The sequence below is a fragment of the Vibrio sp. 811 genome (genome assembly GCF_033339195.1).
On the sequence record NZ_JAWOUB010000001.1, the window covers coordinates 813266 to 870936 of the forward strand.

40 protein-coding genes (1 of these 40 cut by a window edge) are annotated in these 57671 nt (G+C 46.2%); 21 read left to right on the forward strand and 19 right to left on the reverse strand.

Annotation, left to right across the window (positions count from 1 at the left end; translation table 11 throughout):
* From R7Q46_RS03585 to R7Q46_RS03605, 5 genes are all read right to left on the reverse strand, one after another.
* Positions 1-1890 carry the 5' portion of an alpha-amylase gene (locus tag R7Q46_RS03585; RefSeq protein WP_213871291.1) on the reverse strand. Its footprint begins 171 nt before the window's first position, so the window shows 1890 of its 2061 coding nt (coding positions 1-1890); it begins with the start codon at positions 1888-1890; the stop codon falls past the left edge of the window.
* Between the two features lie 180 nt (positions 1891-2070).
* The gene (gene mtgA / locus R7Q46_RS03590) at positions 2071-2748 is read right to left on the reverse strand and encodes a monofunctional biosynthetic peptidoglycan transglycosylase (protein ID WP_005484665.1); all 678 of its coding nucleotides are present in this window, start codon (positions 2746-2748) and stop codon (positions 2071-2073) included.
* A gap of 151 nt (positions 2749-2899) precedes the next feature.
* Positions 2900-5092, reverse strand: coding sequence for a 1,4-alpha-glucan branching protein GlgB (gene glgB / locus R7Q46_RS03595; protein WP_250154604.1), 2193 nt, complete (start codon positions 5090-5092; stop codon positions 2900-2902).
* 283 nt (positions 5093-5375) lie between these two features.
* Positions 5376-7556, reverse strand: coding sequence for a 4-alpha-glucanotransferase (malQ, locus tag R7Q46_RS03600; protein ID WP_005374838.1), 2181 nt, complete (start codon positions 7554-7556; stop codon positions 5376-5378).
* A 117-nt stretch (positions 7557-7673) separates the two neighbouring features.
* Positions 7674-10127, reverse strand: a complete 2454-nt coding sequence (locus R7Q46_RS03605; protein WP_005374836.1) for a glycogen/starch/alpha-glucan phosphorylase — start codon at positions 10125-10127, stop codon at positions 7674-7676.
* Positions 10128-10861: 734 nt separating this feature from the next.
* Here R7Q46_RS03605 and malT point away from each other — a divergent pair.
* The 7 genes from malT (at position 10862) to sstT (ending at position 19584) form a co-directional block, all read left to right on the forward strand.
* Positions 10862-13570, forward strand: coding sequence for an HTH-type transcriptional regulator MalT (gene malT / locus R7Q46_RS03610; protein WP_005374834.1), 2709 nt, complete (start codon positions 10862-10864; stop codon positions 13568-13570).
* Between the two features lie 578 nt (positions 13571-14148).
* Positions 14149-15066, forward strand: coding sequence for a DUF368 domain-containing protein (locus tag R7Q46_RS03615; protein WP_031778872.1), 918 nt, complete (start codon positions 14149-14151; stop codon positions 15064-15066).
* Between the two features lie 244 nt (positions 15067-15310).
* Complete coding sequence (locus R7Q46_RS03620) at positions 15311-15736, forward strand: hypothetical protein (protein ID WP_025768641.1); 426 nt, start codon at positions 15311-15313, stop codon at positions 15734-15736.
* A 9-nt stretch (positions 15737-15745) separates the two neighbouring features.
* Entirely contained in the window at positions 15746-16360 is a 615-nt protein-coding gene (locus R7Q46_RS03625) for an SCO family protein (protein WP_005384635.1), read from the forward strand.
* Complete coding sequence (locus R7Q46_RS03630) at positions 16350-16658, forward strand: PTS transporter subunit EIIB (RefSeq protein WP_005384641.1); 309 nt, start codon at positions 16350-16352, stop codon at positions 16656-16658. The genes R7Q46_RS03625 and R7Q46_RS03630 overlap by 11 nt, the downstream gene beginning before the upstream one ends.
* 275 nt (positions 16659-16933) lie before the next feature.
* On the forward strand, positions 16934-18010 hold the full coding sequence (gene rsgA, locus R7Q46_RS03635; protein WP_318077291.1) for a ribosome small subunit-dependent GTPase A: 1077 nt from the start codon (positions 16934-16936) through the stop codon (positions 18008-18010).
* A 356-nt stretch (positions 18011-18366) separates the two neighbouring features.
* Positions 18367-19584, forward strand: coding sequence for a serine/threonine transporter SstT (gene sstT / locus R7Q46_RS03640; protein WP_005374821.1), 1218 nt, complete (start codon positions 18367-18369; stop codon positions 19582-19584).
* Positions 19585-19649: 65 nt separating this feature from the next.
* Here the strand turns inward: sstT and pdxY are convergent, their stop codons facing one another.
* The 3 genes from pdxY to R7Q46_RS03655 all read right to left on the reverse strand — a co-directional run bounded on the left by pdxY (position 19650) and on the right by R7Q46_RS03655 (position 22146).
* Positions 19650-20519: a pyridoxal kinase PdxY gene (gene pdxY / locus R7Q46_RS03645; protein ID WP_213871294.1), complete on the reverse strand. Its 870-nt coding sequence runs from the start codon at positions 20517-20519 to the stop codon at positions 19650-19652.
* A 101-nt stretch (positions 20520-20620) separates the two neighbouring features.
* Complete coding sequence (locus R7Q46_RS03650) at positions 20621-20809, reverse strand: AbrB/MazE/SpoVT family DNA-binding domain-containing protein (RefSeq protein WP_017634469.1); 189 nt, start codon at positions 20807-20809, stop codon at positions 20621-20623.
* A gap of 140 nt (positions 20810-20949) precedes the next feature.
* A complete protein-coding gene (locus R7Q46_RS03655) occupies positions 20950-22146 on the reverse strand; it encodes a tetratricopeptide repeat protein (protein ID WP_054578624.1) in 1197 nt (398 codons plus the stop codon).
* Positions 22147-22692: 546 nt separating this feature from the next.
* On the opposite strand from R7Q46_RS03655, the gene pulA reads away from it, so the two are divergent.
* Positions 22693-26682: a pullulanase-type alpha-1,6-glucosidase gene (gene pulA / locus R7Q46_RS03660; RefSeq protein WP_318077292.1), complete on the forward strand. Its 3990-nt coding sequence runs from the start codon at positions 22693-22695 to the stop codon at positions 26680-26682.
* 99 nt (positions 26683-26781) lie between these two features.
* On the opposite strand, the gene R7Q46_RS03665 is transcribed toward pulA, so the two are convergent.
* The 5 genes from R7Q46_RS03665 to R7Q46_RS03685 all read right to left on the reverse strand — a co-directional run bounded on the left by R7Q46_RS03665 (position 26782) and on the right by R7Q46_RS03685 (position 33466).
* A complete protein-coding gene (locus R7Q46_RS03665; protein ID WP_318077293.1) occupies positions 26782-28398 on the reverse strand; it encodes an endonuclease in 1617 nt (538 codons plus the stop codon).
* A gap of 331 nt (positions 28399-28729) precedes the next feature.
* Positions 28730-30343, reverse strand: a complete 1614-nt coding sequence (locus R7Q46_RS03670; RefSeq protein ID WP_104980213.1) for an alpha-amylase family glycosyl hydrolase — start codon at positions 30341-30343, stop codon at positions 28730-28732.
* Between the two features lie 120 nt (positions 30344-30463).
* Entirely contained in the window at positions 30464-30970 is a 507-nt protein-coding gene (locus tag R7Q46_RS03675; protein ID WP_005374788.1) for a hypothetical protein, read from the reverse strand.
* A gap of 314 nt (positions 30971-31284) precedes the next feature.
* Positions 31285-32094: a MalM family protein gene (locus tag R7Q46_RS03680; RefSeq protein WP_005374786.1), complete on the reverse strand. Its 810-nt coding sequence runs from the start codon at positions 32092-32094 to the stop codon at positions 31285-31287.
* Between the two features lie 100 nt (positions 32095-32194).
* On the reverse strand, positions 32195-33466 hold the full coding sequence (locus R7Q46_RS03685; protein ID WP_005374784.1) for a maltoporin: 1272 nt from the start codon (positions 33464-33466) through the stop codon (positions 32195-32197).
* A gap of 446 nt (positions 33467-33912) precedes the next feature.
* On the opposite strand from R7Q46_RS03685, the gene glgX reads away from it, so the two are divergent.
* Positions 33913-35904 (forward strand): glycogen debranching protein GlgX, encoded by a 1992-nt coding sequence (glgX, locus tag R7Q46_RS03690; RefSeq protein ID WP_213885242.1) that lies wholly within the window; start codon positions 33913-33915, stop codon positions 35902-35904.
* Between the two features lie 78 nt (positions 35905-35982).
* Here the strand turns inward: glgX and R7Q46_RS03695 are convergent, their stop codons facing one another.
* Together R7Q46_RS03695 and R7Q46_RS03700 are read right to left on the reverse strand one after the other, a co-directional pair.
* Positions 35983-37353, reverse strand: coding sequence for an L-serine ammonia-lyase (locus R7Q46_RS03695; protein ID WP_033906650.1), 1371 nt, complete (start codon positions 37351-37353; stop codon positions 35983-35985).
* A gap of 11 nt (positions 37354-37364) precedes the next feature.
* Positions 37365-38906: a sodium:solute symporter gene (locus tag R7Q46_RS03700; protein WP_318077294.1), complete on the reverse strand. Its 1542-nt coding sequence runs from the start codon at positions 38904-38906 to the stop codon at positions 37365-37367.
* A gap of 339 nt (positions 38907-39245) precedes the next feature.
* Here R7Q46_RS03700 and R7Q46_RS03705 point away from each other — a divergent pair, with 339 nt between their 5' ends.
* The 3 genes from R7Q46_RS03705 (at position 39246) to R7Q46_RS03715 (ending at position 42922) form a co-directional block, all read left to right on the forward strand.
* Positions 39246-40541 (forward strand): MFS transporter, encoded by a 1296-nt coding sequence (locus tag R7Q46_RS03705; RefSeq protein ID WP_318077295.1) that lies wholly within the window; start codon positions 39246-39248, stop codon positions 40539-40541.
* Positions 40542-40642: 101 nt separating this feature from the next.
* Positions 40643-41659: a nuclear transport factor 2 family protein gene (locus tag R7Q46_RS03710; protein WP_005374772.1), complete on the forward strand. Its 1017-nt coding sequence runs from the start codon at positions 40643-40645 to the stop codon at positions 41657-41659.
* Between the two features lie 177 nt (positions 41660-41836).
* Positions 41837-42922, forward strand: coding sequence for a porin (locus R7Q46_RS03715; RefSeq protein ID WP_213871370.1), 1086 nt, complete (start codon positions 41837-41839; stop codon positions 42920-42922).
* A 69-nt stretch (positions 42923-42991) separates the two neighbouring features.
* On the opposite strand, the gene R7Q46_RS03720 is transcribed toward R7Q46_RS03715, so the two are convergent.
* The 4 genes from R7Q46_RS03720 to hisD are packed head-to-tail and all read right to left on the reverse strand — an operon-like array spanning position 42992 to position 46787.
* Positions 42992-43705, reverse strand: a complete 714-nt coding sequence (locus R7Q46_RS03720) for an alpha/beta fold hydrolase (RefSeq protein WP_213871300.1) — start codon at positions 43703-43705, stop codon at positions 42992-42994.
* A gap of 1 nt (position 43706) precedes the next feature.
* Positions 43707-44711, reverse strand: a complete 1005-nt coding sequence (locus R7Q46_RS03725; protein ID WP_005374765.1) for a cupin — start codon at positions 44709-44711, stop codon at positions 43707-43709.
* 47 nt (positions 44712-44758) lie between these two features.
* Positions 44759-45493 carry an SDR family NAD(P)-dependent oxidoreductase gene (locus R7Q46_RS03730; RefSeq protein WP_213871301.1) on the reverse strand — a complete coding sequence of 245 codons (735 nt, stop codon included), beginning with the start codon at positions 45491-45493 and terminating at the stop codon, positions 44759-44761.
* Between the two features lies 1 nt (position 45494).
* Positions 45495-46787: a histidinol dehydrogenase gene (hisD, locus tag R7Q46_RS03735; RefSeq protein ID WP_213871302.1), complete on the reverse strand. Its 1293-nt coding sequence runs from the start codon at positions 46785-46787 to the stop codon at positions 45495-45497.
* Between the two features lie 289 nt (positions 46788-47076).
* On the opposite strand from hisD, the gene R7Q46_RS03740 reads away from it, so the two are divergent.
* From R7Q46_RS03740 to R7Q46_RS03780, 9 genes are all read left to right on the forward strand, one after another.
* On the forward strand, positions 47077-47826 hold the full coding sequence (locus R7Q46_RS03740) for an HpcH/HpaI aldolase family protein (RefSeq protein WP_005374748.1): 750 nt from the start codon (positions 47077-47079) through the stop codon (positions 47824-47826).
* A 150-nt stretch (positions 47827-47976) separates the two neighbouring features.
* A complete protein-coding gene (locus R7Q46_RS03745) occupies positions 47977-48933 on the forward strand; it encodes a LacI family DNA-binding transcriptional regulator (RefSeq protein WP_025768661.1) in 957 nt (318 codons plus the stop codon).
* A 267-nt stretch (positions 48934-49200) separates the two neighbouring features.
* A complete protein-coding gene (locus R7Q46_RS03750; protein ID WP_213871303.1) occupies positions 49201-50196 on the forward strand; it encodes a TRAP transporter substrate-binding protein in 996 nt (331 codons plus the stop codon).
* 58 nt (positions 50197-50254) lie between these two features.
* Complete coding sequence (locus tag R7Q46_RS03755) at positions 50255-50818, forward strand: TRAP transporter small permease (protein WP_054574865.1); 564 nt, start codon at positions 50255-50257, stop codon at positions 50816-50818.
* Complete coding sequence (locus tag R7Q46_RS03760) at positions 50815-52095, forward strand: TRAP transporter large permease (protein ID WP_054578612.1); 1281 nt, start codon at positions 50815-50817, stop codon at positions 52093-52095. The genes R7Q46_RS03755 and R7Q46_RS03760 overlap by 4 nt, the downstream gene beginning before the upstream one ends.
* A 524-nt stretch (positions 52096-52619) precedes the next feature.
* Positions 52620-53594, forward strand: a complete 975-nt coding sequence (locus R7Q46_RS03765) for an ester cyclase (RefSeq protein WP_213871304.1) — start codon at positions 52620-52622, stop codon at positions 53592-53594.
* Between the two features lie 49 nt (positions 53595-53643).
* On the forward strand, positions 53644-54639 hold the full coding sequence (locus tag R7Q46_RS03770) for an ester cyclase (RefSeq protein ID WP_262647319.1): 996 nt from the start codon (positions 53644-53646) through the stop codon (positions 54637-54639).
* Positions 54632-56365 carry a sodium:solute symporter family transporter gene (locus R7Q46_RS03775; RefSeq protein ID WP_005374733.1) on the forward strand — a complete coding sequence of 578 codons (1734 nt, stop codon included), beginning with the start codon at positions 54632-54634 and terminating at the stop codon, positions 56363-56365. The genes R7Q46_RS03770 and R7Q46_RS03775 overlap by 8 nt, the downstream gene beginning before the upstream one ends.
* A 217-nt stretch (positions 56366-56582) precedes the next feature.
* Positions 56583-57590 carry a LacI family DNA-binding transcriptional regulator gene (locus R7Q46_RS03780; protein ID WP_017820101.1) on the forward strand — a complete coding sequence of 336 codons (1008 nt, stop codon included), beginning with the start codon at positions 56583-56585 and terminating at the stop codon, positions 57588-57590.
* Positions 57591-57671 lie beyond the last annotated feature (81 nt).

Consider the following 57671-nt stretch of genomic DNA (forward strand, 5'->3'; position numbering starts at 1 on the left):
ATCAGATAGCTTCCACACCATGTCAGAACGAGTGCCTTGGTGGAAATCGTCCGCGTAAGGACCAATGTTACGACCAACTTCATCACCATAGTAAACCTGAACAGCACCAGGGCTCAGAAGCAGTGCATTCGCGGCGTTACGCTGCATGCCGTAATCTTTGAAGCGAGAGAAGAACAGCTCGGTATCGTGAGAAGACATGTAGCTCACTGGGTTGAAGTCTTTTTCATTGGCGATAGTATCTGCGTAACTTTGGTAGGTGTCTGCCATTTGGCTGAAACACGCCGCGCCTTTGTCTAACTTCTTCTGCATGTCGAAGTTAATCAACGCATCAAAGCCATCTTCAAAGTAAGGACTGCGATATGCGGTATGTCCCCATACTTCACCCATCATCCAGAATGGCTGACCTGACTTACCATTCTCTTTGCGCCACTGCTCAAGACTGCTTGAAGCCTCTTCTTTCAAGCGTTTCCACACATCGCCTTCAACGTGCTTCACCGTATCGACACGGTAACCATCAATGCCAAAGCGTTTCACCCAATCAGTTTGCCACTCAATTAGGTAGTCCGAGACGGTGTAATTGTCGCGCGCCTCTACGCGAGTACCAGGGTTATCCAATAGCCACTGCGCGGGCTTCACGGCTTTGTCTGATTCGGTGATAAAGTCAGGTAAACCCGCCAATGACATAGTGATATCACTGCTGCCCGGAGCTGGGTATCCCGGTAGACCTGTTCTTACCCAGTCACCGCCCCACCATTTCGACCAGTTTGGACTCTGGTAATCAATATTCTGGTGATAGCTATGCCAATTTTCACCCGCTTTTGGTTGCCAGTCACCCCACTTATTCGGTAAATCAGCGTTTGGTTTTAACACCTCAATACCGTCAAATTGCAAATCGGCTAACGTTGAGTAACCGGTGTGGTTGATTACTGCGTCCATCAAGACTTTAAGGCCACGTTTGTGTGCCTCTTCCACCAGCTTTTTCAGATCAGCTTCGTTACCGAAGTTCTCATCAATCTTGGTAAAGTCACGCGTCCAGTAACCGTGGTAAGCGTAGAATGGGAATGAGCCGCTATCGCCGCCGCCAACAAAGCCGTGCACTTGTTCAACGATTGGCGACAACCAAATCGCATCTGTACCTAGGCTCTTGATGTAATCTAGCTTTTCGATCACGCCTTTTAGATCACCGCCGTGGAAGGTGCCGATCTCTTCTTTGCCGTCTTTCTTGCGTCCATAGCTGTTGTCATTGCTCGTATCAGCATTCTTGAAACGGTCGACCATCACGAAGTAAATGTTGGCATTACGGTAATCAAACGGTACTGCTTCTTTGGTTTTCTTCACTGGCTCTAGTAGCACCAACCCGCCTGAATCTTTGCTTGGCGTCAGCGATACTTGCTGATCTTTTACTTCGACCATTTGCCCAGAGTAAGCATCACGCAACTTGGTGCCATCGGGGAAACTGTCACCCAGCGCAATGGTGACTTCGCCGCCTTGATAAACCTCACATTGCACTTGTGGGATTGGGCGTTTGAATTCTGTCTTCGCGGCTTTCTTAGGTTCACGCTTGAAGCGCAGTGTTTTCGCTTCCGCATCAAAAGCAAAAGAGTAATCGCCAGTAAAGCGGATTTTTAACGGCAGTTCCGTTGGCTTTCCGCAGTTCAGCGCGATAGGTTTATTGAATTTGACCTTCTGGCCATCAGGCGCGACACAGTCGCCTTCAACACCCGTAATTTTGAGCGTGTATCCATCTTTGGTTAAGGGCACAACCAAAGGCTGCTCTGCATTTAAAGGAAAGTCACGGCTGTTGGTCGTGGTCGAAATGGTGATGTTTGGCTCGGCGATGGCACTTGCCGATGCAAGCAATAAGGTAGTCGTAATCAGATTCAGTTTCATCGTTCAGTCCATTGGTTGCGCATAGGCGCAGTATTCGTGTTGTATTTTTATTCACACTAATAGTAAATGGATGAAAAACTGAGCACATCATTCTGAAAGGCTACGCCCTAAAGCTTGTGACGCTTCACATTTTATTGATATAGGGGCGTAGTTCTATTTAAGCGCAATAGATTGAGGGAGTTAAAGTTGCACGCTGCCAAGATTGCTCATTTGATTCATCGCCCATCTTGTGCGGCGAGCAGTGTAATCACTTTGTGGATAGACTTTGATTCGATATGGATTTGGCAACACCACGGCTAAACGCGCTGCTTGCCACTTCGAGAGTTGCTTTGCACTGACACCAAAATAATTCTGCGCCGCCGCTTCAGCGCCGTAAATACCGGGACCAAATTCAACCACATTTAGATACACTTCGAGAATGCGCTCTTTGCTCCACATCAGCTCCATCAGCAAAGCAAAGTAAAGCTCATAAGCCTTGCGAACGTAGGAGTGAGACGGAAACAAAAACACATTTTTCGCGGCTTGTTGGGTAATGGTGCTCGCGCCTCTCGACGGACCATTATCACCAGCCTCGGAAATCACGTCGAATAGCGACTCGAAATCGACACCATAATGATGAGGGAATTTTTGATCTTCGGTCGCAATCACCGCTAACTGCATATTTTTTGAAATACGCGACAAGGATACCCATTCGTGTTGGCTGCTGTCTGGATAGTTCTTTGGTGGGGCAACAATGCGGCTTAACTTCCATCCCCATATTGGTGGATCGACATATTTCACCACACCAACCAAAACGATTGGGGCAATCAGTAATATCAACACCATTTTAAATAGAAATGACTTAAGCCTTTTCAACATGTGTAGTTCCCCAATGCATTAGCGATTGATGATAAACAAACCCGTGAGCTTGCCTGATTCAATCAAGAACAACAAGTTTTAGAGGTAAAAAATAGGTCAAAAAAAGCCCGATTTACAATGTAAAACGGGCTTAGAATTTGATTAGACTAAATTATTTGTGCAGCTTGTAGAACACGGTTGAAAGTGGAGGCAAACGAAGCTCAAGTGATTGAGGCAGTGATTCACTTTCAACTTTTTCCGTTTTCACAATGGTCAGCACTTTAAAATCGCTGCCGCCGTATTTGCTGTCGTCCGTGTTCAGCAGCAGTTCGTATTGACCTGCATTTGGAACACCTAAACGGAAACGCTCGTGTGGTACGGGCGTAAAGTTGGTGATGATGAGAATACGCTCACCCTCTTTACTGATACGCTCGTGCGCTAGGATGCTTGCATCCGCTTCGTCTTGTAGACGCCACTCAAAACCAGCAGGAACACAATCTTGATCGTGCATCGCCGCTTCATTTCGGTACAAGTGGTTCAAATCTCGCATCAGCTTTTGGACACCTTGATGACGCTCATATTCCAGTAAGAACCATTGCAACTGATCATCGTGGTTCCACTCCGCCGTTTGGCCAATTTCCGCGCCCATAAAGTTCAGCTTTTTGCCCGGTTGACCATACATATAACCGTAGTATGCTCGTAGGTTTGCGGTTTGCTGCCATTCATCGCCCGGCATCTTGTTGTGAATAGAGCCTTTGCCGTACACCACCTCATCGTGAGAGAGAGACAAGACGTAGTTCTCGCTGTGCGCATAAACTAGCGGGAATGTGATGGTATTGTGGTGGTATTTGCGGTGAACAGGATCTTCTTTGATGTATGAAAGACTGTCGTGCATCCACCCCATATTCCACTTGAAGCCAAAGCCTAAACCACCCATAAAGGTTGGCGCAGACACACTCGGAAACGCCGTTGACTCTTCCGCAATCGTCATCGCATTCGGGAAGTGCTTGTACACTTCTTCGTTCATCCATTTTAAGGTTGCGATTGCGTCGTAGTTTTCGTTGCCACCATCAACGTTCGGGACCCACTGATCGTGGCTACGTGAATAATCGAGATAGAGCATCGACGCGACGGCGTCCACGCGAATACCATCAATATGGAATTGTTCAAACCAGTACAGCGCATTCGAGACAAGGAAGCGACGCACATGTTCACGGCCTAAATCGTAAATGTAGGAGTTCCAGTCTTGGTGCCAACCGCGACGTGGGTCCGGGTCGTGGAACAGCGGTGTGCCGTCAAAGTTTGCTAAACCGTGGTCATCCGATGGGAAATGCGCCGGAACCCAATCCAGCACCACACCGATACCAGCTTGGTGACACGCATCCACGAAGAATTTGAAATCATCAGGGGAGCCAAAGCGGCTAGTTGGTGCAAACAAGCCAACAGGTTGATAGCCCCATGAACCATAGAATGGATGCTCAGACACAGGCATCAGTTCAACGTGGGTGTAGCCCATATCCACAAGGTATGGCACCAACTGCTCCGCAAGTTCGCGGTAATTGAGGAAATCACCTTTCTCGTTGCGCTTCCATGACCCAGCATGCAGCTCGTAAAACGATAACGCTTCATCACGCTTTTGCGTCACTGCACGGTTTTGCCATTTCGCATCTTGCCATTGGTAACGCTTGTGATCGTAAGTAATGGACGCGAACGATGGGTATTGCTCAGAGTAGAAACCCCAAGGGTCTTGTTTATGAGGAAGCCCTTCCCCATTTGGCCCTTTGAGCTCAAATTTGTACTGAACGCCTTCTTCTAAGCCAGGAATAAATAGGCCCCAGATACCGTAGTCTAGGCGTTGCATTGGGTGACGACGACCATCCCATTGGTTGAAGCAACCCACAAGGCTAACAGCCGATGCGTGTGGTGCATAAACAAGGAAACGAACACCGGAAATGTTTTCACCACCACGTTCTAGCGTGACAAAGTGTGCGCCCATGTAGTGATACATGTCTTTTGGCGTATGCAGATGCTCGTACTCTTGGTAGATATTGTGGTACTGGTACGGGTCATCAATAATTTGTTCAACACCATTCCAATCGACCGCTAAACGGTAGTGGGTCAGATGTAAATCGCGTTGCTCTTTTAAGATGAAACCGCTGTCGCCATCACGCTCAAGCGCCACGCGAGGTTCACCATTAACAAGCAGTTCAACCTTGTTTGCGCCCGGCATCCAAACTCTCAGCGAAGCTTCGTCGTCAATGAAAGGACCCAGCGCCGCAAATGGATCTGAGTAAGCCGCCTCAGCAAGCAGTTCGTATGCGCGTTCGTGTTGTTTCTTTATTTTCTTGGTTTTGGTGGTTTTCAAATCTTTCTCCCTAGAGCCAACATCCTTTTCAAGACCAGAGATCTGAATCAAACATCGGTTTCTCCACAGCCAACGTTGTGAACTCACAAAAAGACTCCGCTTCTCACGTTCGTTGCGTAAACGGCGTCAAAATACAAAAATGCCCGCTATTGTCGCGGGCATAATAACGGTACTTCATCCTAACGGATTGTGTTTTAGGAATGAGTGACCTAGACGGAACTTTCGTACCTCTGAGCTAACAAAATTCGTAATCAGCTCGTCCATCTACGCCACTCTAGGCATCTTACTTACTCGCCTGTGCACGAACTTCAGTAAGGCGTTTAGAAATACGATTCACATCTTCACGGCTGAAGATTTCATCTAGGTTCATCGACAATTTACGACGCCAGTTTGGATACTCATCCACCGTACCAGGAATGTTGACCGGTTGATCCATTTCTAGCCAGTCTTCAAGCTGAACGCTAAGCAGTGCAGAGTCACCCGCGGCTACGTGCAGTTGCAGCGCTTCGCTTAGGTATGAATCCATTGGCACGTACTGAGCATCATGACCAATGCCTTCTGGCAGATAGCCATGCCAGCGAACGCTGTCTAGAATACCTTGTTTGCACTTCAAGCGGTCAGCGAATAGGCCTTCCAACTGCTGTTCATCAGGGTACAGACCAATCTCACGCCCCATCTTCAAGTCATCACAGTGCCAGAAACCGCGTAGTGTTGGCATATCGTGCGTACACAGCGCAGCCATAGACTGCTCAGCGTAGTGCTTCGGAGAAATAAAACCGCCGTCGTCTTTTGATGTTTCGAAGAAGAAGACTTTGTACGAATGCACACCCGCATCACGAAGGATATCAACGATTTCATCAGGTACAGTACCCAAGTCTTCACCGATTACAGAACACTGATGACGGTGAGATTCCAAGGCTAGGATTGCTAGCATGTCTTCAACTGGGTAGTACAGGTATGCGCCTTCTGTCGCTTTCTCGCCTTTTGGAATCCACCAAAGGCGAAGCAGGCCAAGTACGTGGTCGATACGCAATGCACCACAATGCTTCATATTAGCACGTAACAATTTGATGTAAGCGTCGTAGCCAGTCGCTTCTAAAACTTGAGGGTTAAGCGGAGGCAGACCCCAGTTTTGGCCTAGTGGACCAAGTACATCTGGTGGCGCACCGATGCTTGCATCCAATACTAGCGCGCCTTCGTCAGCCCATGTTTCGCTGCCTGAATCTGCAACACCAACCGCAAGGTCGCGGTACAAACCCACAGCCATGCCTTTTTCTTCGGCTAGCGCTTGCGCTTCTTTGATTTGATCGTCTGCGATCCATTGCAGGTACATGTACAAGTGAACACGATCTTGGTTGTCCTTAATGTACTTCTGAGTACCAGCTGCGTCGAATGTGCGGTACTTCTCAGGGAACACAGGCCAACCCCACATGTTTGCATCTTCTGCATGTAAATCAGCATGAAGTGCATCGAATGCAGCTTGGTGTAGCAAGCTGTCGCCGCCTTTTTCAACAAAGTCCAAGAAGGCACGAGCGCGATCGGTGTTCTTGTCTAAATGGCGAGCTTTAAACTCACTGAATAGCAGCGGAAGAACGCTCATTTTTAGTTGTGAAACTTCGGTGTAATTCACCCAATGAGAGTCTCGCGCTTTTTGTAGACGTTGTTGGAACTCTGCGCTACCCACTCGCTGTTGTGCTTCTGCACTTAGCGCGAACTCAGGTACAGAGCTTACGTCGATGTACATGATGTTCAGCCAGCGACGAGAAGACGGGCTGTATGGACTTGCCCCTTCTGGATTCGCAGGGAACAGCGAGTGAATAGGGTTCAAGCCAATGAAGTCACCGCCACGAGAGGCAATATCACTCACCAGTTGTTTTAGGTCGCCAAAATCACCGATGCCCCAGTTATGCTGAGTACGCAGTGTGTAAAGCTGGATACTAGGACCCCATAGCTTTTTGTGTTGGTTTAGATCGTCTTGTTTGAAACACGCTTTCGGCGTAATGATCAATGACATCTCGTAAGGTGTTTTACGACGCTTACGACTGATGATCAGTTTGTGATAACCCCAAGCCAAGTTCTTTGGCAATGCAAACACTAGAGGGCCACCCTCAGCACGCTCATCACGAACAATTTGGGACTGAAGATAGCCTTCAAGTACCTCTCCTTGTTCTGTTTCTAAACGCCAGCTGAATTCACTCTCACGAGCACTCGTACCTAGGTTTAGTTCCACTTCGACTGGTTCGCCGTCGCGTAAAACAAGAACAGGGGCTAGTACGTCTTTTTTATGTTTCTTTTCAGCAGAAGCCAGTAGTTTTTCATCACTGCTAGTATCGTAGCCAAGCGAAGCGAGCAAGCGGCGTAGCGTCTCCTCAGACACTTTAGCCTCATCTCCCCAAGCACTGACATAGCTATCAGCCAATCTCGCCATTTCCGCGACTTTCTTTAATGCTGTTTGTTCTTTCATCGCTTTCTCCGAAGGTAATACCAACACCTTCCATGTAGGGTTTTATTGTTATCAATAACTTCTTTTGGAAAATGACCAAAGGTAGCGCTTGGCTACCTTGGTCTTAACTAGGTTCTATTAGCGTTTCACCGCTTCAAGTTTCCAGATATTGTTCACGTAGTCGCGGATTGAGCGGTCTGACGTGAACTTGCCAACAAGGGCGGTATTAAGAATGGCCTTCTTCGCCCAGCCAGCTTGATCTTTATATTGTTCGCTCATGTCTTCGTGCGCTTTCACGTAAGATGCAAAGTCCGCAAGACATAAGTACGGGTCACCGCCGTCTAGTAGGCTGTCATACGTTGCACGCAGTAAGCCTGGTTGACCTGGTGTGAACTCTTCACCCAATAGCAAGTCCATTGACGCTTTGAGTAAGTGATCCGCATTGTAGTAATCAAATGGGTTGTAACCTTGAGCTTTCAGCGCTTTCACACCTTCAACATCTAGACCGAAGATATAGATGTTCTCATCGCCTACTTCCTCACGAATCTCAACGTTTGCACCATCCATTGTACCGATAGTTAGCGCACCGTTTAGCGCCATCTTCATGTTACCTGTACCTGATGCTTCTTTACCCGCTAGCGAGATTTGTTGAGAAACGTCAGCCGCAGGGATAATGATTTCAGCCATGCTCACGCGGTAGTCAGGGATGAATACCACTTTCAGCTTGTTACCGATGCGAGGATCGTTGTTCACCTTGTCTGCAATCTTGTTGATTGCGAAGATGATTTCTTTCGCTAGGTGGTAACCCGGTGCTGCTTTTGCTGCGAAGAACACAACGCGTGGCGTACACTCAAAACCTGGTTCATTAAGAATACGGTGGTACAGAGACAGTACGTGTAGCAAGTCTAGATGCTGACGTTTGTACTCGTGCAGACGCTTGATTTGAACATCGAAGATTGCATTAGTATCGAGCTCGATACCCATGTTCTCTTTCACCCAAGTTGCTAGGCGTTCTTTGTTCTCTTTCTTCACTGCCATGAATTCTTTTTGGAATGTCGCGTCAGTAGCGTACTTTGCAATACCTTCAAGTTGCTCTAGTTTCGCTGGCCATTCTGGGCCGACTTTCTCAGTGATAAGCTGAGACAGACCTGGGTTACAGAACTTCAACCAGCGACGTGGCGTAATACCGTTCGTTACGTTGTGTAGACGTGTCGGGTACATTTCGTGGAACTCTGGGAATAGGTCTTTCTTAACCAATTCAGAGTGAAGTGCTGCTACACCGTTTACTGCGTAAGAGCCGATTACACATAGGTTTGCCATGCGAACCATGCGGTGGAAACCTTCTTCGATGATAGAAAGCTTCTGTTGCTTCGCGACATCACCCGGCCACATTGCACGTACGTCTTGTAGGAAGCGGTGGTTGATCTCGTAAATGATCTCCATATGACGTGGTAGCAGGTGCTGGATTAGCGACTCTGGCCATGTCTCTAGTGCTTCTGGAAGTAGCGTGTGGTTGGTGTACGCAAATGTCTTAGAGCTGATTTCCCAAGCTGCTTCCCAAGCTAAACCTTTTTCATCCATCAGGATGCGCATTAGTTCAGGAATCGCAATCGTTGGGTGTGTATCGTTAAGCTGGATAGTCTCTTGCTTAGGTAGATCCGCTAGCGAGTAGCCCGCAGCTTCGTGGCGACGTAGGATGTCACGTACAGACGCTGCTGAGTGGAAGTACTGCTGCATTAGACGCAGTGTTTTACCTTTCTCGTGGTTGTCGTTCGGGTAAAGCACTTTAGTGATGTTACCTGCGTCGATCAGTGCGTGCTGAGCTTCGAAGTAATCACCATTGTTAAAGCTTGCTAGTGAGAATGGTGCAATCGCCTGACATTCCCAAAGACGTAGCGGGTAAACCGTGTCTGATTCGTAACCCACAATTGGAAGATCCCAAGGCATTGCTCTTACTGTCATGCCTGGTACCCATTTGCGAACTTCTTTACCGTTCTCGTTAATCACTTCAACGTGACCGTAGAAACCGATCTCTTGCGCAAGTTCTGGACGCGCAATTTCCCAAGGGTAGCCTTCTACACCGCGCCAAGCGTCAGGTGCTTCTTGCTGGCGACCATCTTTGAATGACTGTTTAAATAGACCGTATTCGTAATGTAAACCATAGCCGACAGTTGGGAATTCTTGTGCCGCACATGAATCCATGAAACACGCAGCCAGACGACCAAGGCCACCGTTACCCAATGATGGGTCGCGCTCTTCTTCTAGCAGATCAGTTAGGTTGTAACCCAGTTCAGCCATTGCTTCTGTTACTTGTTCATACAGACCCATGCTGATTAGGTTGTTACCCGTCAAACGACCGATAAGGAATTCTAGCGAAAGGTAGTTAACGCTCTTCGCACTTTTAATGCGTGGATCTTCTTCTGTCGCAAGCAAATCTAGAGTAGTAAATTCAGCCAGAGCATGCCCCATTGCTAGGTACCATGCGCGGCTGTCTGCGTTTTCAATCGTATGAGCGTAAGTTACAGATAAGTGTTTCTTTACGCTTTCTTGGAACGACTTCTTGTCAAATTGTTTTTGTTGAGTAGGTTTCATTACGAAATTCTCACGTCTTTTGGTAATTCATCTGCCATACATCGTGCATTTACCTCTGTGAATAAACATCCTCCTAATTCTCATCCTTTGAAGGAGGAGGGCTGAGGGCGTAGAGGGGGTACCATTGCTAGGTTAGTGATCCAAATCTCAACAAAGTGAACTTTGCACCAGTTCTTAGTGATTTTGATCACAATGGAATGTGAGAAAGGTTAAAACCCGTTCATGACGCTTTTTATAGTCCACTCATCTGATGATGTGAAAATTGTAATATCGGTCACATTAACTCGGTCAGCGTAGAAGAACTTTTCGTAATCTATGTGCAACGCGATCTTAACGCTAACGAAACAAACGACATTTAAGTGACGACAATCACAAATAAAGGGCGTAGTTGATGGTAAATCCATCAACCCTTGAGAATTAGGAAGTGGATCAAAGTAACGAACATTTCTGATGTCGTAACATCCCTCTCAGCTCACAGGATTGTACGCTTTTTATACAAACTAGAATTAGGCGATGTGAGTTATTTCTAGTTTTCGCTAGCTTTTATATCTAAGTGACCGTATGGAATGGTTTTTCAGACGGACGCAAGCCCCAATAGTAGCGACATTATCCGGTATTCAAACAGTGTTTTTGATGCTGATGACATCATTCAGTAAGACGGCTTTCAAGGGGGCTTTACTAGAATGATCACGTTGCAGTCATTTGGGTATACATAAATAAGGACATAACTACTAATGTGGATTCCATCTAAGCTTACTCGACCAGGACGCCTGCACAATGCCATCGTGCGCCCACGAGTGTTGGACTTACTACAGCAAGCGCCTTACTACAAATTGGTTTTATTCCGATCCCCAGCAGGTTACGGAAAAACAACAATGGCAGCGCAGTGGCTATCCGATAAGCCAAACGTCGGTTGGTACAGCATTGATGACAGCGATAACGACGGCTTTCGCTTTGTAAACTATCTGCTTCAAGCATTAAACAAAGCCACCAACTTCAGTTGCGCTAACGCACAAAAACTGGCGGAAAAACGTCAGATCTCGTCTTTACGCTCCCTATTTAGCGAAGTATTCGCTGAAATGGCTGACTTTCATCAAGAGTGCTACGTGGTGCTTGATGACTACCATTTAATCACGAATGATGAAATCCATGAATCCATGCGTTTCTTCTTAAAGCACATGCCAGACAACCTCACCGTTGTGGTAACCAGTCGTGCAGCGCCGCCTCTGGGCACTGCAAACTTACGTGTTCGTGATTTAATGATCGAAATCGGCAACGAGATGTTGGCGTTTGATACCGAAGAAACCACTCGCTTCTTTAACCAGCGTATCGCCGATGGTATCGATGAAGACATGGCGAACAGCCTAAGAACTTATGTTGAAGGTTGGCCATCGGCGATGCAGTTGATCGCATTACAAGCCCAACATCAAAACCGCACATTGGCACAAACTGTAGAGTCGGTATCGCAGTTCAATCACGCGCACTTGTGGGATTACTTGGTCGAAGAAGTGTTTGACTTACTCGATCACGAAACTCGTCACTTTTTAATGCAAGTATCCGTGCTTGACCACTTCAATGATGAGTTAGTGTTTGCCCTTACCCAACGCGAAGATGCACTGGGAATGATTGAATCGCTTAACCGTTACGGCTTATTCATTTACCCGCTCGAAGGGGAACAGAACTGGTTCCGGTTCCATAACTTATTTGGCGAGTTTTTATCTCATGAGCGCCAAGCTCGTATTCCTCAGCAAGAAAAAGATCTCCACCGCAATGCTGCTATCGCTTGGTTACAACAAAAAGCACCACACCAAGCGATTCATCATGCACAAAAATCGAATGATAAGGACTTAGTGGTAGAGATCCTAAACGAATTCGGCTGGAAGATGTTTAACCAAGGCGAACTCAGCACACTGGAAAGCTCAATTAACAAGTTGGACGATGATCTGTTGTTCAGCCACCCAAAACTTACGATGCTCCGAGCATGGTTGGCTCAAAGTCAGCATCGTTATAACCAAGTGGGCCACCTGCTTGAAGAAGCGGAAGAGGAACACAAAAAGCGTAACATTGCGTTAGATATTCATTATCAAGGTCAAGCAAACGCGTTGCTTGCTCAAGTGGCTATCAACAGTAACCAACCAGAAAAAGCTCTCGAATTAGCGGAGCTAGCGCTTAGCCAACTTGATAACACTATTTACCGTAGCCGAATTGTGGCGACTTCGGTTGTTGGTGAAGTTAACCACGTGCTAGGTAAACTAGACCGTGCTTTGCCGATGATGCAACAAACTGAAAAGCTAGCTCGTCAGTATCAGGTATATCACCAAGCGTTATGGGCAATATTGCAGCAAAGCGAGATTTTAATTGCACAAGGTTACGTGCAAGCTGCCTTTGAACTACAAGATTCCGCATTCCGTCTGATTGAAGATCAGCAGCTTCAGCATGTTCCTCTTCATGAATTTTTGCTGCGTATTCGCGCGCAAGTACTTTGGTGCTGGAACCGACTTGATGAAGCGGAAGAATGCGCGTACAAAGGTCTGCAAATTCTCGAAAACCATTCACCAAGCAAGCACTTACATAGCTATTCGATGTTGGCGCGTATTGCGATTGGACGCGGTGAATTAGACAAAGCCGGTAAATTCATTGAGCACATCCAACACTTGATGAAACAGTCGACTTACCACGTAGATTGGACTGCAAACGCTTCACTATCGTTGATTCTATTTTGGCAAGCGCGCGGGAATACCGATGCAATGCAAGAATGGCTCAACACTGCGGTTCGTCCTGAATCGGCATGCAACCACTTTTCTCAATTGCAATGGCGTAACATTGCTCGTGCCCACATTAACTTAGGCCAATATACCGACGCTCGTGCTGCGTTAGATTTTCTCCAAGGTGAAGCTCGTCGCACTAACCTAATCACAGATACTAATCGCAACTTAGTGGTTGAAGCGGTCCTTTCTGCTCGCCAAAAAGATGAGGAGCAAGCCAAGGCACTGTTAAAAGAAGCATTAGTAATGACGAACCAAACTGGCATGGTCGGAAACTTCCTGATTGATGGTGCAACCATTGGCGGTCTGCTGGAGAAGTTGAGCCTCCGCCATGAACTGGGCGATCTTGAGCGTCACCGTGCTCAACAGTTAATGAAGGACATTTCATCGAATCAACGTAGCCGGTCAATTCACTTTGATGAAGACTTTATTGAAAAGTTGGTGAATCACCCTAATGTGCCAGAGCTAGTACGTACCAGCCCATTAACACAACGCGAATGGCAGGTTCTGGGGCTGATTTATTCAGGCTTTAGTAACGAGCAAATCGCACAAGAGCTGGATGTGGCAGGTACGACAATTAAAACCCACATTCGCAACCTGTACCAAAAGCTTAATATTGCTAATCGTAAAGAAGCCATTGTGACAGCTGAAAATTTGCTACAGTTAATGGGATACTGAACTGCTAGATAAACGGGTTAAAACGTAAAGTAAAACACAAGGGTTGACGTAACACGTCAGCCCTTTTTTATGACTGACAGAAAGAGAAGTGCAATTTGCAAAGCACGTAAGTAACGTTGTTCATATAAAAAAATAGCCAACCGCAATAATCGCGATTGGCTTATATTTAGTGTGAACAAATTGTATTCACTAACAACGTCAGTTGGCTAGGTGACCCTCGGCTTAAGAAGGGTCGATCAGTATTATGCATTAATCATGCCAAAATGCAAAGACTTATTTTTGGGCACAAGATCTCATATAAGCTGGATTTATTCACGCGCAAATTATCAAAATGCAATTTGGTAATGCAAATTGCAATTGCATAATGCAACCAAGATTGATAATTGATAGTAGAGTTAATCATCTCAAAAATGTAAACCAAGCATTAAAAGCTCGTTACGGCGGCATTGTCTCTTGGCGGGTAATAAAGATAGGCAATAGATTGGATATAAAACCAAGTAGTTACAGCACTATTTCATACTTTTTTCATCGCAATGTTTGTATACTCTCTGCCATCGAAACGACTTAGCATTAGAGCAATGAACTACTTAATTACTTTCTTCAAGGGAATCGCCATGGGTGCAGCAGATGTTGTACCTGGTGTATCTGGCGGCACCATCGCGTTTATCACTGGTATTTACGATACGCTGCTTGAAAGCATTCGACGCATTAACCCCTCACTTTTCTCTATCTGGCGAAAAGAAGGGGTTAAAGCCGCGTTTAATCACATCAACGGATTCTTCCTTATCGCTCTGTTTGCCGGCATTTTCACCAGTATTGCAACGCTAGCAAAGTTGATTACTTGGCTTCTTGACACACACCCGATCCCACTTTGGTCATTTTTCTTTGGTCTGATTTTGGTCTCTGTGTATCACATTATTCGTCAGGTTGAGCAACGCGATCTTGTCCGCTTTGTCATTCTGCTCGTTGGTGTCGGGTTTGCTTATAGTATTACTGTGCTCAAACCTTTACACATGGAACCAACGGCCATTAACACCTTATTCGCTGGAGCTATCGCGATTTGTGCGATGATCTTGCCGGGTATCTCTGGCAGTTTTATTTTGCTGCTGATTGGCATGTATGCTCCTGTATTAGCCGCAGTGAAAGGTTTTCAAGTCGATACATTAGCGCTATTTTTGTCTGGCTGCGTGATCGGTTTACTGTCCTTCTCTCACTTATTGTCGTGGTTACTACGCAAGTTCCGTGATTTCACCCTGATGTTTTTGACTGGATTAATGATTGGTACGTTGCCAAAGATTTGGCCATGGAAAGAAACCATCACTTGGCGCACCAATTCGAAGGGCGAGCAAGTGCCATTGCTACAGCACAACCTATCACCATTTGAATTTGAACACGTGACATCACAACCTTCTCAGTTAGTACTTGCTGTCGTAATGATGCTTGCAGCCATTGCTCTAGTTTTGGGTCTAGAGAAATTCGCAGATTCAGATAAATAACTTTGGTATCAAACACATACTGAACCAAATAAAAACGGAGCCAATTGGCTCCGTTTTTATCTATTGGCTAAGGGCAAAAACATCTCAATTGAAAACTCTGCTGTATTTGATGCAATAAAGTTCGTCGCGTTACTAAGAAGCTGGTCACCGAGGTATAACGCACAATTTACCGAGGTCACGAGTTGGCGAGCGGCGCATCTGTGCTACGATGCTCGTAATGTTAAGTGATAAATGCTGAACCTTAATGAAACTGTTACAAATCGCCGCTGTTTCAGCCGCATTAGTTGCGGGATTTTATGCCCCGACTCTAATAAAAAGCTTTTCTTCTTCCACTCAAAGCAAGTCAATAGATGAATACTGCTTTCTCTCTACAACCTCTTGCGTCCAAGAAAATGTTACGATGACGCTAAACTCAGAAACTGCTCAACCCTTGGTTCCTACCACTCTAAATGTTGAGTGGCATACAAGCGATGCTAAGCAACTCATCCTAAGTCTTTCAGGAAGAGAAATGGAGATGGGTGAGCCTAAGTTTTTGCTGAAGCAAATCGCTCCTGGCCAATATCAAGGTGACATCATTCTCCCGGTTTGCACGGAGGATGCAATGACTTGGGTTGGTGAACTCAGTGATGGAGAGAATACCGTTTACCCTGCTATAAAAATGCAAAGATAAGGAATCGTTATGAGCCACAATTGGTCCCTATTTCTCGTAGCTGCTTTCGCACTCGGGTTTGGCGTAAAGAGCTATTTAGATAATCAGAAAACGAAGCCAGAGCAAGTGGACAGTTCCACCTCTCAACAAACGGTATTGTTTGGGGAAAATAACCAAGCCGTCAATATCTTCGATGTGAATGACCCTCGCATCCGAGTCGTCTATTTTGGCTTTACTCGCTGCCCAGACGTTTGCCCAACTTCTCTTGCAATGCTGGCAGGAGCACTGAATCAAATTGACGACGCGCAAAAAGCACAACTACGCCCGATGTTCATTTCTTTAGACCCAGAGCGTGATGAGGCCGATGCATCAGCAAAATATGCCCATTACTTCCATCCAATGATTGAAGGCCTATCGGCACCACTTGATGTAACAACACCTTTGGCACACAACTATGGTGTCATTTTCCGCAAGACAGAATTGGAAGGCTCGGAACTAAAGTACACGCTGGATCATAGCTCTTACTTTTACTTCTTGAAGCCGGATGGCACGTTAATCACTAAAGTACCGCATACGCTCTCGCCGGCACCGATTGTTGAAGCCATTTCAAAACTAACGACCGAAGACTCTTCAAATGACGGTTAAGTCAGTGCTGAAGCAATTTTTCAATTTCCTAACTCATACCAACCCCAATGTCGAACAAGACGTCGATACGATCATTGACGCCATTGGGGGCATAGAGAACCTGCTAGAAACTGGTGCATGTGCGACTCGGCTGCGTCTTACCCTCAGAGCGACGTCCGTCATCGATAAGAACGCACTCAAGAATCATGGCGCGCATGGCGTCGTGATATTGGATGATCGTCATGTCCAAATAATATACGGCTTAAAAGCCAACACGTATTCGCAGATTATGGAAGAGCGCATCACAAAACAAAGTTAATATTTTTGCAGTATAGCTACCCTCTTTAAAAAAGGGCGGCTATACTCTTTTGGCTTAATTAACTCACTTATTTATTAACCAACGAAGAGGACACAAGATGATTGTATTGAATAACACTAACTGGGCATCGCAAGGGTAACCCTAACAGCACCAACTCTGTGGCATAGCCACAACTCCCCTTCTCTGCCCGGTCTTCACCGGGGTCAACTCTATCCGAATTAGACCCTAATGCGATTTGTATTAAGGCGCTTTGTTGCGTCTGGGATAATTCAATAATGAATCAAACACATACTTTTTGTGACACATTAGTTTCAACTTCAAACCCTCTAAAACAATTGGGTTGGAAACCATTTTTTCAGCAACAACTGACATTAGACGATTACGACAACACTATCTTTGCTCGTGTAATTGCGCATCACCGAAGTGGTTATTTATTGGCAACAGAAACTGGGCAAGTTCATCTTAATGCCCACCATTCTTTACCCAATATGACCGTCGGAGACTGGGTAATCTTAAATGAAGATCAGCAATTTGTTCGCTTACTGGATCGCTTGAGCCTCTTTAGCCGCAAAGCCGCTGGCAGCAAAGTGGTAGAGCAACTTATCGCAGCCAATGTGGATACAGTGTTTATCGTCTGTTCCCTTAACGACGACTTCAATTTAAGTCGTATTGAACGCTATCTTGCCTTGGCTCATGAAGCCGAAGTCGAACCCGTCATCGTGCTTTCCAAAGCCGATTTGTATGACAATACTGATGAACTAAAAAGCCAAGTACAGAAGCTCGACCCTCTATTAGCTATAGAGACAGTCAACGGCTTAGAAATAGAGAGTGCTTCTAAACTCATGACCTGGTGCAAAGAAGGACAAACCCTCGCTTTTATCGGTTCTTCAGGCGTTGGCAAATCAACTCTTGTTAATGCATTACTCGGGCAACAAGAACAGGCAACTGGGCATATTCGTGAAGACGATAGCAAAGGGCGACATACAACTACATCGCGCTCTATCCATCTATTACCTGATGGCGGCATCTTGATTGATACTCCGGGAATGCGCGAGCTTCAACTAGCAGATTGTGAATCGGGGGTCAGTGAGGCATTTTCTGACATTGAGGCGCTCGCTCAGCGTTGTCGCTTTGGCAATTGTAAGCACCAAACTGAGCCAGGCTGCGCAGTTCAAACTGCGATTGAAAATGGCAAACTGGAAGTTCGTCGTTTCAATAACTATCAAAAACTATTGCGAGAACAAGCCTTTAACGGTGCGACTTTGGCAGAGCAACGAGCACAAAGTCGACAATTCGGTAAACTTGCTCGCAATGCCATGAATGATAAGCGCAGGCGCCAACAAAGTTATTAATTTGTTGCGTTTGAGTTGTCAATAAAATCAAAGGAGACGAAAGTCTCCTTTTTAACAACTTTATTAAAAACCATTACTCATAACTAATGATAATTTTCAACATAAAAATCTTATTTAAATAACATTGAGCAAACATTTAATCCAAAAACAAACTAAAACTAGACACAAAATATTACCAAGCTAAGATATGTGATATTCAGCAAGAAAATGGCTGAATTTATAAAAACAGGATAATTGATAATCATGTGTCTTAGTGACCAGAAGCAATGCTCACCCCTTGCAATATAAGGGCATTATCGCCGTGTAATGATGGACTATTGCCCTGCCACTCTGGCATAAAATTGCAGGAATGATGTATGCAACACAACAGCCTCGTTGCCCGATATGCTCGTGGTAACCTCGTCGTCCAGATCCTTGTCGGTATCGTCTTTGGTATTTTGCTCGCGACAATTTCTCCAAGCCATGCCGAAAGCGCGGGATTAATTGGTAGCCTTTTTGTCGGTGCGCTTAAAGCGATCGCGCCAATTCTTGTGTTTATTTTGGTTGCCGCTTCAATTGCAAACCAAAAGAAAAACCAACACACTTACATGCGCCCAATCGTTGTACTGTACCTGATGGGTACATTCTTCGCGGCGCTATCAGCAGTGGTTCTAAGCTTCCTTTTCCCGACCAATTTAACGCTTGTCACCGGCGCTGAAGGTGCAACGCCTCCTCAAGGTATTGCTGAAATTCTACGCACATTGTTGTTTAAACTGGTCGACAACCCAGTAAATGCACTAGTAGAAGCAAACTACATCGGCATTCTTGCTTGGGGTGTGGGTCTGGGTCTTGCACTACACCACGCATCGGCAACAACGAAGGCCGTATTTGAAGATCTAAGCCACAGCGTGTCTCACATTGTGCGCTTTATCATTCGTCTTGCACCATTTGGTATCTTTGGCTTGGTTGCTTCAACGTTTGCGACAACGGGCTTTAGCGCACTAGCAAGCTACGCACACCTTCTGGCGGTTCTTCTTGGCGCAATGATGATCATCGCACTCGTTGTAAACCCAGCGATCGTGTTCGTTAAAACCAAACAAAACCCTTACCCACTTGTATTCCGTTGTCTACGTGAAAGTGGTGTAACTGCGTTCTTCACTCGTTCAAGTGCGGCGAATATTCCAGTAAACATGGCACTATGTGAGAAGCTAAAACTGGACGAGGATACATACTCAGTATCTATCCCTCTAGGTGCGACCATCAACATGGCTGGTGCTGCAATCACTATCACAACACTAACGCTTGCAGCTGTGCACACTATGGGTATCGAAGTTGATCTACTGACTGCGCTACTTCTAAGTATTGTAGCTGCGGTTTCTGCATGCGGCGCATCAGGTGTTGCAGGTGGCTCTCTACTACTTATCCCACTTGCGTGTGGCCTGTTTGGTATCTCAAACGACGTAGCAATGCAGGTTGTAGCGGTTGGCTTCATTATCGGTGTGATTCAAGACTCTGCAGAAACTGCGCTAAACAGCTCAACAGACGTTGTCTTTACGGCAGCAGTTTGTAAATCAGAGCAGCAAAAAGCTCAGTAAGACTGACAGAACAAAGAGAAAGGGGAGCCGATGATGGCTCCCCTTTTTTGTTTAATTGCGCTCAATTACGCGGTGACCAAAGCCACCTCTTCAATTGAGAAATGCTTACTTGGCTCAACAAACTCTTGCTGCGCAGCAATAGTTTGCAGCTCCCATTCGCCTGCATGGTACGTTGCACTTAACACCCCGTAGCATGCGTCATGACAATGTTGGAAAGCTTGCTTGGGAGACCAGCCTTTTAAGAGTCCCGCGGTAAAGATAGCTGAAATAAGATCGCCCACGCCAACAGGTTGTTTAGCAAACTCAAATTGAGGACGCTTCGCAAGGTAAATGCCTTCTTGCGTAGCCAGTAGCATGTTAAAGCTGCCATTTTCTAGGCAGTAAAGGTGCTTAACTAGCACAACTTTTGGACCTTTCGCTAGCGCACGCTGACATGCGGTGATCGCATCGTCTAGTGAGTGGATTTCCATCTCAGCAAATTGACTCAGCTCGAATTGGTTCGGAACGATCACGTCCGCCATTGGCATCAAACGAGTCAAAAGATTTTCAGCAATACCCGGAGCCACAATGCAGCCTTTGTCTGGCGCGCCCATCACAGGGTCGCAAACGTAAAGTGCGTTCGGGTTTGCTTGTTTCACTTTCGTCACGGTATCTTCAACAGCAAGGCACTGCTCTGCGCTACCTTGGTAGCCCGTCAATACCGCTTGGCACTTTTCCAGCGCGCCGATGTTACCAAGTCCACGAACTAACTCGCTGATGTCTTCAGCCGCAAACGCTCGCCCAGTCCAGCCTTCTTGATACTGCGTGTGGTTAGAAAATTGAACGGTATGAATCGGCCATACTTCGAAACCCATGCGTTGCATTGGGAAAACGGCACTGCTGTTACCAGCATGACCAAAAGAAACATGAGATTGTATAGAGAGGATACCTTGCATAGTACCTTACCTCTTATTGTAGTTATCGATAGTTCAAAGACAGCGGCAAGCGCCAGTTTTGCGAAACCAGTAGTGTATCCGACAAACCAAGATTCTCTAACTCAATTCTCCTCAATATCTTCAGAGTAAGTTGGCGCGCTGGTTTTCAACACCATCTTCTTAATTTCCATTTTGTCTTTATTCAGTGCGATTTCTAGGGTATCTCCTTCCCTTATCCCGAGCTGAGCCAGGATTACGCTTGGAATGACTACGGCGGTGTCGTCACCGATTTTAACAGGTTGACTTATCATCTTTCGTCCTCCAAATGTCGAAAATGAGTTTTCACGTCATTGGATGCCTAGCCTCAAATACGTTGAGCTGACTTTGGTTTGGCGTAACATTTTAAAGACAAAAGAAAAGCCTCAATCTTGAGGCTTCTGGATAAGATAGGTTATGGTTGAAGGAAGTTTTGAGTGAAATCGAGCGCCTCTTTAGAAAGTTTTTTTTCGTTGGGCGATGTGCTTGCCTGACCTTCTGCTGTTACCGTTGTCATGTTAGGCTGAAAATCTAGTGTTGATGCCTCCTCCCAAGCCTCGGAGGCTTCTTTACTCTCGTCATTCAACACCGCATTGAGCTCCTCTTCCGCAGGAAAATACGCTTCGCGTTTGTACACTTTGTTAAGGGCTCGAATAATAGAGTGCTTTCTAACCATTCCTGAGGCCAGCTTTCTTTGCAACGGCTTCGCTATGGACTGCAATCCAACGACAACATCAACACCAATATTGGTTGCCACTTCATCACGCAACGTACGTGCAGGTTGGTAGCCCATATTAGCAGCAAGAAACAGCCAAACGTAAGCAATTGCATTACCCGTTTTACCTTTATCCTTCCACGCTTCGCCAGCATGATACATCGCTTTAGCACTGCCACCTTCCGCGGCCCGTTCCAGCCAGTAGCAACCTTTAACCATGCTTTTTTCTGTACCAATGCCATTTAGGTAACATAAGCCGACTTGGATTTTGCCATCCGCACTGTCTTTTTCCGCCGCTTTCATAAACCAGTAAAGCGCATCTGCACTGCGTCCTGCACTATTGTCTGGTGAAAGCTGCCATTCCCCCATATAAATCATGGCATCAATGCAGCCTTCTTCGGCGGCAGTTTCAATCAGTTGGTTACCTTTTGGGATATTTTTTTCAGTTCCTCGACCAAAGACCAAGGCCTTGCCCGTCGAAAATTTCGCTTCGGTATCCCCTTCCATTCCCGCAATTGCGGTACGCCAGAAGTTTGCCTGCTCTTTTAAAATCACATCTTCGCGCATGCGTTCACTTAAGCGAACAATGCCGTACATCCCCGTCACATTGTCCAGTTTAGCGGCTTTATCATACCAATACAGCGCTTGACGAATGTTGTCCTTTTCGGCTTCTTTCGCTAGAAATAAAATGGTGGGGATATGCCCGGTTTCTGCTTTGAACTCTCGCTCTTTACGCTCTTGCTCTCGCGCTTTATGCATCGCCTTTCGATAAGCGGCTTCGCGAGCTTTCCTCTCTGCCTCGAGTCTCTGTTTCCGCATCGACAACGAGATCATCCACACAAATATCAGGACGAGTGAAAGGCCAGTTGCCGCAATGGCAATGCCCATACTACTCATAAATAGCCTCTTTTGGTTTCAGGGCCCAATTCAACTCCCTTTCAGGGAAATCTTATGATTACGCGCCGACGTAACGCCGACTACCTTCATTATATAACGACCACTTAGCGAAAATCTGAAGCTTGCGAAGACTTAATGGCGGTATTTTATTCAACATCACTGCAACTTATTTTTAAAAGAAAAATATAGCCCTCATTTTTATAGAACTTAATCACGGTTTTGGGGCTGAGACATTCTCATCCCCTATCATCCCCCCTTACTCATCCCATAAAAATTTACATTTTAATGATGTGCAGAATCTCTCATTATGCGCCTGTTTTATTATTTAATTTGTGAACAAAATCGACTGTGACAGAAAATTTGCATCTGTAAAAAACTTAACAGCCTGCTCTCACATTTTGCTGATGATTCAGTGTATTAGCATCTAATTGAACATTTCCTTTTTTGGCATCTGCCTTTCTAGCGTGTGCAAAACCTTCTTGATGATTGAGTCAGCGAAGGCAGCGCGCAGCTCAATATCAATTCAATAACAATGGATTTGTAAACGTGGACAATAAGACATTTAAATTATCAACAATTGCCAAAACCGTACTGCCTTTGATTTCCGTCGCGGTAATCAGCGGTTGTGGTAGTGATAGCACGAACGAAGATACGACGAACCCTGGCTCAGGCTTGTACCCTGCGGGAGAGAACGAAGTCGTCATTTATTACAAACGTGATGTAGCATCAGCTTCAACAGCAAGCGACTACGAAGGTTGGGGCTTGCACCTATGGAACGGTGAGGGCTGTACCAGCACAGATTTAGACGCAATGGGCATTCCGGGAACAGGAACGGATTGGTCTGCGCCACACCCATTCGATGGCATCAACGACACCTACGGTGCTTACTACGTACTGAAAGTGAACCCAGATGCCTCTGACCCACACGAATGCATGAACTTCATTCTGCACAAAGGTGATGAGAAAGCGTTCGGCAGCGCAAACTCAAAAGTAGAGTTGACGAAAATCGGCGAATCGAAAGGTTTGTTTGGCTTCCACGGCAGCAGTGAACTTTACTACGAGCCAATAGAAGAGCGCCCTGTTGATATTGATGGTCAAAAAGCGCATTGGCTAGATGCCAACACCATCGCGTGGGAAGCGGCGGCCAATGCGGATTCCATGAAGCTGTTCTACAGCCTTAGCAATGACATCAAAATGGATGAAGATAAGCAAATCTCTGGCGGTACAGCGGTTGAGCTGACAAAAGCTGGTGAGTTGTCTGATGGTCTGAAATCACGTTTCCGTCACCTTGCTAGCCTTCAAGCTGCGGGTATCGATGTCGATGACGCGACCTTGCGTACGATCCTGAAGTCACAAATCGTTATGGTGGCTTACAACGCAAATGGTGACGTCATTTCTGCAACTGAAGTGCAAAAACCGGGCGTTTTGGATGCGGTGTTTGCCGATTCCAAGGCAGGTAACGCGATCGGTCAAGAACTCGGTGCGATTGTGGAAGGCGGTGCCGCAACCTTCAAACTATGGGCACCAACTGCCCAAGATGTTGATCTGATAATCTACGATGAAAACTTAGCAGAAGAAGCGACCGTTGCCATGACGGAAGACCCAGCAACAGGTATCTGGGTTTCTGAGGCACAAAGCAACGTTGTCAACAAATACTATCGCTACCAAGTTAAGGTATACCACCCAACAACTGGCGTCGTTGAAACGCGTTTGGTAACAGACCCATATTCAATGAGCTTGTCTAAGAACTCACGATACTCGCAAGTGGTTGATTTAGATGATCCAAGCTTAATGCCTCAAGATTGGAAAAACTACGCACGCCCAACGGTTAAAAAAGACGAAGACCACGTCCTTTACGAGTCACACATTCGTGATTTCAGCTTTAACGACAGCAAAGGCACACCAAGTCTTGATGGCAAATATCTGGCGCTTACAGAACCTGAGCGTGAGTCTGTATCTCACTTACAAGCCCTGAAAGATGCTGGCCTAACAACGCTACATATCCTGCCTGCGTTTGATATTGCAACCGTGGATGAAGACGCTGACCAGCGAGTCGATATCACCGACACCGTGGGTAAACTTTGTGGCATCAAGCCAGAAGCCTCCATTTGTGAGACCGAAGATGACGGCAAAGTGATTGAAGAGGTATTAAATAGCTACGACCCAACAACGGGCAAAGCACAAGCGTTGATGAACGATCTTCGCATGCTAGACAGCTTCAACTGGGGTTACGACCCTTACCACTACACCGTGCCAGAGGGCAGTTATGCGACCGATCCTAACGGGTCTAAGCGTATTCTTGAGTTCCGCGAAATGGTTCAAGCGACGCATAAAATGGATCTGAAACTGGTCATGGACGTCGTGTACAACCACACAAATGCATCTGGTGTGAACGAAAAATCAGTACTGGATAAGATTGTCCCTGGGTACTACCACCGCCTAAACGTCAACACTGGCGGCGTCGAAAACTCAACCTGTTGTGATAACACCGCAACCGAGAACTTGATGATGGGTAAACTAATGGTTGACTCATTGATGGTATGGGCGGATGACTATAAAGTCGATGGTTTCCGTTTTGACCTTATGGGCCACCAGCCGAAAGATGTGATGGTTTACGCACTTGAAAAAGTCCGTGAAATTGACCCGAATACCTTGTTCTACGGCGAAGGTTGGGACTTTGGTGAAGTCGCGCAAAACGCTCGCTTCGATCAGGCGACACAAGTCAACATGGCGGGGACAGAAATCGGTACTTTCTCTGATCGTCTGCGTGACGCAGTTCGTGGCGGAAGCCCGTTTGATGGCGGTGTAGATTCTGAAGGTAAGCACCCACTTCGCTTTAACCAAGGCTTTGGTAATGCTGCTTACCCTAACGAAGAAACCAAAACTGACGCAGAATCGGTGAATGGTCGTTTACACAACCAAGATCTGGTTCGTCTAGGTATGGCTGGTAACTTGGCTGACTACATCCTTCTTGATTACAAAGGCGAAACCAAGCTGGGTAAGAACGTTGATTACAATGGTGCGCCTGCAGGCTACACAAAAGTGCCATCAGAGAACATCTCTTACGTGTCTAAGCACGACAACCAAACATTGTGGGATAACAACGCATACAAGATTGCGACAGGCACTTCATCTGCCGAGCGTGCACGTATGCAGTCTGTGTCCCTATCAACGGTGATGCTTGGTCAAGGCATTCCATTCATCCACATGGGTTCTGAGCTATTGCGCTCTAAATCTATGCAGCGCGACTCGTACGATTCTGGTGACTGGTTCAACCGTGTATTCTTCGACGGAAGCGATAATAACTGGAACGTTGGTCTACCACGTGAAGACAAAGACGGTGCAAACTGGGAGCTGATCAAAACCATCGTTGGTGACAGCACGGCGAAACCAGATTCAACCGACATCGAGCTGACTAAGCAACAATTCCTAGAGCTACTAAAAATCCGTAGCACAAGCGAACTGTTCCGCCTAGATACCGCGCAAGAAGTGATGAACCGTGTGGACTTCCGCAACGTAGGGAAAGACCAAGTGGAAGGCTTGATTGTGATGTCTATCGACGATGGTACATCAGCAGGTGCCGATTTAGATTCGAACTACGATGCTGTCGTGGCCGTTGTGAACTCAACATCAACTGAGAAGTCTTTCAAAGTTGCTGGCGCAACTGGTTTCGAGTTACATGAAGTTCAACAAAACTCTGCGGATGACATCGTGAAAGGTGCAAGCTTCACCAATGAAACGTTCACAGTACCAGCACTGACAACAGCGGTATTCGTGCAGCCACAAAACGGCGCACAAGGTGCTGGCCTACCAGTAAACACGGATAACAAAGACGTATCGAGCATTCCTCCTTACGGCGAAACCGTTGTTTACGTGAAAGGCACGATGAACGAGTGGTCTGATAGCAGTGATTGGGCGATGACCTTTATTGGCAACGGTATGTACTCTGTAACTGGCGTTCTTGAAGCTGGTGAACACGAGTTCAAATTCGCGGACTCTGGTTGGGCAAATCCAAACATCGGTTGTGATATTGCGAATATAGCTTCTGGTTCACTAGACTTAGGTTCAGAAGGTAACTGTAAGCTGTCTGTTGCTGAAACAGGTAAGTACAACTTCACTCTGAACGCGCTGCATGTTCAAGATGAAAGCGTAGAAAAACCGGTCGTGTCAGTGACCAAATCAGCAGATGCACCAACATTCGGTGAAACAGCACTATACTTACGTGGCACTATCACTACATGGGATGCTCCAGCACAAGACTCAACAGCGAAGTTCAGCTATGTTGCAAATGACGTTTATTCGCTAGACATTGACCTAGCGGCGGGCAACTACGAAATGAAAGTTGCGAGCGCAGACTGGGCAGCAGACACCAACTTCGGTGGCGAAGGCAGTGTTGAGCTTGGTAAAGCGCTAACGATGGAAGTCGGTGGCGGTAGTGCAAACCTGAAAATTGCGATTGCAGAAGCAGGAAATTACAACTTCCACTTCAACGCGGCTGACAAGTCGGCGCCAATCGTGACGGTAACGAAAAACTAGTTTCATTTAAAAACATCCGTAATGAAAAAGGGGAAGCATCACGCTTCCCCTTCGTTTTGTTGGCGTCACTAAATGGTGGGTACCAAAATCAAAAAGGTGTTAGTTTCCCCAAATCTGTTCAACAAACTCAGGATGATCAATGAATGGATTACGATTGCCCTGAAAATCAAACACTTGTTGATTGCGATTTCGTTCTTTTTCACTAACAGGATCATTTTTGTGCCAACGTTTCAGCATGTTTAACACCCAAGGTTCAAAAACCGTCGAACTTGAACCATCAAGGACAGCATCCGCATTGCTTGAATTACCTTCCCAATTACCTACAACATTTTCATAACGGGTCGCCATGTAGAAATAAGCACGGGCGAAGTCGCCCTTAAACTCATCAATCGGCTCAAACACCGTACCGGAGTAGCCCAGACTAGTGCTTGCTTGGCCAAGTTTAGAGCCATTACTAGACACGTAGGTCGCGGTGCCCACTTCACCAAATGGCCAATTACTGCGCTTCGCGTTTACATAACCATCGGTTGCAAACAAGTGATGACCGTCTGAGTTCATCGGCTCAACCTTACCGCCAAACCAACTTTTCGGAAAAGAGTGCTCACGGTTGTAGCAATCCCCTTCCGTTTTGTATTGGCCACATTGGTCTGTGACTTTGGTAAAGCTTACTGTATCGCTAGCAGATGGCTTTTCAGAGTACATATCGAGAATAGAGCCATCATTTTCATAATAACGATCAATATCGGCATCTTTTACCAAGGCCCAGACCGCAGAATAGCCTCGGCTGGAGTGATTATTGATAATGTTAAACAACGCTGTTTTTAGAGCGTATCCCGTCTTACCAGATGCCACTTGATAGTAACCATCAACCACTGGTGGGGTCGTCGTTGTGTCACCTAAGGTAAAATCGGTGGTTTCACTTTTCGAGAATTCAGCGCCAGAAGCAAGAGTCTTATCTCCCTCAGTCAGCGTGTACGACCCCGCGCCGCTGCCACAACAAATACCGTCACCATACTCGTCTTGAATCGTGAATTGGTAGTTACCGTCAGCTAGGCACATACTCTTTTCAATGGTGGTTGCTGACTCATATCCCTGACCAGAAAACAGTACTTCGGCTTGGTTGTTTTTTAACGTCCAGCTAGTTTCTGAACCATAATTATCTGTTGTGAGAGTCAAGACCACTTGGTGATCACTACAACTTTCTACAGGAGGTTGTGTACTCGTCTCAGTCGGTTGAAAATTATCGACGTAGACAACTTCTGAGCCATCAAAACTGGCTTCATCGTAAAAACGCAAACCGACGTTGATGGTCTTGTTCGAGCTCGCTGTGTAGTTGTGCGCGAGCTTTTGCCACTGGTTTATCTGTTGTGGGTTCGAGTAATTGTGATAACCATCAACCACCAGACGTGCTTTTACATTTCCTTCGGTATGATAAACCGAGACAGAAAACGGATAGGTTTTCCCTTGCTCCACATTAATGGTTTGCAAAAAGTCGGTGTTGCTTTGGGTACCTGTATTCACGACGACCTGGGCAGCCAGACCACCCGATTTGATTTGCTCGCTGCTTGGCGACACTGTAATGCCCGCGTCAATCTCTGACCACTGCGTAGGTACATTGCCATTCCACTGTTCAAAGTCACCGTTGATAATTTGGCTATATGCAAACGGAGAGCTAACAGCAGCAAGGAGACAGAGGGAGTTCGTTATGGATTTCATTATACTTTTCCATTAGTTATATAAATCCCAAACACGATAAACATATTAGTGGGGCATAAGTAATCCTTCAGTCACATTTTTACGTTGCACAAGTGTTAATTTACTTTTTAATGTGCAGCTTATCTCACAAATATTCACCTGCTGAAAACAAACGCCAATACAAAAAGCGAAGCAACTTGTTGGCTACATCGTCGTAAAACCATTAAGGGAAAAGTAAAACAGACAGAAAAAAGCCAAGTGTGCGCCTATGGGGGTCAGCAACAACACTTGGCTTGTTTATAAGAAAGCTTGTGGTCAGCTCAACTGGTGAGCATCAATTCTGGATAATTCCTTAAGGTTTTACCGCAAAGAATCGTCCTTGTAGTGGCGACATCGGAATCTGATATTGACCATTGCTCGGAGTAATTTTTTCATTCGTGAGCAAATCCACCAACTCACCAGTACCAACACTCTCCTGAGTAAGAGTGACGCTTCTAGCGCTCTCTAAGGTATTTAGCGCAAACAAGACTTTGTCCGAACCAGATTGTTTCAAGTCCACATAACTGCCGTTACTCGCAACTAAATTCGTGCGTGACCCCTGATAAAGTGCAGGATGCGCATCGCGCATTGTCATCAGCGATGCCACATAAGATTTGAGATCGGCTTGGTTTGCATCAAGCGTCGCCGTCACACCTTCAATTTTTGCACTGCTACGCGCAACGTGATCATCACACAAACCTTGAATGGCGCAGGTGTTGTTGTCTTCTTTTGCGGCAAAACCATCCACTTGATCCCCGATTTCATCACCGTAGTACAACGTGATTGGCCCGGTGTACGCCGCTTGGAAAGCAAACGCGGCTTTATGGCGTAACCAATATTCTACATCATTCACATCCGCCAAGTTTCCGCGCTGTAACAAGTCACCAAAGCGCACTAAATCATGGTTGCCGATCATCAAATTCGGCTGCGCATGTGTTGGATATTGGTTGTGTGTGCTGTAACCGTTGTCTAGCCAATCCACACCGCGACCACCCACGCCACTCTCATTCACGGCCAGAGTTTCAACGAGGCGATAGCGCATAGGAAAATCAAATGCAGAGCACAGTGCCGGATCGCTGTTCGATCCATACGCCTCATTCGCGATCTCAGACTCCCCTTTCCAAATCTCTGCCACCATGTAACCCAACGGATTCACTTGTTCGCCTTTGCTATTGGTGTACGTCACACTTTGTGAGGCTTCATCGACGGCTTTACGAAGTTGTGTCCAAGCGTCTGTCGGAACTTGATAGGCTTGATCTAAACGCCAGCCGTCAATCTTCAGTTCTTTGATCCAATACGTTGCCACTTCTTTGTAGAAATCGAGACTGGCCGGGTAATCAACGGGATTGCTCGATCCCGATGGCAACAAACCGGAAGGAGATGGTTTGATCAAACCATCTTTGTGATGACCAAATACACCATCAAAAAACACGTATAAGCCGCGTTTGTGTGCTTCCTCGACCAAGGTTCTCGCCGTTTCTAAATCACCAAAACGTGGATCAATGGTGAAGTAATCCGTTGCAAAGTAGCCCGTGGCATCCAGACGATCGGCCCAGTGTTCTTGGCCCGCTATCGCTTCCGATTCAAAAACTGGCGTCAACCAAATCGCGTTCATCCCTAAATCTTGGATGTAATCGAGTGAATCAATCACTCCTTGCAAATCGCCGTTATGATGGCTGGTGCCATAACCTGTACCGTGACCAATGCTCGCATCACCATCCACAAAACTCTCTACCATGATTTGATAAGTACGAAGTTGGTTACTTTGCGCCATGACATTGGCTTGGCAAGCATAACTGGTATCCGGTAGCGGAGTGCTGCTATTAGTGTCGCCACCACCAGAAGAATTACACGCAGATAAAGCACCAATCACACTTAACGCAAGCAACGATCGAGACAGGCGATGGTTACGTAGGATATTACGCATTTTATTCTCCCTAACTTACTCAAATAAACTACGGAAATTTGAGTAATAAAATTAACCCCGACATGTGTTTCATGCAGGGGTTAATAAATAAAAATAGATTTTAAATAACTGAATGGAATATTATTGGCACTTATTTACCATGACATGAACAGGTTTGCCTTTTCCTTCAAACTGAAGACTCCATACATATTTACCATCTTCTTTAATATCAACCGAAGTATCCGTACCGTAACCACCAAATGTTAATGGTGTTAATTCACCAACGTTCATTCTATTACCTTTTGCGGTAAATTGTGGGAACCACAACTCGGTCGCGTACTGCATTTTGTAGGAGCCTACTTTTTCTTGAACCACGGCTTGGTAGAAATTATTCCCTTTGTAGGTGTATTGACGCTGAGGCACGTGTTTCCAATCGGAATCCGCAAAAGTACCCACCACAAATAGTGGTTTAGAAATAGGTCCTTTCGCTGTGCTATCTGGGTTGTCACACGCTTTCATGAAAGCAACCACTTCGTCTTGAGACATATTAACAACAGGCTCTGCGGCCGCTTCTGGTTCTGCAGTCGATTGACAACCCACTAAGGCAACAAGTAGAGCAGCAGCAAGAGAGGTCTTCATCATGTTCATTTCACGTAATTCCTTTTTAGTATATCCAAAGCAAAATAAACTCAACGGTTAAAAGAAATATTAATCGTTATTAAAATGGAAATATCAACGCAAATAAATATCGTCAGATTGTGAATTTAAATCACTTCGAGAAGTTTGTTTATTTCCTAAGTAAAAAAATAAATTAGGAACTGCCATTAATTATTGATCCAACCTATATAAAAAACAAAGTAATAAAAATAATTATGTGAATAAGGTAACTCTATGTAGGGGTATTTTTATTAGTTTATTTTCTATGAAAAAGGTCAGCATTTCGCTGACCTTTTTTTATCTGATTATTTTCTATTTACGGCTTTCACAAACACTTGTTGTGCACCTTCAATACCCAGTTCTTTTGCTTCATCAAGCAAAGTGAGCGCTTTCGGAATATCATTCGCTGCGACTGCCGCTTCAATTGAGCTGTAGTAGTAGCTAGTAAGGTCCGTACCTTGGGGAATGTTGTCGTTTTTCGCAACAATCTTAGTATTCACAATATCATTCGCGGATACCGAAAAGCGGAACTGACCGAGTGGGCTATGTTTCGCTAGAGGGTCTGCAATATCTGGCGGCTGAGTGTGACGCGCCATGGCGAAGGCTTTTGCAGGGTGTAAAACTTGTGTACTTCCTTTTAGATCGGCGGAAGTCGTGTAAACCAACACATGCAGATCGTTACCTGTCATGTCTGGAATCACATTGAGATCAAGTACGAATTTATCGTTGTCCAACAGTTTTGCTGGTTCATACTTAAACTTTGAAAAATCTGCTTGGTAAATGGTTTCTCCTGCCGAGTTCATCACTGCGACATTAGGAGCATAAAATTGAAGTTCTTTACTTACGAATGTCTCTAATTTGATATCGAGACTGCCACGGTTACCTGGAAGAGCAAACGCTGCAATAGCGCCAGCACTGTTACCATCCAACAACATTTGGCTTTTATCAGTCAAAGCGAATTCAGTAACCACAGGCACGTTAAGCGGTACCCATTGAATATCACCCGATTGCGTGATCACTTGTTGCTGACCTTTTGGACTCATCTCTACTTGTTCTACAGACGCACAACCAGTAGCCAACATGCCCAGCAGTACGGGAGCAAGCCATTTTTTCATTACTGTCTACCTCGACTCTTTATTGTTTTTTAAATAAATACAGCCAGATAAGTTCTGGCTGTATCATTCTAGGACAATTTAGGACTTAGTGGTTAGATGATTACCACCAAGCTTCAGCTTGTACACCGAACTGGAACGTATCGTCTGAACGACCGTTGTCAAATGTGTTTGAGTTGTCTTCTTTGTCAGCCGTTAGGTAAGAAGCGTAAACACGGATTTCAGGACGAGCCCAGAAGCTAGAGCCAGCAGACCATGCTTGAGCAACAGTTAGCTTACCGTATTTGTTTTCTTCGCCGTCGTTATCGTCGATAGCGTAACCAGCTTCGAAAATAGTTTTGTGGTTGTCATCCCATTTGTACATTGGACGAACAACAACAGACATTGTTTCCCACTTGTCTTGGCCAGCCCACATGTCTTCACCAACACCGTACACTAGCTGGTGACCCATTTCCCAGCTGTCGCCCATGCCGATTACACCCCAGTTGATTAGGCGGTAACCAGATGCACCGTTGTCAGCTTCTGCGCCGTACCAGCTACCGTCGCCGTAGAATGCCATTGTTTTTGAGTAACCTTCAGTACCGTACTGAAGCACTGTTTTGTTGAAACCAGCGTCTAGACCTTGAGTCAATTCTGCTGTGAACATTACACCGTTTTTCGCATCTTTAGTGCCGTTTGGCGCAGCGTCAGTTTCGTTAAGAATTGCGTAGTTCAAGCCCATTTCTAGAGAACCGTTGTCCCATAGAGGAAGACCTGCGTAACGTACGTCTAGAGTGTTTACGTTTGTTGCGCCACCATCGTTGCCTGGGTCTGCGATATCGCCGCGGTCGTTACGAACCCAAGCGAAAGAAACTTTACCAGGACCAGCTTCGATACCTTCAACACCAGCGCCCGCGCCAGAGATGTTCCAGTAGTAGAAGTCAGAGATATGAATGTCGTGACGTTGGTAGTAGCGTTTACCTGCCCAAAGCGTTGCTTCAGGAGCAAAGTTTAGTAGGCCTTTAGCTTGAACGTTGAACTGACGTAGTGCGAATTGTGCATCGTCTACACATTTCACTTCGCCGTTATCCAAACCACAGTTAGCAGAAGTGCTTTCCCAGTCGTTTGAACCGTTAGAAGTCATTGCAACCATAGAGTCTACGTAGAACGTTTTGCCGTTGTTGTTGTAAACTTCTTTACCTAGTTGAATCTCGCCGTAGATATCGCTTTCATTACCTAGACGACCGATCTTGTTCTTTTCGAATGTTAATTGTTGACCACCGTCAGCGTTCACGCCAACGCCAGCACGCATGTAACCGTGGAAATCCACTGCGAATGCAGAACCAGCAGCTAAAGTTGCAGCTACAGCAGCAGCAATTGCACTTACTTTTTTCATTCTTAACTCCATTAAGGGTATTTATAATTCTGTCTTCCCTGCTCACTCTTTTAGGTGAATATAGGCAGTAAAAACACACCTAAAGAAAGAGAGGTAAGATGGGAACGAATCCCCGTTTGTTTCAACAGTTGTGAGATTACCCGAGGCGTACAAGGATGACTTCCTCCGCCCTAAACTAATTTAAGGGGGATGAGAAGGGAGTAGAAAATTTACCGAATGGTGTTTTTTCGAGTCAGATCACCAATCTAGGGAGGAATTAGTAAGTTTGTTCGGTTTTGAGCCGCTACAAAGTGATAGCCATTTCATATTTTTGACTCTAAGCCGTCACATAAAGTAATTAAATTACACGAATATTTTTATATTTAGGGTGGTTGACCTTAGTAAGACAAAGTTTTTAACTTATAGTTTCCTAAAGGTAGCAATAAATATTAAATAAAGTATCTCCGATGACACGACTTCTCTCTCGCCCCTACCCGCTGGGCGCAACATTGAATAAAGAAGGCTGTAACTTCTCTATTCATGCTCCGGGCGTAAAAGACATTCAACTGGCATTGTTTGCAGACGATGGCAGCTACGAGCTTCACGGTTTACCGAATGAATACGCTGGCATACTTCATACTTTTATTCCAGATATTAAGCCGGGGCAAAAATACGGTTATCTTGTCTCCCACAAGGACGAGCCACTGTTAATTTCTGATCCGTACGCAAAATCAATAGATAAAGCCCTCCACTATCACCCTCCCTACTCTCCAGCCAAAAGTTTCGATATGCCGAAGTGCGTCGTTATCGAAGATGATTTTGACTGGCAAAACACGGTTCACCCGCGTATACCCAGAGAAGAGATGGTGTTGTTTGAGACCCACGTCAAAGGGCTTACCCAACGCCACCCTGAGGTTGAGGACAAGCTGAAGGGGCGCTATTTAGGTCTTGCATCACCTGAAATGCTGGCCTTTTACAAACAGCAAAACATCAACACGCTGCAATTGCTACCTGTCGCAGCATGCATGCATGAGCCTCACCTACTAGAGATGGAAAAGGTCAATTATTGGGGATACAACCCTTATCTCTTTATGGTGCCCGATCCGCGCTACGCAGAACAAGACGCCGTTACGGAATTAAAAACAACAATTCGCGAATTGCATAAAAACGGCATCGAAGTGATTCTCGACGTGGTTTACAACCACACTGCTGAAGGTGGTGAAGGGCCTACAATTTTCAACCTGAAAGCCCTCGACTCCTGTTTTTACATCAAACATGGCAACCACTTCGCCAATTACACTGGCTGCGGAAATACAGTGGATCTCACCTACCAACCAGCCTTAAACCTTGTGATGGATACATTGCGCTACTGGGTTAGCGAATTTAAAGTCGATGGCTTCCGTTTTGACTTGGCTGCAACGTTAGGTCGACAGGGCGATGATTACAACCCAGAAGCAGCTTTCTTTAAAGCCGTTGCGCAAGACCCAATTTTGCGTGAAACCAAATTGATTGCCGAACCTTGGGATATTGGTCCAAATGGCTACCAAGTGGGTAACTTTCCATTTGGTTGGAACGAATGTAATGACAAACTGCGTGATATTTCCCGAAGTTTTTGGCGCGGTGATCAAGGCTATTTAAAAGAGTTTGCCACTCGATTAATGGGCTCTCGTGACATTTACAGTGCAGCGAACTGGCCATACAAACTCACCGTAAATTACATCACGTATCACGATGGCTTCACACTGCAAGATTTAGTGTCTTACAAGCACAAACATAACGAAGCCAATGGCGAAGAAAATCGCGACGGTCACGGTGACAATCGTTCAGAAAACTACGGTGTTGAAGGCGAGACCGAAAATCTGATGATCATCGCCACGCGTGAGAAGCAAAAACGCAACCTTATTGCTAGCTTGCTGTTTGCCTTCGGTATCCCACACATTCTCACTGCTGATGTTCTGTCTCACACCCAAGGCGGTAACAATAATGCCTATTGCCAAGATAACGAAACCAGTTGGCTGAACTGGGAAGAGACAGAACGTAAGCAACATTTCAAAGCATGGATGTCACAAATGGTCGCCAACCGAAATCAATACATGGTGCCATTTATCCGAGCTTTCAGTGGCGAGAATCGCAATAACAACCGTATTTTCTGGCGCCGTACAGACGGTCGCTTAATGGAGCACGATGATTGGAACCGTTTAAGCTCTGTCGCACTTCACCTTGGTATCGGTAAAGAAGGACAAGAGCTGGTTTACCTCATCAACCAAACTAACGCCACAGCGCGCTTTAAGCTCCCCAATGAGCGAAAGCAAGAATGGGTGACGATCTGTGATACAAACGTACGTAACCTCAACCCAGGACATGCTGAAGGCGAAGTCTTGCTGTCACCCACCTCGATGGTGATTTTGCACTATCAACCAAACCAAAGCACACCAAAAGGTGAGCAAACGCATAGCTAAGTTATAAACGCTCCAAAAAAGGAAAGCCGATGCATCTCAGTGCTTCGGCTTTTTTGTTGGTTAGATGTGCCTAACTCATTATTCGCAAGGCGGCGCTAGGTGAATCAAAGCTAACCCACCCAGTGACGTCTCACGGTATTTCTTGTTCATGTCTTTGCCCGTTTGGTACATGGTTTCAATTACCTTATCCAACGAGATCAGACATTTACTATTACGCTTTAATGCCATGCGAGATACATTGATCGCTTTCATTGCGCCCATTGCATTACGCTCAATACACGGTACTTGCACTAAGCCACCGATTGGGTCACAAGTCATGCCTAGTGAGTGCTCCATGGCAATCTCAGCCGCAATACAAATTTGCTCATTGCTGCCACCACGTAGCGCGGTCAAGCCAGCTGCCGCCATAGAAGAAGAAACACCGACTTCACCCTGACAACCTACTTCGGCACCCGAAATAGACGCATTGGTTTTGTACAAAATGCCAATCGCACCGGACACAGCAAGGAAGTCTTTAAGCTGTTTAGTATCAAGCTCTTTGATGAAGCGATGGTAGTACATCAATACCGCCGGAATCACACCCGCCGCACCATTAGTTGGCGACGTTACGACTTGTCCACCAGCCGCGTTTTCTTCACTCACAGCAAAAGCAAACAGGTTAATCCAATCCATGATTTCCATCGGATCGTTTTCGATTGCTTCATTTGCTTCAAGCTTCTTCAGCAAGTTAGGCGCACGGCGGGTCACATTCAAGCCGCCATCCAAGATGCCTTCTGTTTCGAAACCACGCTCCATGCAACGCGTCATCACACGCCAGATCTGTTCTGCACGTTGATTGATGGCTTCCATATCCTGAAACGCTTGTTCGTTTTTCAGAATCATGCCGCCAAGGCTCATGCCATTCTTCTCTGCCTGTGCCAACATTTCGTCTGCACTGGAGAATGGAAACTCAACTTCTACGGGAGCAGTCGCACTGCCATTTTGCAGTTCATCCGCCGTTGCGATGAACCCACCACCGATAGAGTAGTAAGTTTCAAACCCAACCTGATTGCCATGCGCATCTAACGCAGTAATCGTCATGCCATTCTCATGCAGAGGAAGGTTCTCTTCATGGAACAACATGTCCGTTTTGTAGTTGAATTCGATTTCATGACGGCCATCGACAGACATCATGCCCTCTTCAATTGCCTTGCGCATCGCTTTGTTCGCAGAAGCGATTTTGATGGTATCTGGTTTGTTACCCAACAGACCCAAAATGGTCGCACGGTCTGTATGGTGACCAATCCCCGTTAACGAAAGTGAACCGTATAAATCAACTTGAATACGAACCACTTTTGCCAAGTTAGATTCAATCAAACGAGTGAAGTGGTAACCCGCGATCATTGGACCATTGGTGTGAGAGCTAGAAGGGCCCACACCAATCTTGTAAATATCAAAGATGGACAGCATAAACTTACCTATTACGACAATGCAGCATAAAGCCAATCAGGGAGAACCATACAAGCAGCGATGGTCGCCACAGCGAACACCAACAGCCCGTAATGGCTTGCGGTTGGCTTTGCAAAAAGATGTTTTTGATTATTGATAAAGATTTGTTGCTCGGCGGTCACAGCGCCCCAACGACGGCTCACTAACACACCAAACAACAGGAAGACGAACGTACCAATTGGCGCGAACCACGGCCAAGCCACGTCGAGATATATCGCAGTAAACACCGCAATCACACTCATTATACTGCCAACGATCACGCCTTTCTCATTGGCTTTCGCCCAGAATAAGCCAAGCACGAATGAACCCAAACGGATACCAACGAAGATAGAAGTCAGACTAGCGATGGTTTTGAGTACCGATTCATTCGATACTGCCAGAAGAGCTGGCACTACCACCATAGCCGCAGCGAGCAAACTCATCTTTCTTGCGACTTTTTCGTAGTGCTCATCATCGGCACTTTGGCGAACGAAACGCTTGTAGATATCGAACGTCGCGACAGTCGCCATTGAGTTGTAGGTCGAATCCAAGGTCGACATTGCGGCCGCCGCCAACGCGGAAATGATCAAACCAACGACGATTGGGTTAGTGTGGTTGAAGACGAAATCCAAAATCACTTCGTTGCTGTTTTCAAACGATTGATCTTGATAGAAAACACTCAAAAGAACACCGAGTACCGCGAAGAACAAGTACACGAAAAACGCACCGTAACCACACAACAGCATCGACTTCTGCGCCGTCTTTTCACATCTCGTCGCTAACGTGCGTTGGATGATCAATTGGTTGGTGCCGTACACACTCAAATGCAAAAAGCTCACGGCAACCACGCCAGCCCAGAGTGTGGTATCTACGCCCAAATCAAAATCTAAGTTGATGATATTCAGGTGATCACGAGAAAGGTAATCTGCCGCATTAATCTCTGTCATTAGAATGGCAAAGATAGCGATGCTGCCTGCTACCAATACTGCAGATTGCAACATATCGGTCCAGATCACCGTGGAAATCCCACCCGCATAGGTATAGCAAGCGGTGAAAATACTAATGTAGATAATAGCTTCAGAAATACTGATAGGCAGAACTTGCACTAAGATCAGCGCCACGGCATACAGAATCACACCCGCAGAGATACATTGAACCACAATGAACACAATCGAGTTGATGGTTCTTGCATACACCCCAAAGCGGTGCTCAAGATATTCATAAATCGAAGTCAGGCCCAGCTTATAGAAGACAGGTACAAAGAAAATGACAGTGAAAAAAATAACGATGGGATAGTTAAGGTGAATACTCATCGCTTCCATGCCAGAGCTATAAACCCAACCTGGCATCCCTACAAACGTCATCGCACTAATGTAAGTCGCAAGTATCGAAACACCTGCCGTAAACCAGCCAAATTGCTTTCCACCCGTAGAAAAGTCGCCACCATTGCTGTAGCGCTTATTCACTAAATAGCTGATTAATATGGTGATTAACACGTATAACGCAATCACCACAAAACTTGAGTACGTAACCATTTCAGGGTTTCCATAATTCTGGGTGCTAATTATTTGTGCTTGGATATTACTTTAAAAAAGCATATCTAAACGATAATCCCGCCATAACTGTGACTACAATCACCAATATAGACGGTTATATATTCAAAAATGCCAAAAAGACCGATTTAATGAGACTCCCATCACTAAAAACCACTAATTGGGTACGCATTCATTTTAAAATTGATATTGATCACGGATCTAATGACCTTAAAAAAACTATGATTCACACCGACACGAAATCGAAGATGATCCAAATAAGATCGTGTTCATTGAGTTTGAATAGCAACAAATCCTAAGTGAAATAGAGGTTTATCGGTCATGAATGCCAAAAGACACATGAGCGAAGTTCCTATGATTCAAAGGGTAGCTGCCTATCTAGCGATACTGGTTGGTTACTTTTTCTATTGTTATAACTTTGTAATTATTGACTACGTACGCCCATACATCGTTGAAGCGTATGATGGTATTAGCCTGTCAGACACTGCCCAGTTCTATACATGGCAGTCGGTTGGTGCACTTATCGGTGCATTGAGCTGTGCTTGGTTCGCAACAAAATTTGGTAAGAAATCCACTCTTATTACCATCACAGCCCTAAACGGTGGCGCAACGATCATCAATATGATGTTCACCGACTACGCAACATGGGCAGCAATGCGTTTCATCATTGGTTTGTCACTGGGTGGTTACTTCACCGTGGCAGTAAGCCTAATGATCGGCCTATTTACGCCAACGGTACGTGGTAAGTTGACGGCATTCGCGTCTTCTATGTTCTCTGTAGCACTGATGGTAATGGGTGCGTATGCAGCATTTATTGCAAGCATTGATGCACCATGGGAAAGCCTAATGCTTGTAGGTGGTATCCCACCATTGGCAGCGGCTGTTGTCATGATCTTTGTACTACCTAGCGACAGCAAAGTGATCGCTTACGGTGAAGAAGAGCAAGCAAAAGCAGAAGAATCAAATGCACCAGCGAAAAAAGGCTCTTGGGGCGAAATGCTAAGCAAGCCTTACCGTAAGATCACTCTAACGTGTCTATTACTGGCTGGCCTTAACTTCTACGGTTTCCAATTCTTTGGTGGCTTCGTAACCACTTACCTACGTGATGTACGTATGTTCGACGGTGCAACCATCGGTCTCATCTTCTCTATCTCAGCATTTGGTTCACTGTTTGGTGCGTGGTTCTGGGGTTGGGTAGCTGACAAATTCGGTCGTAAGGTGAACGCATTTGGCTTCATCCTAGCGGGCATCATGGTTTCAATCTTCTTTGTTGCACCTGGCGACATGGTGATTGGCGGCCTAAACATGCTGGCTCTACTTGGTCTGATTTACAACTTCGGTCTGTCTTCTTCAGCGGTATGGGGTGGTTACTTCTCAGAACTGTTCCCAGCACACCTACGTAGCTACGGCGCAGCGCTATTCCACGGCGGTCGTATCCTCGGTATGTGGGCACCAATGGTACTTATCTTCATCCAAGAGCGTACCGACCTACAAACCGCAATGTGGGGTTCACCAATCGTATGGATCCTTGCTGGTCTTCTATGGCTATCACTGCCAGAGACACTAAAAGACGGCGTTTTCGATAAGAGCAAAAAAGCCGAAGCAGCAAAAGCGTAACTGAATTTCAAAAACTCCGGCTGGCTCCCCGGCCGGATGAAAAAACTTAATTTCGAGTCCTGTTCCCAAAGCCGACTCGACAGCAAATAAGAGAGTTTATTATGTCTAAATATCAAGAAGCGAAACGCGTTGTACGTGAATACTTCAGCGCAATGGAAAACGCAACTCACGAGAACGTGGCAGAAGTACTAAAAGCACACACTTCAGAAGATTACCTATGGCGTGGTGTTTACCCATTCCGTGAGCAACAAGGCGCTCAAGCAGCGGCTGACGTTTTCTGGGCTCCTTTGATGAAATCAATGACTCGCATGCAGCGTCGTCAAGACATCTTCATCGGTGGTGAGAACGAAGTAACATCAGGTGAAATCTGGGTAATGAGCATGGGTCACTTCATGGGTCTATTCGACGCTGAATACCTAGGCATGCGCCCAACTGGCAAAATCATGAACATCCGTTACGCAGAATTTAACTGTGTTGAAAACGGCAAGATCACTAAGACTGGCCTATTCCTAGACCTTCTAGGCGCGATGGACCAAGCGGGTTGTTACCCACTACCACCATCAACAGGTAAGCACTTCGTATACCCTGGTCCTCGTAACCACGACGGTCTACTGTTCGAAGACGCAGCACCAGAAGAAGGCGTAGCAACACTAGCACTAGTGAACAAGATGGTTGATGACCTATCTGCACTGAACGACAGCGGCGCTATGGGTTGCCCACCAGAAGTTCTTGAGAAGAGCTGGTCTAAAGACATGATCTGGTACGGTCCATGTGGTATCGGTGCGTCTTACACAATTCCTCGTTACCAACAGCAGCACCAATTGCCGTTCCGTAACAATCTGAAAGACAAGAAGTTTAACGGCCACGTATGTCGTTTCGCAGAAGGTAACTTCTCTTGTTTCTTCGGCTGGCCAAACCTATCTAACACACCTATCGGTGGTTTCCTAGGTATGACAGGTGGTGAAGTACGTGCAGACATGCAAGTGGTTGATGTTTACTACCGTGACGGCGACAAGCTATCTGAGAACTGGGTACTGATCGACCTTCCTTACTGGCTAAAACAGCAAGGTCTAGACGTGTTCGAACGTACTCAACAGATCCTAAACCCTTCTCTATAAGAAGTCCTAGGGGCGGATTGTCAACCCGCCTTTATGTTGCCTGAATCCCCTCTCGGTTCAGGCGACATGCTCCCAACTCGTGCCTCAAGGATGGGGCACAACCTCAAGATAGAACCCTTATTCAAAACGGGCATGAACGCACGGTGGCTTTCTGCGCCCTGAATAATGAGATTGATGATGAAAAAGTCGACCCTTTCTGCAGTGATTTTAGCAGCGCTTACTTCTAGCTCAGCCTTTGCTGCACACACTTTTGTTAATGACGCTGGCGACAGCCTAACCATCGATGGCCGTTTCGATCTTCGCTACCAAGACCGTGGCGGTGATGACAACGGCGAATGGAACAGCGGCAGCTCACGTTTCGGTTTGAGAGGCCAAATGGGTCTGGATAACGGCTGGACTGGTTTCGGTCACGCGGAATGGGGCTACAACTCTGGCGCGAACGGCGACAACATTTACGACCGCTTGCTATACGCAGGTGTTGATCACGAAAAATATGGCAAGATTGCTGCGGGTACTAAGCAGTGGTCTACCTTCTACGACGTAGCATGGTACACCGATTTAGGTCGTGTATTCGGTACTCGTGGCTCAGGTGTTTACAACCTAGCTGACTGGGGTATCGCATCCGGTGCTGGTCGTGCAGAAAACTCAATCACGTACCGTAATTCAATCAATGAAAAAGTGAGCTACGGCTTTACTTACCAAACCACGCGTGAAGATGTTGCTCTAGCAAGCAATGCGACAGCCTCATTGAAAAACGGCATGGGTGCTTCGATCACTTACAAACCCGTTGATGGCGTAACACTTGGTGCGGCTTACCATCAAAATGAAGTTGCGGATCTAGACGCAAGCGTGGTTGGCGTAGAAAACGGCGACAACATGCGCATCATGCTATTGGGCGCAAACTACAGCAACGGTGGCTTCTACGCAGGTGCGACTTTCCACGTTGGCGAAAACTGGGAAGCAGTGAGCCAAGGCGGTACGGACGTAATGTTCGATACCCTAGGTGGCGAAATCTACACTTACTACCACTTCGACAACGGCTTGCGCCCAACGTTGAACTACAACTACATGGAGGATAGTGGTGACGAGACACAAGGTTACGAGCGTAACTTGCTGATCCCTGGTCTTGAATACCACTTCCAGAAGAACAAATTCCTAGTTTGGACTGAATACCAGTTCGACCTAGGTAAAGATCAGTACGATGGCAGCAAATTCGAAAACCGTGATGATCAATTCGCGGCAGGTATTCGCTACTACTTCTGATAATACTCATCGCTCACCACCTATACCCAAGTAACCTTAAGGTGGTGAGTGATGAAGTTCTTATCAACACTAAGCAAAGTTATCTTGAAGCCAAGTAGCCATCACTTCACTAATAATTAAAGGCTGCTCAAGCGTAGATAGATGCCCACACTCAGGGATAACATGAAGTGTGACGTTTGGGATGCATCTCTCCATGAGCAGATGATTGTCTAGCGGACAAAGCTTATCTTCTTTACCTGTTATCACCAACGTAGGAGCTTGAATGTCCGCCAATAAAGGTCGAGCATCCGGGCGAGTTGCTAACGCTTTAGCATGTGCTTCAAATGCCTCCAAACCTACATTAACCGCCATGCCTTCGATACGCTCAGTTAACGCTTTGTCTTGCAAACGGCTTGGATGAATCAGCACAGGCATCAGAGTGTCAGCCGTAATGCGTTCAAACTCACCACTTAACGCACGGCTAACCAGTGCATCACGCTTTTGTGTCACCTCTGGCTTTTCATCTGCTGCATTGGTATCCATGAGGATCAAGCCTTTGACTCTGTTTGGCGCTTGACGGTACACCTCAAAGGCAAGAATCCCACCCATTGATAAGCCACCCAAGACAAACTCCTGCGGTGCGTCTTGCAACACTCTCTGCGCCAGCTGTTCCATTGACGGCAATGAAGCCAGCGTCGGGCATGAAGGCTCAACCCAACTTGGCAACGCTCGGTTGATATCCTCAAACAATGTGCCATCACAAAGTAGTCCGGGTAGCCAAACTAACGAGGTGGGTTGCGTCATTTTATTCTCCTGCAAGCGGCTTTGGTTGATCAGAGCCAAGAATGCAATACGTCAAACTATTACCCCGCAAGTTCGTCAGTGAATAAGACGCACCTTCTGGAACATTCAGCACATCACCGCGCGTTAAAACAACACTCGCTTGTTCGCCTTGATGCGTGAGGACCACTTCAGTATCGCCATCAAAGTTGATAAGCACTTGTTTTTCTTCTCGGCAGTGTTGAGGAATCGAGCCACCTTCAGAAAGCTCATAAGCCATGATGCTCACTTCATCTTCACTCTTTACTTGGAAGTCATAACTCGCCAAAGGATGACCCGTTAAGGCGTATTGTTTCACGTTGCTTCCGCCGAAATCGCCTTTGATTTCACGATAATCTTTTTGCAGAGCGACAAATGGCATCATCTCTTCTGCGGTGTAGGTATCGAAGGTCGCGAGCTCTTCTTCGGTAAGCAGCGGCATCAATTCTGATTCTTGTGGCACCGGGTCGCCATTAATGGTGTCCACGAGTGTGCCATCGGCTTTGAGGTATAAACCATAACCTTGACTGTCTTTAATAACGTTTGGATGCCAAATAACGCCGCCACCTGAATCGTCGCCGCCAAGTACCGAGAACATAAAGCCGTAATCGCGGCCAACCACTTCAAATCCACGGAAGAGATTGGTTGGAATCGAGATGACGTCACCGTGAGACAACACCGCCTCATGCTCTCCATCGTTCCCCCAATAAAAACGGAACTGACCTTTGAACACCAAGAAAAGCTCAGCGGTGCGATGAGAGTGCAACGAATTTTTGATGCCCGGCGGTTGGCCTGCGGCACCAATGTTAAAGCCCGCCGTATCGCGAATATGAACATGCTGACGACTGCTTTCTGCCACCCCAGCACCGATAATGCAGAAGTTATCTTTCAGATCACTGCCTGGCGTGCGCGCATCAATAAACGCACTCGTACCCGGAATCAGTTCCATGTAGCGGACCAGATTATTATTCATTTTAGATTGTAGAGTCATTGTAAATCCTTGTTGTCCTTGTTTGGACCTAGCCTTTGAATTGTTAGTTACAGACCTAAAGGTCGCCCACCATCAACCGCGATGGTATTGCCTGTCGAGAAGGTCAAAACTTCTGCTGCGGCGTACACGGCTTGAGCGACTTCTTCATCATTGGCTAAACGCTTAAGCGGTGTGGATTGTTCTTGTTGATTACGCCATGCGTCATCCAAACCTTTGACAAACTCAGTGTCGACAAGCCCTGGAGCAACAGCCAGAACTCGAACATCGGGAGACAGAGCGCGAGCTAAAGAACGGGTCATGTTCTCCGCGGCAGATTTACTTGCACAGTAAGCAATGTTGCTCCCCATCGCAGTCTGTGCCGCGATAGAGGTAATGTTCACCACACAACCATTGGCTTGCTTAAGCCAAGGCTCAAACGCTCGAACCATGGCAAAAGGCGCACGAACATTCACTTGGAATATTTGGTCAAACAGCTGGTCATCTAAGCTTTGCAAATCAGAGTGCGCGACGAATTTCGTCATCCCCGCACAGTTGACCAACAGATCCAGCTTGTCGCTTATTTCACTGACTTGATGTTTAAGCTGTTCAATCGCACTAGAATCTGCCACGTTCAGTTTGAATGCTAGATGCTCGTTACGTGGCAGCGAAGAAAGCACATCCTCGGCCGCTTTCTGATTACTGTTGTAAGTCAGAATTACGCGATATCCCCATTCAGCTAGCTTGCGACAAATGGCGGCACCCAGTCCGCCACTGCCGCCTGTGACTAAGGCAAGTTTCGACATATTACGCCTCTTCCACTTTGCCTTTGTAACGGCGTACACGAATATCCGCTTGCTCTTTGTGACCTGCGAAACCTTCGAGTGCACACAAGCGAGAGCAGTACTCACCGACTTTTAGCGACGCAGCTTCCGTTACACGCTGGTAAGTACAGGTTTTGATAAATTTACCTACCCAGAGACCACCGGTGTATCGCGCCGCTTTCTTCGTTGGCAGTGTATGGTTGGTACCAATACATTTGTCGCCGTAAGAGACGTTGGTTTCACGACCTAGGAACAAGGCACCGTAGTTGGTCATGTTATCTAGGAAGTATTTAGGATCTTCCGTCATCACTTGAACGTGTTCAGAAGCGATATCGTCTGCCACTTCCATCATTTCTTCGTAGCTATCACACACAATCACTTGTCCGTAATCTGCCCACGCTTTACCCGCAACTTCAGCCGTTGGGAGAATGGTTAACTGACGTTCGATCTCTTTGATGGTCTCTTGCGCAAATGTTTCGCTATTGGTCAACAATACAGCGGGAGAGTTGTAACCATGCTCAGCCTGACCAAGCAAGTCTGCTGCTGCTAATTCTGGGTCACAACCTTTCTCATCGGCAATGACTAGGGTTTCCGTTGGGCCTGCAAACAAATCGATACCAACGCGACCAAACAGCTGACGTTTTGCCTCTGCTACAAATGCGTTACCCGGCCCTACAATCATATCGACCGGTGCAATAGTCTCCGTCCCCAGAGCCATTGCACCTACCGCCTGAACACCACCGAAGCAATAGATTTCATCCGCACCCGCCATTGCCATCGCAGCGACAATCGCCACATTCGGCTGGCCATTAAACGGTGGCGCACAAGCAATAACACGTTTTACGCCCGCGACTTTCGCCGTCAGTACACTCATGTGAGCGGATGCAACCAATGGGTATTTACCGCCAGGGATGTAACAACCCACGCTGTTTACTGGAATATTTTTATGCCCCAGTACCACACCAGGCATGGTTTCTACTTCGACGTCTTTCATTGAGTCACGTTGAATTTGAGCAAAGTTTCGAACTTGTTGCTGAGCGAACTCGATATCATGACGAGTCGATTCATCAAGCGCATCCACACAGGCTTGGATCTGCTCTTCTGACAGGCGGAATTGCTCCGGCGACCAGTTATCAAACTTTTCAGACAACTCACGTACAGCGCTATCACCTTTCGATTCAATATCAGCAAGAATGCTTTCAACAATCTGACGCACTTTTGCGTCGTTTGATGCTGATGCTTCTTCAGTGATTCCGTTTTTTAAAATGCGTGCCATTGGTTTTCTCCTTGAACATTGAGGCTGACGAACGGTTATTTTCATGCTTTTGGATACGAATGCAAAATCAGATTAAACACTTAATTAACATTTGACAAGTTAAGTCAACAAACCACAAAAACAACCCTTAAGCCTTTGTATTAATTAATTTAAACAAATAAAAGCAAGTAATAATGACCTTGATTGAGTTTAATTTTTAATCAAAAATGAGTTTTAGATCACATCACTTTTACTCATCATTTACATTTCTCCGTGTTAGTTTTTGCATACCTTTGCAAAGGAGATAATCATGAGCAATTTTAAACAACGTCTGACTAAAGAAACGCTATTAGGTACATTTGTTAAAACCCCTCACCCTCACATTATCGAGGTATTGGCACTGGCAGAGTTGCCTTTTGTGGTACTGGATGCAGAGCACGCACCTTTCGATCGTTCCTCGCTTGATCTGTGCATCATGGCGGCTAGAGCGAATGACCTCGCGTGCGTGGTACGAGTACAAGACAGCGCTCCTTCAACCATTTTGAACGCGCTTGACTGTGGCGCGGCGGGTGTACAAATTCCCCATGTTTGTACTGCTGAGCAAGCGACGCAACTGGCGAAAATCTGCCATTACGGAGAAGGTGGCCGAGGGTATGCTGGTTCCAGTCGAGCAGCGCAATACGCCACTAAGCCCATGGTTGAACACTTAAAAGACAGCCGTGCGAATACGATTGTCATTGCACAAATTGAAGACCCTCAAGGGGTCGAAAATGTTGAAGCGATTGCCAATGTTGAAGGTATTGATGCGCTCTTCATTGGCCAAGTTGATCTCACTGTCGCTTATGGTGCTGATAGCGTTCATGATGAGAAAGTCGCACAAGCAAGTATGCGAGTAATCGAAGCGGCCAGAGCCGCCAATAAACCTGTTGGCATGTTTGTCGCGACGGCTCAACAAGCTCGGGAATGGCGTGAACTCGGCGTTAGCTTCTTTTGTGTTGGGTCTGAACACAAAATGATCATTGATGGCTTCAAACAAGAGAGAAATGTGATGAATTCTTGAGTTTTCTCTGATATTTACGCCTTATCAATGTAATGCTCTAGACACAGAAATCCCCTAGCCCATACACTCAGCACGTATGAGAAGGTTCAATGGCCTTAAATAAGGAGTATCACCATTAAAGCGAAAGTAACTTCGATCGACGTCGCGAAGATGCTCGGCGTCTCTCAATCGACGGTATCTAGAGCATTCAGCCCGACTGCGAGTATTAGCGAGAAGAAACGCAAAATGGTGATGGATGCCGCAGCTAAGCTCGGATACACACCGAATGCCATCGCCCGAGGTCTGATTTCGAATCGTTCAGGCTTGGTGGCGATTGCGTTAGATAGCGAATCAAACCCAATGTACGACATGCAATCTCGTGCTTTGGCTGTCGAAATTCAAAAGCGTGGCGGACAAGTTGTGCTTTGCCCTATCGACAAAGACGACCTCGATCTCGCCATTTCACGCGCCATTGAATACCAAGTGGACGGACTCGTTATCGCCACCAGCCGTTTAACCTCACGCGCGTTTGCCCAATGCGAAAAGTTTGGCGTTCACTTAAGCTTGATCAACCGCTACGCCGAAGGCATTAATGCCAACAGCTCTGGTATTGATAACCGCTTGGCGGGCCAACAAGCAGCCGAGTATTTAACGCAGAAAGGCGCAAAACAGTGTGCTTACATCAGTGGCGATGCTGGCTCCATGACCAGTGAAGAGCGTTGGCTGGGTTTCTCTTCAAAATTGCAAGAACTCGGCTCCCCGTCACCAACCTTTATCCAAGCCAAGTACAGCTTTGAAGCAGGCTTAGAAGCGGCGAAAGCGATCTTGTCGCACACTAGCAAACCCGATGCGATTTTCTGTGCAAACGACATTTTGGCAATGGGCGTTATGGATGGCTTGCGACAAGCCGGAGCAAAGATCCCCCAAGACTTCTCTGTGATGGGTGTAGATAACATTCCGATGTCTGCATGGCCGAGCTATGATTTGACCACCATTGCTCAACCAGTCGACAAAATTGTTAAACGAGCGGTTGAAGACTTGATGAATCGAATCAACGGCAACCTGGATGCAACTGGCGAATACCTTTTCGAGCAAGGCACCTTGATCGAACGTAGTAGCACCATTTAATAAATCCATTTTTATTCATTCTTCATAAACAAAATGCCTTGCTTTCGAGTAAGGCATTTTCTGTGATCACGATTAAATTTTCACCAATCGTTATTTAATTCCTCATCAATTCATCAATCTTGTTATTGACTTGTTACTTTAATGTTTTATTTTGGATTCGTATGCAAAATGGATATGAATTGCTCAACTAATTTATAAAAACATAAAAAGTTGTGTGACTTGCCGACGAATGCCAATGGCAGGTCATACTAGAAACAAGGAAGAACGATGAAGAAAGCAATCCTTACTTCACTTACCGCACTGGGGCTTGCATTTAGCAGTATGAATACGTTTGCAACCAGTGTTATTCGTCTTGCTCATGACAGTCAAGAAACCTCTCCCGTACACAAAGCAATGCTCTATTTCGAACAAGAAGTGGAAGCTCGCTCAAACGGTGAGATAGAAGTTGAAATCTATCCGGCAAGACAACTAGGCGATGTGCGTGAGACGACTGAACTCGTACAGCAAGGCAACTTACAAATGACGTTTGGTGCGTCAGTTTTACTCTCTCCCTACGTCCCAGAGTTTAACGTGCTCGACGTGTTCTACCTTTTTGATAGCGAAGAGCAAGCACACAAAGCGCTCGACAGTGAGAAGATCGGACAACCATTGTTGAATGCTATGGAATCAAAAGGCTTTCATGGACTTGGCTTTATGGAGGTCGGCTTTCGTAGCGTGACCAACAACAAACAGCCAATTGATAGTATTGAGGACCTGAAAGGGCTAAAGATTCGCTCGGCATCTAACCCCACTCAAATAAGCGCGTGGAAATCTATTGGTACTGCGCCAACACCTCTGTCTTGGGGAGAAATTTTTACCTCGCTCCAACAAGGTCTGATTAACGCTCAAGAAAGCGGCATCTATTCAATTTATGCCGAACGCTTTTATGAAGCGCAGAAATACCTCTCTTTGACTAACCACATTTACACTAACTACGTGCTGTTCATGAACAAATCGTTTTGGGATTCACTGCCTGTAGAGCAACAGGCGCTGATCAGTGAAGTAAGCAAAGAAACCATCGCAAAACAGCGTGAGCTCGCCGCGCAGCAAAACCAAGAAGTAATCAAAGAGCTCGAAGCAAAAGGCATGACGGTTAACATCGTCCCAGACGAGGTACGCAGCATCATGAAAGAGAAAATGAATGCGGCCGTGTACCAGGACTTGCGCAGTAAAACGGGTAAAGACTTGTTTGACAACGTGATGGCCGAGATAGAACGCCTATAACTCCCACTCTTTTTCACGATCTGGCAACAGGTCGTGCTTTCTCGTTTTGGAGGTGAACATGAAGTGGTTTCGCTTACTAGGCAAATACCTAGAACCAACCCTTATCGTTATCGCGATCTCAACGATGACAACTTTACTGTGCTTGCAAATCGCCCTACGCCTGTTCGATGCAACGATCGCGTGGGCTGAAGAGCTGGCTCGTTATTTATTCGTATGGGCGATGTACCTGAGTATCAGCTATTGTATCCGAGATGATCGGCACATCCGCATTCGTGTGTTCATCGATAAACTTCCGGGCAATTGGACGCAATTCAGTTTGATTGTTTCTGATCTTATCTACCTTGCCTTTAGTGCCACTGTCGCCTGGTTTGGATTTAAGGTTATAAACCGCAGCCTGCAACTCGGTCAGATTGCACCCGCAATGGAAATTCCTATTGCGTGTTTGTATGCCTCTGTTTTAGTTTGCGCACTATTAAGCTGCGCGCGCCTAGTGACAAGCATTTATCAACGTGTGAACGCGTGCTCCACCAGCAATGAACGAGTTCGCTTTTCTCGCCAACGCTATCGCCATATCAAAGCAAAGTATCGTACTTCTAACCGACTATTGGAGTTTAACGCATGACGTCTGCACTTTTGTTTGGCAGCTTTGGTCTGCTTCTGCTCATTGGCGTTCCGGTCGGTATTGCTCTGGCGGCAGCCAGTATGGTCGCGATATTAAGCCTGCCATTCCTTAACATCGAGTTTTTAGTACAAGGCTTGGTGACAGGGCTCGACTCCTTCCCTCTCCTCGCCGTCGTTCTTTTTACCTTAGCAGGTAACCTTATGAGCCAAGGAGGGATCTCAAAACGATTATTGCATGTGGCGGAGGTCTTCTTTGGCCACTTTACTGGCGGGCTTGGTATCGTGGCCATTGTGGCGTGTATGTTCTTCGCATCCATCTCTGGAACAGGGTCTGCCACTGTTGCCGCTATCGGCCTGACGATGATTCCTTCGATGGTGAAGAAAGGCTACGACCGCAGCTTTGCAGGTGCTTTAATCGCGTCCTCCGGCGGAATTGGCGTCATTATTCCACCCTCTGTGGTGATGATCGTCTACGCGATCACAGCTGAAGTCTCGGTAACTAAGATGTTCATGGCGGGCATCATTCCTGGCTTGGTCGTCGGTATGGTATTGATCGGCTATTGTCTAATTGTCTCAAAATTGCGGGGCTACACAGGTAACGAGCGCAAAGCGACCTGGGCAGAGCGTCTTGATGCGCTAAAAGAAGCCAGTTGGGCAATGCTACTCCCCGTGATCATTCTCGGCGGTATCTATTCCGGTATCTTCACACCTACCGAATCAGCCGCCATTGGTGTGCTCTATGGCTTATTCTTTGGCATGTTTGTTTATAAAGAGCTCAAACCAGCGCAAGTTGTGAAAATCATTCTAGAGTCGTCACTGTTAGTTGGCGCAGTACTCGTCATTGTGGGTGCGTCCGTGACGTTTGGCCGCATATTGACCCTAGAACGTCTACCGACCGAGATTGCTCAGTTCATTCTATCGATTACTGAAAACAAACTTCTGATACTGCTTTGCATCAATGTCCTGTTGTTGCTTGTCGGTACCTTTATGGAAACGCTGGCAGCCATTGTTATTCTCACGCCAATTCTGTTACCCATTACGTCAGCACTCGGCATGGATCCCGTTCATTTTGGGATCGTGATGATCGTGAACTTGGCCATTGGCTTTGTTACGCCTCCTCTGGGTGCCAACCTGTTTATGGCAAGTCAGGTAGGCAAAGTACCGATAGAGTCGCTCTCTAAAGCCATCATGGGTTGGATTGGTGCAATGATAGTGGCCTTGATGTTGATTACCTTCATCCCTGCCATCTCGCTATCATTACCTGCGCTTTTATCCTGATCGTTGCACTCATAGAGTGCTTATGACTGTTATAGCCACTAGATAAACACCTTTCTAGTGGCTTATTCGTTATCTACTTCCGATTTAATAAAAAAGCCTTTAAGCATTCGTATGCAAAGGGAAAATCTGAAAGATATTAGGATAATTGACACCAAAATAGCTGAATATTAGCGATAAAGTCTATTTGGGTGCCTTGATCTGCATGATTATCAGTTTTGGCTTAATCATTTGTTTCCATTCAAACAGATCAAAATAAATTAAGCAATTAAAAAACAATAAGATACTAGAAAATTCATACAAAAAACTTTGACCTCCTTTCTTATTAACACGTCTCGATAAGAGATAGCTTCCATCTCGCCTGTACTTTTTTAGTTTATTTTCCGCTCAATTGTTAAAAATCTGATCATCAGCACGCTATTTAAACAACCGAAAAACAATCCGTTGACAAAATGGCAACATGATATATTTTGAATACGTAATCAAAACATAATTCAAACATAATTATTCAATTACGGAGGTGATTTATGGCCATGGTTGGCTTCGATGAAAAGTGGCGTGATTTTCCCGACTACATTCTTGGTATCACAAAAGAGATTTGGGAAGACCGAGGTTTAAACACCTTAGAACACTACTACTCTCCCGACATTGTTGTGCGTACTCCACTCTCTATCGTTCAAGGAAACGAAGGGGTGATCAGTGCAACAATGGCGACACTGGCCGAGTTTCCCGATCGCACGCTATATGGCGAAGACGTCATTTGGTCAGGCACCCCGGAACAAGGCATGCTTTCTTCTCATCGAATCATCTCTACTGCAACACACAGTGGCAACGGCTTCTACGGGCAAGCCTCGAACCGCAAAATTCGTTTCCGTATTATCGCAGATTGCCACGCTATCAATAACCAAATCAATGACGAATGGTTGGTTCGCGATCAAGCCGATATCGCGAAACAACTGGGTATGACGTCAGAAGAGTTTGCACGCCAACAAATCGAATTTGAAGGTGGCGTGGAATCAAGCCCATTTCCGTTCACACCTGAAGTCGACATTCCTGGACCTTATTTGGGCGTAGGCAACGACAACGAATATGGTCAGCGCTATGAAGCAATTCTCAGAAGCCTTATGAATGCCGAGTTCTCTATAGTACCGAAAGAGTACGACCGCGCTTGCATCGGCGAATACACTGGAGGTCAAACTGCCCTATCACACTCGGAAGTCGATCATTTTTGGATGGCACTTCGCGCGTCTTTCCCAAATGCTCAATTTACCGTTCACCATCGTATTGGCCGAGATGACGACATGATGTCACCACGCGCTGCAATTCGATGGTCTTTGCACGGTAAGCATGAGGGATATGGGATGTTTGGTAAACCCTCAGGAAAAGAGGTTTACATCATGGGGATCAGCCACGCTGAGTTTGGCCCTTGGGGTCTTCGTCGCGAATTCACTTTGTTTGACGAGACCGCAATCTGGAAGCAAATCCTGCTTCAGCAAGGCTAACGGCTGACTAAACACTATTTATTAAAATCACAGACAGTAAGGAAGCAACATGTCACTCAACATCATCGAACAGTTCTACCAGAACTACTTCAAAGCCGCAGACAAAGAGCAAAAACAGGCCGCTCTGCAAGCTTTGAACCCTGACGTAAAATGGTGCGTGGCGCACCCTGTGAACGATCTTAATGGCCCAGATGCAACCCACGAATCTTTCCTCTCACCACTTGTTAATGCTTTACCTGATGCCGAGCGCCGACCAATGATTGTGATGCACGGCGAATACGAAGGCCGCACTTGGTACAACTCTACTGGTTACTTTATCGGTACGTTTGAACAGCCACTGTTTGGCATCCCTGCAACAGGGAAAACACTCTACTTACGTTACACCGAAATGGTGTGTGTGGAGAACGACCAAATCACCGAATCATATATGATTCCAGACTTCATCGATGCGATGAATCAAGCGGGAAGCAACCCTCTTAGAAAAAGCTTAGGCCACGATGGCTTAGTCCCTTCGCCTGCGACGTCAAACGGTATCCAACATTCTGTTGTGTCTCTGAAAGAAAGTGAGAAGAGCGCCCAATTAGTCGAAGATATGTTGTCTTGCTTGGGTCGTTTTGATGGTCAAGATCTCTTCTCGATGGATTTAGAAAACTACTGGCACAGTGACTTTATGTGGTACGGCCCAGCAGGTATTGGCACTACGCGCGGTATCAAAGGTTTCCGTAACCACCATCAAGCACCATTCGTGTTCGCCTTCCCTGATCGAAGTGTCGATATTGAGGTCAATTTTTTGGCCAAAAATGACTACGTATCCACAGGTGGCTGGCCACATATGCATGGTACTCACACGGGTCACAGTGGCTGGCTCGGTCTTGCTCCGACAGGAAAACACATCGAACTTCGCGTTATGGACATTTGGCGACGCGAAGGCGATTTACTGAAGGAAAACTGGGTGGCGATCGACATCGTTCATATCCTGCTGCAACTTGGATACGACGTATTTGCACAAATGAAAGAACAGTTAGAAGGACCTAATTATGCATGAGTTTGGCGCACTTAACTGGAGCATCCTTGGCGGATACATTGCCCTAACGCTAGTACTGGGTGCAGTAATCGGAAAGCGAGTCACTTCAGCTAGTCAATTCGCCTTGGGTGATAAGAGCATCCCTTGGTGGGCGATCGGTATTTCTGTCGTTTGTACTTACGTGAGTGCCATGTCGTTCCTTGGTGGGCCAGCTTGGTCTTACAAAGAAGGCCTGTCGGTTATCGCGATTCACCTCAATTATCCGCTGGTGATCTTCTTCATCGTGGCTGTGTTTATGCCGTTTTTCTACAACAACGGTTTAACCTCCATCTACGAGTATCAAGAACGACGCTTCGGTAAGGCTTCACGACTGACTTTGTCGTTTATCTTCCTTATCAAACAAGCATTGAGCTCGGCAGCCGTACTCTACGCGACAGCAATGATTTTAGAGTTCATTACTGGTATCGACGTGATGTACTGCATCATGATCGTCACTGCAATTGCCCTTATCTACACCGTAATGGGCGGTATCGCGGCTGTCATTTGGACCGATGTGATTCAAGCAGTAATCTTATTTATTGGCGCATTCATCATCATTGAAGCCGTTTGGAATGGCATGCCTGCTCCAATGACGGAGGTCATGGCAGAACTCAAAGCGAAAGGAATGACCGATGCCCTACAAACAAGTTTTGACCTAAGCCAAGTAACGACTGTATGGGCCGGCGTTATCGCAATGACGATGTTCCACACCACCGTGTATGGCGGTAACCAGATGATGGTACAACGTTGTATGGCCGCGAAAAACATGGGCGATGCGAAAAAGGCAATGTTGATGATGGGCTACGTGGCCTTCTTTATTTACTTTGTCTTTATCTTGCTTGGCGTCCTGTTCAACGCTTATTACGACGGTAAAGAGTTTGAAAACGGCAACACCATCATTCTTCATTATGCGAGTGAATATGGAATGCCAGGCTTGATGGGCATCATTGCCGCTGCGATTCTGGCGGCAAGTATGTCGAGTCTCGATTCCGCATTTAACTCAATGGCGACCGTTTCTGTGGCTGACTTTTACAAACGCTTCTACAAGCAAAACGAGTCGGAAGAGCATTACTTAAAGGTATCGCGTTTCTTCACGGTGGCGTGGGCGATTTTGGTCATCATTCCAGCGATCATGTTTGCCACCAGCACAGGCTCGGTACTGGAAGTGCTGAGTAAGGCAGGCTCTTACTTTGTCGGTGCGAGCTTCTGTATGTTCGTCCTTGGTTTCTACTCAAAACACATTACGGAAAAAGGCTTGTTAATTGGCGTTGCTGCTAGCTTCTTGGTGATCTGGTATGTAGCCGTTGCGACCGATATTGCGTGGCCTTGGTATTGCGTGATTGGCGTCCTTGTGAATGCCGTTGTCGCTTACATTGCTAGCCTTCTCCTGACGGGTAAACAAGATGAAATGCATCTTTACACAGTGAAAGGCCAGCAAGCGGAATATGCTCGTCTAAATAAACCAATCAAGGAAGATGGTTGGTATGTCGTTCCCGGCAAAATCGATGCTCCATGTTATGGCTTACTAGTGATGTTTGTATTCTCGATCGTGATGCTTTGGGGGATCAACGCGTTTACCGACAACGCTCCTATGCTGATTAACTTTATGCGTGGCTGCTCTATTCTTGTCGCTACCGCTTGCATCGGATACATGGGGTATTCACTCCTCTCCCCGAAACGTAAAGTTGCAGTCAAACAAGCAAATTAATGTTCTTTACGTAGATACTGTACGTCCAACAAACGGACAGTATCTACGCTCTAGATCTAGTGCTAGCTCAAAGCAAATCGAATGGGTTAACCCACATTTTGCTTTTTAACACTCCAAAGCCATTATTCTACTTAGGATACCCCGTCAGAACATTTATGAATACGTACCTATTTATGCTAGTCTTATGACCTCAATTACTGGCAACTAAGTTTTATTCATGAAATCAATTAAACACGTAGTCACATCAAAAGATGTGGCAAAGATGGCAGGCGTCTCTCAATCTACTGTATCGCGCGTGTTTGTTCCGGGTAGCTCAGTATCCGAAAAGACCAAGCAAAAAGTCTTTGAAGCGGCTAAAGCCCTTAACTACCGCCCTAACGCCTTTGCACGTAGCCTGACCACAAACGAATCGAAATTGATAGGTTTGGTGTTTCCTGATGCGGATTACCCTATCCATATGAAAACACTGCAGTTAATTTCCAGTGAGTTACAGAAAAAAGGTTATTCTGCCGTATTGATTCCATGGCAAGTGGATGAAGAAGAGGGCCACTCAATCCCAAATATCTTCCAGTATCGCGTCGATGGTGTCATTGCTGCTTCCGCAACCTTCAATAAGTCCCTTTATGAAGAATGTGAAGAGTTTAATATCCCAATTGTTCAATACGCACGAGTTGTTGAAGGTACTAGGAGTAGCTACGTTATCAGTGACAACTACGAAGCAGGCCAACAAGCCGCGCAACTTCTGCACAAAAGTGGCGTGAAGAACGCGGTTTATTTGACGGGAGAAGTGCCAACCTTTACGAATGACGAACGCCAAAGCGGCTTCTGCTCTGAATTTGAAGACCTAACCGGCAAGACGCCACGCATCATTGAAGCCAGCTATGACTACGCGAGCTCACTTGATAAAGTCCGTGCCATACTGGCAGACAAAAATCGGCCTGAAGCAGTGTTCTGTGCAACCGATAACCTTGCGATGGCGGTCATGGATATCGCCCGTATAGAATGCGGGTTGAGGATTCCTCAGGACTTACAAGTCATTGGTTTTGATAATATTCCTCAGACAGAATGGTTAAGCTATCAATTAACCACGTTCCGCCAGGATTTCCGTCGCCTCGCTCGCGAGTGCGTGAAGATCATTGTTGATCAAATTAATACGAAAAACGGCAGCCTAGTAAAAATGATGGTGCCAGTGAAGTTAATCGAGCGCCAGACAACAAAAGCTTAAATAGCTATAGCCAGCCATTCGGTTGGCTTTTTTATTTGCCTCTGACTCCCAAACGGCTCATTTAGTGTTGTAAGCATTAAT

What these genes read in the sequence shown, in the direction of transcription:
- R7Q46_RS03650 (WP_017634469.1), bottom strand. Translation starts at nt 20,809, where the DNA reads ATGATAAGTCAACCTGTTAAAATCGGTGACGACACCGCCGTAGTCATT.
- R7Q46_RS03615 (WP_031778872.1), top strand. Translation starts at nt 14,149, where the DNA reads ATGAACTACTTAATTACTTTCTTCAAGGGAATCGCCATGGGTGCAGCA.
- R7Q46_RS03780 (WP_017820101.1), top strand. Translation starts at nt 56,583, where the DNA reads ATGAAATCAATTAAACACGTAGTCACATCAAAAGATGTGGCAAAGATG.
- R7Q46_RS03745 (WP_025768661.1), top strand. Translation starts at nt 47,977, where the DNA reads ATGCTCGGCGTCTCTCAATCGACGGTATCTAGAGCATTCAGCCCGACT.
- R7Q46_RS03770 (WP_262647319.1), top strand. Translation starts at nt 53,644, where the DNA reads ATGTCACTCAACATCATCGAACAGTTCTACCAGAACTACTTCAAAGCC.
- rsgA (WP_318077291.1), top strand. Translation starts at nt 16,934, where the DNA reads ATGAATCAAACACATACTTTTTGTGACACATTAGTTTCAACTTCAAAC.
- R7Q46_RS03755 (WP_054574865.1), top strand. Translation starts at nt 50,255, where the DNA reads ATGAAGTGGTTTCGCTTACTAGGCAAATACCTAGAACCAACCCTTATC.
- R7Q46_RS03620 (WP_025768641.1), top strand. Translation starts at nt 15,311, where the DNA reads ATGAAACTGTTACAAATCGCCGCTGTTTCAGCCGCATTAGTTGCGGGA.
- R7Q46_RS03765 (WP_213871304.1), top strand. Translation starts at nt 52,620, where the DNA reads ATGGCCATGGTTGGCTTCGATGAAAAGTGGCGTGATTTTCCCGACTAC.
- R7Q46_RS03715 (WP_213871370.1), top strand. Translation starts at nt 41,837, where the DNA reads ATGAAAAAGTCGACCCTTTCTGCAGTGATTTTAGCAGCGCTTACTTCT.
- R7Q46_RS03730 (WP_213871301.1), bottom strand. Translation starts at nt 45,493, where the DNA reads ATGTCGAAACTTGCCTTAGTCACAGGCGGCAGTGGCGGACTGGGTGCC.
- R7Q46_RS03605 (WP_005374836.1), bottom strand. Translation starts at nt 10,127, where the DNA reads ATGAAACCTACTCAACAAAAACAATTTGACAAGAAGTCGTTCCAAGAA.
- R7Q46_RS03700 (WP_318077294.1), bottom strand. Translation starts at nt 38,906, where the DNA reads ATGGTTACGTACTCAAGTTTTGTGGTGATTGCGTTATACGTGTTAATC.
- pdxY (WP_213871294.1), bottom strand. Translation starts at nt 20,519, where the DNA reads ATGCAAGGTATCCTCTCTATACAATCTCATGTTTCTTTTGGTCATGCT.
- R7Q46_RS03705 (WP_318077295.1), top strand. Translation starts at nt 39,246, where the DNA reads ATGAATGCCAAAAGACACATGAGCGAAGTTCCTATGATTCAAAGGGTA.
- R7Q46_RS03760 (WP_054578612.1), top strand. Translation starts at nt 50,815, where the DNA reads ATGACGTCTGCACTTTTGTTTGGCAGCTTTGGTCTGCTTCTGCTCATT.
- R7Q46_RS03725 (WP_005374765.1), bottom strand. Translation starts at nt 44,711, where the DNA reads ATGACTCTACAATCTAAAATGAATAATAATCTGGTCCGCTACATGGAA.
- R7Q46_RS03750 (WP_213871303.1), top strand. Translation starts at nt 49,201, where the DNA reads ATGAAGAAAGCAATCCTTACTTCACTTACCGCACTGGGGCTTGCATTT.
- R7Q46_RS03710 (WP_005374772.1), top strand. Translation starts at nt 40,643, where the DNA reads ATGTCTAAATATCAAGAAGCGAAACGCGTTGTACGTGAATACTTCAGC.
- malT (WP_005374834.1), top strand. Translation starts at nt 10,862, where the DNA reads ATGTGGATTCCATCTAAGCTTACTCGACCAGGACGCCTGCACAATGCC.
- sstT (WP_005374821.1), top strand. Translation starts at nt 18,367, where the DNA reads ATGCAACACAACAGCCTCGTTGCCCGATATGCTCGTGGTAACCTCGTC.
- R7Q46_RS03665 (WP_318077293.1), bottom strand. Translation starts at nt 28,398, where the DNA reads ATGAAATCCATAACGAACTCCCTCTGTCTCCTTGCTGCTGTTAGCTCT.
- malQ (WP_005374838.1), bottom strand. Translation starts at nt 7,556, where the DNA reads ATGAAAGAACAAACAGCATTAAAGAAAGTCGCGGAAATGGCGAGATTG.
- R7Q46_RS03775 (WP_005374733.1), top strand. Translation starts at nt 54,632, where the DNA reads ATGCATGAGTTTGGCGCACTTAACTGGAGCATCCTTGGCGGATACATT.
- R7Q46_RS03685 (WP_005374784.1), bottom strand. Translation starts at nt 33,466, where the DNA reads ATGAAAAAAGTAAGTGCAATTGCTGCTGCTGTAGCTGCAACTTTAGCT.
- R7Q46_RS03720 (WP_213871300.1), bottom strand. Translation starts at nt 43,705, where the DNA reads ATGACGCAACCCACCTCGTTAGTTTGGCTACCCGGACTACTTTGTGAT.
- hisD (WP_213871302.1), bottom strand. Translation starts at nt 46,787, where the DNA reads ATGGCACGCATTTTAAAAAACGGAATCACTGAAGAAGCATCAGCATCA.
- R7Q46_RS03675 (WP_005374788.1), bottom strand. Translation starts at nt 30,970, where the DNA reads ATGAACATGATGAAGACCTCTCTTGCTGCTGCTCTACTTGTTGCCTTA.
- R7Q46_RS03695 (WP_033906650.1), bottom strand. Translation starts at nt 37,353, where the DNA reads ATGCTGTCCATCTTTGATATTTACAAGATTGGTGTGGGCCCTTCTAGC.
- R7Q46_RS03680 (WP_005374786.1), bottom strand. Translation starts at nt 32,094, where the DNA reads ATGAAAAAATGGCTTGCTCCCGTACTGCTGGGCATGTTGGCTACTGGT.
- glgX (WP_213885242.1), top strand. Translation starts at nt 33,913, where the DNA reads ATGACACGACTTCTCTCTCGCCCCTACCCGCTGGGCGCAACATTGAAT.
- R7Q46_RS03625 (WP_005384635.1), top strand. Translation starts at nt 15,746, where the DNA reads ATGAGCCACAATTGGTCCCTATTTCTCGTAGCTGCTTTCGCACTCGGG.
- R7Q46_RS03630 (WP_005384641.1), top strand. Translation starts at nt 16,350, where the DNA reads ATGACGGTTAAGTCAGTGCTGAAGCAATTTTTCAATTTCCTAACTCAT.
- R7Q46_RS03655 (WP_054578624.1), bottom strand. Translation starts at nt 22,146, where the DNA reads ATGAGTAGTATGGGCATTGCCATTGCGGCAACTGGCCTTTCACTCGTC.
- mtgA (WP_005484665.1), bottom strand. Translation starts at nt 2,748, where the DNA reads ATGTTGAAAAGGCTTAAGTCATTTCTATTTAAAATGGTGTTGATATTA.
- R7Q46_RS03740 (WP_005374748.1), top strand. Translation starts at nt 47,077, where the DNA reads ATGAGCAATTTTAAACAACGTCTGACTAAAGAAACGCTATTAGGTACA.
- R7Q46_RS03670 (WP_104980213.1), bottom strand. Translation starts at nt 30,343, where the DNA reads ATGCGTAATATCCTACGTAACCATCGCCTGTCTCGATCGTTGCTTGCG.